The organism is Paraburkholderia sp. SARCC-3016 (genome assembly GCF_031119615.1).
Lineage (GTDB): Bacteria > Pseudomonadota > Gammaproteobacteria > Burkholderiales > Burkholderiaceae > Paraburkholderia.
On sequence record NZ_JAVHZD010000017.1, the window covers coordinates 113,028 to 170,698 of the forward strand.

At 62.3% G+C, this 57,671-nt stretch carries 46 protein-coding genes, 1 tRNA gene and 1 pseudogene; 18 read left to right on the forward strand and 30 right to left on the reverse strand.

Annotation, left to right across the window (positions count from 1 at the left end; genetic code table 11):
- Positions 1-3: 3 nt before the first annotated feature.
- Both fmt and def read right to left on the reverse strand, forming a co-directional pair.
- On the reverse strand, positions 4-999 hold the full coding sequence (fmt, locus tag QYH69_RS18485; RefSeq protein WP_308833273.1) for a methionyl-tRNA formyltransferase: 996 nt from the start codon (positions 997-999) through the stop codon (positions 4-6).
- Between the two features lie 64 nt (positions 1,000-1,063).
- Positions 1,064-1,567, reverse strand: a complete 504-nt coding sequence (gene def / locus QYH69_RS18490; RefSeq protein ID WP_308833274.1) for a peptide deformylase — start codon at positions 1,565-1,567, stop codon at positions 1,064-1,066.
- 292 nt (positions 1,568-1,859) lie between these two features.
- Here def and dprA point away from each other — a divergent pair, with 292 nt between their 5' ends.
- The 3 genes from dprA (at position 1,860) to QYH69_RS18505 (ending at position 6,618) form a co-directional block, all read left to right on the forward strand.
- A complete protein-coding gene (dprA, locus tag QYH69_RS18495; RefSeq protein ID WP_308833275.1) occupies positions 1,860-3,134 on the forward strand; it encodes a DNA-processing protein DprA in 1,275 nt (424 codons plus the stop codon).
- Between the two features lie 58 nt (positions 3,135-3,192).
- Positions 3,193-3,570, forward strand: coding sequence for a thioredoxin family protein (locus QYH69_RS18500; protein WP_308833276.1), 378 nt, complete (start codon positions 3,193-3,195; stop codon positions 3,568-3,570).
- A 360-nt stretch (positions 3,571-3,930) separates the two neighbouring features.
- Positions 3,931-6,618, forward strand: a complete 2,688-nt coding sequence (locus QYH69_RS18505) for a DNA topoisomerase III (protein ID WP_308833277.1) — start codon at positions 3,931-3,933, stop codon at positions 6,616-6,618.
- A 178-nt stretch (positions 6,619-6,796) separates the two neighbouring features.
- Here the strand turns inward: QYH69_RS18505 and QYH69_RS18510 are convergent, their stop codons facing one another.
- Positions 6,797-7,906, reverse strand: a complete 1,110-nt coding sequence (locus QYH69_RS18510) for a LysR family transcriptional regulator (RefSeq protein ID WP_308833278.1) — start codon at positions 7,904-7,906, stop codon at positions 6,797-6,799.
- 354 nt (positions 7,907-8,260) lie between these two features.
- Positions 8,261-10,129: a phosphoenolpyruvate carboxykinase (GTP) gene (locus QYH69_RS18515; RefSeq protein ID WP_308833279.1), complete on the reverse strand. Its 1,869-nt coding sequence runs from the start codon at positions 10,127-10,129 to the stop codon at positions 8,261-8,263.
- A gap of 485 nt (positions 10,130-10,614) precedes the next feature.
- On the opposite strand from QYH69_RS18515, the gene QYH69_RS18520 reads away from it, so the two are divergent.
- Positions 10,615-11,628, forward strand: coding sequence for a D-2-hydroxyacid dehydrogenase family protein (locus QYH69_RS18520; protein WP_308833280.1), 1,014 nt, complete (start codon positions 10,615-10,617; stop codon positions 11,626-11,628).
- Here the strand turns inward: QYH69_RS18520 and QYH69_RS18525 are convergent.
- Positions 11,627-12,057, reverse strand: a pseudogene (locus QYH69_RS18525) (patatin-like phospholipase family protein); the annotation flags it as partial. The gene QYH69_RS18520 and the pseudogene QYH69_RS18525 sit on opposite strands and share 2 nt — an antisense overlap.
- Before the next feature lie 63 nt (positions 12,058-12,120).
- Positions 12,121-12,525 (reverse strand): PaaI family thioesterase, encoded by a 405-nt coding sequence (locus tag QYH69_RS18530; RefSeq protein ID WP_308833281.1) that lies wholly within the window; start codon positions 12,523-12,525, stop codon positions 12,121-12,123.
- Positions 12,526-12,747: 222 nt separating this feature from the next.
- Here QYH69_RS18530 and QYH69_RS18535 point away from each other — a divergent pair.
- Both QYH69_RS18535 and QYH69_RS18540 read left to right on the forward strand, forming a co-directional pair.
- Positions 12,748-12,823, forward strand: a tRNA-Lys gene (locus QYH69_RS18535).
- Between the two features lie 359 nt (positions 12,824-13,182).
- Positions 13,183-13,581, forward strand: coding sequence for a lysozyme inhibitor LprI family protein (locus QYH69_RS18540; RefSeq protein WP_308833282.1), 399 nt, complete (start codon positions 13,183-13,185; stop codon positions 13,579-13,581).
- A 156-nt stretch (positions 13,582-13,737) separates the two neighbouring features.
- Here QYH69_RS18540 and QYH69_RS18545 read toward each other — a convergent pair whose 3' ends face one another.
- From QYH69_RS18545 to QYH69_RS18590, 10 genes are all read right to left on the reverse strand, one after another.
- Positions 13,738-14,757: an aldo/keto reductase gene (locus QYH69_RS18545; protein WP_308833283.1), complete on the reverse strand. Its 1,020-nt coding sequence runs from the start codon at positions 14,755-14,757 to the stop codon at positions 13,738-13,740.
- Positions 14,758-14,921: 164 nt separating this feature from the next.
- Positions 14,922-15,665, reverse strand: a complete 744-nt coding sequence (locus QYH69_RS18550; protein ID WP_308833284.1) for an SDR family oxidoreductase — start codon at positions 15,663-15,665, stop codon at positions 14,922-14,924.
- 199 nt (positions 15,666-15,864) lie between these two features.
- Complete coding sequence (locus tag QYH69_RS18555) at positions 15,865-16,704, reverse strand: anti-sigma factor (RefSeq protein ID WP_308833285.1); 840 nt, start codon at positions 16,702-16,704, stop codon at positions 15,865-15,867.
- Positions 16,701-17,219: an RNA polymerase sigma factor gene (locus QYH69_RS18560; RefSeq protein ID WP_308833286.1), complete on the reverse strand. Its 519-nt coding sequence runs from the start codon at positions 17,217-17,219 to the stop codon at positions 16,701-16,703. The genes QYH69_RS18555 and QYH69_RS18560 overlap by 4 nt, the downstream gene beginning before the upstream one ends.
- Before the next feature lie 159 nt (positions 17,220-17,378).
- A complete protein-coding gene (locus QYH69_RS18565; RefSeq protein WP_308833287.1) occupies positions 17,379-18,140 on the reverse strand; it encodes an anti-sigma factor in 762 nt (253 codons plus the stop codon).
- Positions 18,141-18,268: 128 nt separating this feature from the next.
- Positions 18,269-19,084 (reverse strand): ABC transporter substrate-binding protein, encoded by an 816-nt coding sequence (locus QYH69_RS18570; protein WP_308833288.1) that lies wholly within the window; start codon positions 19,082-19,084, stop codon positions 18,269-18,271.
- 57 nt (positions 19,085-19,141) lie between these two features.
- Complete coding sequence (locus QYH69_RS18575; RefSeq protein ID WP_308833289.1) at positions 19,142-20,296, reverse strand: pyridoxal phosphate-dependent aminotransferase; 1,155 nt, start codon at positions 20,294-20,296, stop codon at positions 19,142-19,144.
- An 84-nt stretch (positions 20,297-20,380) separates the two neighbouring features.
- Positions 20,381-21,790: an ATP-dependent RNA helicase DbpA gene (gene dbpA, locus QYH69_RS18580; protein ID WP_308833290.1), complete on the reverse strand. Its 1,410-nt coding sequence runs from the start codon at positions 21,788-21,790 to the stop codon at positions 20,381-20,383.
- Positions 21,791-21,792: 2 nt separating this feature from the next.
- Positions 21,793-21,981, reverse strand: coding sequence for a hypothetical protein (locus tag QYH69_RS18585; protein WP_308833291.1), 189 nt, complete (start codon positions 21,979-21,981; stop codon positions 21,793-21,795).
- Positions 21,982-22,129: 148 nt separating this feature from the next.
- Positions 22,130-23,179, reverse strand: a complete 1,050-nt coding sequence (locus QYH69_RS18590; RefSeq protein ID WP_308833292.1) for a helix-turn-helix domain-containing protein — start codon at positions 23,177-23,179, stop codon at positions 22,130-22,132.
- A 325-nt stretch (positions 23,180-23,504) separates the two neighbouring features.
- Here QYH69_RS18590 and adh point away from each other — a divergent pair, with 325 nt between their 5' ends.
- Positions 23,505-25,025 (forward strand): aldehyde dehydrogenase, encoded by a 1,521-nt coding sequence (gene adh / locus QYH69_RS18595; RefSeq protein WP_308833293.1) that lies wholly within the window; start codon positions 23,505-23,507, stop codon positions 25,023-25,025.
- A gap of 127 nt (positions 25,026-25,152) precedes the next feature.
- Complete coding sequence (locus QYH69_RS18600) at positions 25,153-25,536, forward strand: DUF779 domain-containing protein (RefSeq protein ID WP_308833294.1); 384 nt, start codon at positions 25,153-25,155, stop codon at positions 25,534-25,536.
- A gap of 14 nt (positions 25,537-25,550) precedes the next feature.
- On the opposite strand, the gene eutC is transcribed toward QYH69_RS18600, so the two are convergent.
- The 6 genes from eutC to QYH69_RS18630 form a co-directional block, all read right to left on the reverse strand.
- Complete coding sequence (gene eutC / locus QYH69_RS18605) at positions 25,551-26,384, reverse strand: ethanolamine ammonia-lyase subunit EutC (protein ID WP_308833295.1); 834 nt, start codon at positions 26,382-26,384, stop codon at positions 25,551-25,553.
- On the reverse strand, positions 26,381-27,781 hold the full coding sequence (locus QYH69_RS18610; protein ID WP_308833296.1) for an ethanolamine ammonia-lyase subunit EutB: 1,401 nt from the start codon (positions 27,779-27,781) through the stop codon (positions 26,381-26,383). Before QYH69_RS18610 ends, eutC begins: the two co-directional genes overlap by 4 nt.
- A 151-nt stretch (positions 27,782-27,932) precedes the next feature.
- Positions 27,933-29,336, reverse strand: a complete 1,404-nt coding sequence (gene eat, locus QYH69_RS18615; protein ID WP_308833333.1) for an ethanolamine permease — start codon at positions 29,334-29,336, stop codon at positions 27,933-27,935.
- 118 nt (positions 29,337-29,454) lie between these two features.
- Positions 29,455-30,186, reverse strand: a complete 732-nt coding sequence (locus QYH69_RS18620; RefSeq protein WP_308833297.1) for an ABC transporter substrate-binding protein — start codon at positions 30,184-30,186, stop codon at positions 29,455-29,457.
- Between the two features lie 108 nt (positions 30,187-30,294).
- Entirely contained in the window at positions 30,295-30,609 is a 315-nt protein-coding gene (locus QYH69_RS18625) for a DUF1634 domain-containing protein (RefSeq protein ID WP_308833298.1), read from the reverse strand.
- A 23-nt stretch (positions 30,610-30,632) separates the two neighbouring features.
- A complete protein-coding gene (locus QYH69_RS18630; protein WP_308833299.1) occupies positions 30,633-31,499 on the reverse strand; it encodes a sulfite exporter TauE/SafE family protein in 867 nt (288 codons plus the stop codon).
- A 179-nt stretch (positions 31,500-31,678) separates the two neighbouring features.
- Between QYH69_RS18630 and QYH69_RS18635 the strand changes: the two genes are divergently transcribed.
- Positions 31,679-31,882: a hypothetical protein gene (locus QYH69_RS18635; RefSeq protein WP_308833300.1), complete on the forward strand. Its 204-nt coding sequence runs from the start codon at positions 31,679-31,681 to the stop codon at positions 31,880-31,882.
- 114 nt (positions 31,883-31,996) lie between these two features.
- Here the strand turns inward: QYH69_RS18635 and QYH69_RS18640 are convergent, their stop codons facing one another.
- Positions 31,997-33,346 (reverse strand): MFS transporter, encoded by a 1,350-nt coding sequence (locus QYH69_RS18640; RefSeq protein WP_308833301.1) that lies wholly within the window; start codon positions 33,344-33,346, stop codon positions 31,997-31,999.
- A 173-nt stretch (positions 33,347-33,519) separates the two neighbouring features.
- Positions 33,520-34,947, reverse strand: coding sequence for an SLC13 family permease (locus QYH69_RS18645; protein ID WP_308833302.1), 1,428 nt, complete (start codon positions 34,945-34,947; stop codon positions 33,520-33,522).
- An 89-nt stretch (positions 34,948-35,036) separates the two neighbouring features.
- On the opposite strand from QYH69_RS18645, the gene QYH69_RS18650 reads away from it, so the two are divergent.
- Positions 35,037-35,831 (forward strand): helix-turn-helix transcriptional regulator, encoded by a 795-nt coding sequence (locus tag QYH69_RS18650; protein WP_308833303.1) that lies wholly within the window; start codon positions 35,037-35,039, stop codon positions 35,829-35,831.
- A 58-nt stretch (positions 35,832-35,889) separates the two neighbouring features.
- Here QYH69_RS18650 and QYH69_RS18655 read toward each other — a convergent pair whose 3' ends face one another.
- Positions 35,890-36,930 carry an alpha/beta hydrolase gene (locus tag QYH69_RS18655; RefSeq protein ID WP_308833304.1) on the reverse strand — a complete coding sequence of 347 codons (1,041 nt, stop codon included), beginning with the start codon at positions 36,928-36,930 and terminating at the stop codon, positions 35,890-35,892.
- 347 nt (positions 36,931-37,277) lie between these two features.
- Here QYH69_RS18655 and QYH69_RS18660 point away from each other — a divergent pair, with 347 nt between their 5' ends.
- Positions 37,278-38,243, forward strand: a complete 966-nt coding sequence (locus QYH69_RS18660; protein ID WP_308833305.1) for a LysR family transcriptional regulator — start codon at positions 37,278-37,280, stop codon at positions 38,241-38,243.
- A 33-nt stretch (positions 38,244-38,276) separates the two neighbouring features.
- On the opposite strand, the gene QYH69_RS18665 is transcribed toward QYH69_RS18660, so the two are convergent.
- Positions 38,277-40,463 (reverse strand): M1 family metallopeptidase, encoded by a 2,187-nt coding sequence (locus tag QYH69_RS18665; RefSeq protein ID WP_308833306.1) that lies wholly within the window; start codon positions 40,461-40,463, stop codon positions 38,277-38,279.
- Between the two features lie 624 nt (positions 40,464-41,087).
- On the opposite strand from QYH69_RS18665, the gene QYH69_RS18670 reads away from it, so the two are divergent.
- Positions 41,088-41,921 carry an AraC family transcriptional regulator gene (locus QYH69_RS18670; protein WP_308833307.1) on the forward strand — a complete coding sequence of 278 codons (834 nt, stop codon included), beginning with the start codon at positions 41,088-41,090 and terminating at the stop codon, positions 41,919-41,921.
- Here QYH69_RS18670 and QYH69_RS18675 read toward each other — a convergent pair.
- Complete coding sequence (locus QYH69_RS18675; protein WP_308833308.1) at positions 41,899-42,774, reverse strand: LysE family transporter; 876 nt, start codon at positions 42,772-42,774, stop codon at positions 41,899-41,901. The genes QYH69_RS18670 and QYH69_RS18675 overlap by 23 nt on opposite strands.
- A 22-nt stretch (positions 42,775-42,796) precedes the next feature.
- On the opposite strand from QYH69_RS18675, the gene recC reads away from it, so the two are divergent.
- The 5 genes from recC (at position 42,797) to QYH69_RS18700 (ending at position 55,316) form a co-directional block, all read left to right on the forward strand.
- Positions 42,797-46,417 carry an exodeoxyribonuclease V subunit gamma gene (gene recC / locus QYH69_RS18680; RefSeq protein ID WP_308833309.1) on the forward strand — a complete coding sequence of 1,207 codons (3,621 nt, stop codon included), beginning with the start codon at positions 42,797-42,799 and terminating at the stop codon, positions 46,415-46,417.
- Positions 46,414-50,307 carry an exodeoxyribonuclease V subunit beta gene (gene recB, locus QYH69_RS18685; RefSeq protein WP_308833310.1) on the forward strand — a complete coding sequence of 1,298 codons (3,894 nt, stop codon included), beginning with the start codon at positions 46,414-46,416 and terminating at the stop codon, positions 50,305-50,307. Before recC ends, recB begins: the two co-directional genes overlap by 4 nt.
- The gene (gene recD, locus QYH69_RS18690) at positions 50,304-52,628 is read left to right on the forward strand and encodes an exodeoxyribonuclease V subunit alpha (protein ID WP_308833311.1); all 2,325 of its coding nucleotides are present in this window, start codon (positions 50,304-50,306) and stop codon (positions 52,626-52,628) included. The genes recB and recD overlap by 4 nt, the downstream gene beginning before the upstream one ends.
- A 316-nt stretch (positions 52,629-52,944) precedes the next feature.
- Positions 52,945-54,234: a benzoate/H(+) symporter BenE family transporter gene (locus tag QYH69_RS18695; RefSeq protein ID WP_308833312.1), complete on the forward strand. Its 1,290-nt coding sequence runs from the start codon at positions 52,945-52,947 to the stop codon at positions 54,232-54,234.
- A gap of 185 nt (positions 54,235-54,419) precedes the next feature.
- On the forward strand, positions 54,420-55,316 hold the full coding sequence (locus tag QYH69_RS18700) for an aspartyl/asparaginyl beta-hydroxylase domain-containing protein (RefSeq protein ID WP_308833313.1): 897 nt from the start codon (positions 54,420-54,422) through the stop codon (positions 55,314-55,316).
- A 190-nt stretch (positions 55,317-55,506) separates the two neighbouring features.
- On the opposite strand, the gene QYH69_RS18705 is transcribed toward QYH69_RS18700, so the two are convergent.
- Both QYH69_RS18705 and QYH69_RS18710 read right to left on the reverse strand, forming a co-directional pair.
- Positions 55,507-55,809, reverse strand: coding sequence for a HigA family addiction module antitoxin (locus QYH69_RS18705; RefSeq protein WP_308833314.1), 303 nt, complete (start codon positions 55,807-55,809; stop codon positions 55,507-55,509).
- A gap of 13 nt (positions 55,810-55,822) precedes the next feature.
- A complete protein-coding gene (locus QYH69_RS18710; protein WP_308833315.1) occupies positions 55,823-56,101 on the reverse strand; it encodes a type II toxin-antitoxin system RelE/ParE family toxin in 279 nt (92 codons plus the stop codon).
- Between the two features lie 360 nt (positions 56,102-56,461).
- On the opposite strand from QYH69_RS18710, the gene QYH69_RS18715 reads away from it, so the two are divergent.
- Positions 56,462-56,662, forward strand: coding sequence for a KTSC domain-containing protein (locus QYH69_RS18715; RefSeq protein WP_308833317.1), 201 nt, complete (start codon positions 56,462-56,464; stop codon positions 56,660-56,662).
- A gap of 29 nt (positions 56,663-56,691) precedes the next feature.
- Here QYH69_RS18715 and QYH69_RS18720 read toward each other — a convergent pair whose 3' ends face one another.
- Entirely contained in the window at positions 56,692-57,132 is a 441-nt protein-coding gene (locus QYH69_RS18720; RefSeq protein ID WP_308833318.1) for a zinc-finger-containing protein, read from the reverse strand.
- Positions 57,133-57,671 lie beyond the last annotated feature (539 nt).

Sequence of the window (57,671 nt, forward strand, 5' to 3'; positions counted from 1 at the left end):
CTGTTATTGTCGGCCCGGTTCGTCCGGCGGTTCGAAGCGCTGGCCGGCGGCGAGTGTCGAGCCAGCCAGAAATTCGCGAGCCGGCAGCCGTTTGCCGCCGGGCTTTTGCAGTTGCGTCACGCGTAGCGCGCCGTCGCCGCATGCGACGACAACGCCTTCAGGCGAGACGTCGAGAATCGTGCCGGGCACCGCTGAGGCACGCGGCGACGGTACCGCGGCAGCGGACCAGATCTTGAGCGGCGCGCCATCGAGCGTCGCCGCGCCGCCAGGGAACGGATCGAACGCGCGCACCTGGCGCGCAAGTTCGTCCGCCGTGCGCCGCCAGTCCAGCGCGGCTTCGTGCTTGCCGATTTTTTCCGCGTACGTCGCGCCCGCTTCGGGCTGCGGCGTAGTGGGCAAGCTGCCGTCGCGTTCGAGCGTCGCGAGCGCCTCGACGATCAATCGCGCGCCCGCATCAGCAAGCTTGTCGTGCAGCGTCGCCGTGGTGTCGTTGTCGTGAATCGCGGTGCGTGTTTCGGCGATCATCGGGCCGGTATCGAGGCCCGCATCCATCTGCATCAGCGTGATGCCGGTCTCGGTGTCGCCGGCCTCGATCGCGCGATGAATCGGCGCCGCGCCGCGCCAGCGCGGCAACAACGAAGCGTGAATATTGATGCAGCCGTGCGGCGGTATATCGAGCACTTCCTGCGGCAACAGCAGTCCGTACGCGGCAACGACCATCACATCGTGCGGCGTCGCGCGCAGCAGATCGATTGCTGCCGTCGCTTCAGCCGAAAACTTGCCGTTACGGCGCAACGACGGCGGCTGGGCCACCGCGAGACCGTGCTCCTGCGCGTAGCGCTTCACTGCACTCGCCTGCAGTTTCATGCCGCGTCCGGCAGGCCGATCGGGCTGCGTCAACACGAGCGGGACGGCAAAGCCAGCCTGATGGATCGCAGCCAGCGCCGCGGCCGCGAACTCGGGCGTGCCCGCAAAGATAACGCGCAACGAATGGCTCATGAGCGGAAGCGTCCTGATGAAACGGTGCGAAACAAAGTCGAAACGATGAAGCGGGCCGCGCGCGTCACATCGCGTGCGCGAGTTTCTTCATCTTCGACTTGATGCGCGTCTGCTTCAGCGGCGACAGATACTCGACGAAGACGCGTCCCATCAGGTGATCCATCTCGTGCTGGATGCAGACGGCGAGCAGGCCCTCGCAGTCGATCTCGTACGTTTCGCCCTTTTCGTTGAGCGCGCGCACGCGCACTTTCTCGGCACGCTCGACGCTGTCGTAAATGCCGGGCACCGACAGGCAGCCTTCCTCCGATGTCTTGCGCTCGTTGCTCGACCAGACGATTTCGGGGTTGATAAAGACGCGCAGTTCGTCGTGCGTGTCGGACACGTCGATCACGATCACGCGCTCGTGCACGTCGACTTGCGTCGCGGCGAGGCCGACGCCCGGCGCTGCGTACATCGTTTCGGCCATGTCGGCGACGAGCTTGCGGATACGGTCGTTGACGACCTCGACTGGCTTCGCCACCTTGTGCAAGCGCTTGTCCGGGTAATTGAGGATGTTCAGTAAAGCCATGGTCATCAGGTTCAGTGAAGCGCCCACGGACGCGGGTGTCGCGCAATTGGCCGTTTGGCTAGCTTGTCAGCCTCCCGGCGTGCGCAGACGATAGATAGCGACAGAAGCCTTTCGATTCAACGAGCGAGGGACCGAAACGACACGCGAAGAACAGCCGGAATGCGGGCCCGAATCGACAGGTTCATGCGCGAAAACGCGGCGTCACCGTTTGTTTGCGTCGAATTATTTCGGATCATGAAAATTTTAGCATGGCGACCGCGCGTGGTGGCCGCGCTGGAGGTTGGACGTTTCAATGAAATCCATAGTGAAAGCCGATCGCGAAATAGCGGCCTGGCTGCGGCTGACCATGGCGCCGGGCCTGAAACCCGCGGCGTTGCGCACGCTGCTCGCGGCTTTCGGCTTGCCCGAGGCCGTGCTCGGCCAATCGTTCGAGTCGCTTGCACGCGTAACGAACGAGGAGGCGGCGCGCGCGGTGCTCGGAACGCCGGGCGCGGACTTCACCGCGCAACTGGACGCCGTGCTCGCATGGCGCACCCAGCCCGGCAACACACTGCTCGCACTCGACGACCCGGCTTATCCGCCCCTTCTGCTGACAATGCCCGATCCGCCGCCGCTGCTATATGTAAAGGGACAGCTCGCGCTGCTGCATACGCGCAGCGTCGCCGTCGTGGGGAGCCGCAGCGCGACGCCGCAAGGCGCGGAGGACGCGAAACGCTTCTCCCGCGCGTTTTCGGATGCGGGCCTCGCCGTCGTGTCCGGACTCGCGCTTGGCATCGATGCGGCCGCGCATCGCGGCGCCTTGTCGGGCCGGACCGGTACCGTCGCGGTAATCGGAACGGGCGCGGATGTCGTCTATCCACCGGGACACGAACAGCTCGCGCACGAAATCGCGACGAACGGCGCAATCCTGTCCGAATGGCCGCTCGGCACGCCAGCGCGCCCTGCGCATTTTCCGCAACGCAACCGGCTGATTGCGGGTCTCGTCAATGGCGTGCTGATCGTCGAGGCCGCGATGCGGTCGGGTTCGCTGATCACGGCAAGGCTTGCAAACGAAATGGGGCGAGATGTGTTCGCGCTACCTGGCTCGATCCACGCGCCCTTGTCGCGCGGTTGCCATCGCATGATCAAACAGGGCGCGAAGCTCGTGGAATCGCCGGAAGATGTACTGGAGGAGTTCGGCGTCGCGCCGGCACCTGAGCCCGCGCCGCCCATGCAATCCCGCGATGCGGCCAAGGCGAGGGCGAGGGCAAGGGCAAGGGCGAATTCTGTCGGTCAATCGCGCCAGGCCAGCCTGCCGTTGCCGACGCAAGACGCCGTCGCGCCACCGCTTGTACCAACGCAGAGACCGCCGCTTGCACCGCCATCTGCGCTGCCGCCCGACGCGCAACGGCTGCTCGACGCGCTCGGTCACGCGCCCGCGACGCTTGAAATCCTCGCCGCGCGCACCGAAATGGACGATACGGCGCTCCAGGGCACGCTGCTGCGGCTGGAACTGTCGGGCCATCTGACGGCGCTGCCGGGCGGGCGGTACGTCCGCACGGGTTTCGGCCACGCCCACGGCCAGTGACGCGCCATGCTACATTCGCGCCAAATCGCTTACGAAAACACGTGTCACAAGGATACCCATGCCCGCGCTTAACCTCGACACCGACTCGGACCGGATCGCAGAGCGTGTCAACGACCGCGAAACGTTGTTCGTTGCGTGTCTGTGCGCGCAGTGGTGCGGTACCTGCCGGGACTACCAGGCGGCCTTCGACGCGATCGCCGACCGGCATCCGGACATCTGTTTCGCATGGATCGACATCGAAACGCATGCGGACCGCTTCGACGATCTGGATGTGGAGAATTTCCCGACCATCCTGATCGAAGACGCGGTGACGACGCGCTTTTTCGGCACTGTGCTGCCGCAGCCGGGCATCGTCGAACGTATGCTCGTCGATCTGACGGCGCTGCCGGGCGTGACCGGCGCGCCGAAGTTGAGGCCCGCGCTCGCCGCGGCGTAGGTGTGGGGCGCGCGTCCCGTGGCGTAAGCTGAATAGGGCCGACACCGCCGGCAGCAGATGTTTGCGCGTCGGCTCGAGCATCGGGGCATGCGATTTGCGAAAGGCGCGGGACCGGCTTGTGCGACGCTTGCCCAATTCCCGGACGCGCAATTATGATGGGCCGCTTTTTTCAGGCACTGGTTGCCGCCGCGTCGGCGTGTGCTATAAAGCGGTCGTTAATAGGTACGTAACCGCAGATACGTAACTGCAAGTACACAACCGCGGGCACGCCAACCGCACATACGCAACCGGGAAAGCGAACGAGCGTCAAAAAATTGCGCCCGCCGAGGTTGCACCCGAATTTACCCACTCACATTAGTCATGTCCAAAGCACTGATCATCGCCGAAAAGCCATCCGTCGCGAACGACATCGCGCGCGCTTTGGGCGGCTTTACCAAGCATGACGAGTATTTCGAAAGCGACGAGTACGTCATTTCGTCGGCGGTCGGCCACCTGGTCGAGATCGCCGCGCCAGAAGAATACGAAGTAAAACGAGGCAAGTGGAGCTTCGCTCATCTGCCCGTCATCCCGCCGCATTTCGACCTGAATCCGATCGTAAAAAGCGAGTCGCGGCTCAAGGTGCTCACGCGGCTGCTCAAGCGCAAGGACATCGACCGGCTGATCAACGCATGCGACGCGGGACGCGAAGGCGAGCTGATTTTCCGCCTGATCACGCAGTACGCAAAAGCGAAGCAGCCCGTGCAGCGCCTGTGGCTGCAGTCGATGACACCCGCGGCGATCCGCGAAGGCTTCGCGCATCTGCGCAGCGACGGCGAAATGCAGCCGCTCGCCGATGCCGCGCGCTGCCGCTCCGAAGCCGACTGGCTGGTCGGCATCAACGGCACGCGCGCCATGACCGCGTTCAACAGCAAGGGCGGCGGCTTTTTCCTGACCACGGTCGGCCGCGTGCAAACGCCTACGCTGTCGATCGTCGTCGAACGCGAAGAAAAGATTCGCCGCTTCGTGCCGCGCGATTACTGGGAAGTCAAGGCCGACTTCGTCTGCGCGTCGGGCTTCTACGAAGGCCGATGGTTCGATCCGAAGTTCAAGCGCGACGAATTCGATCCGGAAAAGCGCGACTCGCGACTCTGGAGCCTGCCGGCGGCCGAAACGATCGTCGCGGCGTGCCGCGGCCAGATCGGCACGGTCAGCGAAGAATCGAAGCCGTCGACGCAGCTATCGCCGGCGCTCTTCGACCTGACCAGCCTGCAGCGCGAGGCGAACGGCCGCTTCGGCTTCTCGGCGAAAAACACGCTCGGGCTGGCACAAGCGCTGTACGAGCGGCATAAGGTGCTGACCTACCCGCGTACCGACGCGCGCGCGCTGCCTGAAGACTATCTGGAGACGGTCAAGAGCACGCTCGATATGCTCAAGGAGAGCAACAACTATCTGCCGTTCGCAAAGCAGGTGCTCGACAAGGGCTGGGTGAAGCCGAACAAGCGCATCTTCGACAACTCGAAGATCAGCGATCACTTCGCCATCATTCCGACGCTGCAAGCGCCGAAGTCGCTGTCGGAGCCGGAGCAGAAGCTGTACGACCTCGTCGTCAAGCGCTTTCTCGCCGTATTCTTCCCGGCCGCGGAATACAAGGTGACGACGCGTATCACGGAAGTCGTCGGCCATCATTTCAAGACCGAAGGCAAAGTGCTCGTCGAACCGGGCTGGCTGCAGGTCTACGGCAAGGAAACGTCAGGCGAAGACGCCAATCTCGTCCCCGTGCAGAAAGACGAGAAGGTGAAGACGGACAAGATCGCCGCGCAGCAACTCGTCACGAAACCGCCCGCGCGGTACAACGAAGCGACGCTGCTGTCGGCCATGGAAGGCGCGGGCAAGCTCGTCGAAGACGACGAACTGCGCGAGGCGATGGCCGCCAAGGGCCTCGGCACGCCGGCCACGCGCGCGGCGATCATCGAGGGTCTGCTCGGCGAAAAGTATCTGGTCCGCGAAGGGCGCGAACTGATTCCGACCGCGAAGGCGTTCCAGTTGATGACGCTGCTGCGCGGCCTCGACGTCAAGGAACTGACCGCGCCCGAACTGACCGGCGAATGGGAATACAAGCTTTCGCAGATGGAGCGCGGCAATTTGCAGCGCGATGCGTTCATGCAGGAAATCGCGCGCATGACGCAGACCATCGTCAAGCGCGCGAAGGAATACGATTCGGACACGATCCCCGGCGACTACGCGACGCTCGAGACGCCTTGCCCGCATTGCGGCGGCCAGGTGAAAGAGAACTACCGGCGCTTCGCCTGCACGAAGTGCGAGTTCTCGATCTCGAAGATTCCGGGCGGCCGGCAGTTCGAGATTCCCGAAGTCGAAGAGCTGCTGCAAAAGAAGGAAATCGGACCGCTTTCCGGATTCCGCAGCAAGATGGGCCGTCCGTTCTCGGCCATCCTCAAGCTGTCGTTCGATGACGAGATCAAGAATTTCAAGCTCGAATTCGACTTTGGCCAGGATCAGGGCGGCGAGGACGGCGAACCGCCGGACTTCTCCGCACAGGAACCGGTCGGCGCGTGCCCGAAGTGCCACGCGCGCGTGTACGAGCACGGCATGAGCTATGTCTGCGAGAACTCGGTCGCCAATCCGAAGACCTGTGACTTCCGTTCGGGCAAGGTGATCCTGCAGCAGGAGATCGCGCGCGAACAGATGGCGAAACTGCTGGAAGGGGGTCGCACCGATCTGCTGACGAACTTCAAGTCGTCACGCACGGGCCGCAACTTCAAGGCGTTCCTCGTCAAACAGAGCGACGGCAAGATCGGCTTCGAATTCGAGAAGAAGGAGCCGAAAGAGCCATCGGCAAAGGCTGCGGCGAAGGCGGCAAGCGCGAAGGCAGCGGCGGCGGGCAGCGCCGATGCGGCAAACGACGAAGGCGGAGATACCGAAGTCGCAACGGCCGAAAAGCCATCGGCGAAGACCCCGGCGAAGGGTGCCGCGGTCAAGACAGCGGCGGCAAAGAAGGCGCCGGCGAAGAAAACAGCGGCGAAAACGACGGCGCGAAAGACAGGCTCGTAAATCGTGAGGTAAGGTCGCCGATCCGCAGCGACCGTCAGCCGTTCGTCGCGCAGACGCACCGCAACAAAAAAGCGCAGTCCGCCAACGCGGCTGCGCTTTTTTCATACAACTACCCTACAGAACCGCTCATGCAGGGTGCGTCAACATGTCGCACCCCTCAGGCACAATTCGCGTCCGGTCAACGCACCAGCCGCGACGGCAGCGCGCCCCGGGCGCGATGATGCACGCCCGGCGGCTGCTTTTTCGGCCCAAGCTCGCTGTCGAGCAACGCGGACAGCGGCTCCGCGCCGTCAAACGCTTCCGGAGCCACAACGGTCGCACCCGCGTCGTGCATCGCCGACGACAGCGGCACGGGTTCGAGGCCGTCCTTGATCCATTGCTCGCCGAGCAGGCTGTTCGGCGTCTGGCTGAAGTGCTCGACGAGATGGTCGATGAACGTACGCACCTTGGCCGGCAGATGGCGACGGCTCGGATAGGCGATATTGATCTCGACCTGCGGCAACCGGTAGTCGCTCAGCAGACGCACGAGCTTGCCGCGCGTCGTATCGCGGCCGATCAGGTAGCTCGGCAGAATCGCGATACCCATGCCCAGCAGCGCGAACTGCCGCAGCATTTCGGTGTTGTTCGCGACGATCACATTGGTCGGCCGCACGCGCACCTCGCCGTCCGGGCCCGTGAACACGCGCTCGTCGCCCCAGTACTCGGACGGCAGCGAAAGGCACGGGTGCTCAAGCAGTTGTTCCGGCCGCGTCGGCGTACCGTGTTTTTCCAGATAGGCAGGCGTCGCGCAGACGGTCATGCAGCCGGTAGTAAGGCGCCGCGTCACGATGCTTGCGCTACGCAGATTCCGCGCGATCACGACACCGACATCGAAACCTTCTTCGACGAGGTCGACCTGGCGGTCGACGAGCGTCACGTCGGGAATGACCTTCGGGTACCGCTCCGCATAGGTCTGCAGCACCGGCGCGAGGTTATGCAGGCCGAACACGACAGGCGCGACGATCCTCAGCGTGCCGACCGGCTCGTGGTTGCGCGCAACGACCATCTGCTCGACGTCTTCGAGCTCGTCCAGAATCTGGCGGGCGCGCTCGAGGTAGACCTGACCCGACTCGGTCAGCGACAGGCTGCGCGTCGTGCGGTTGAGCAGCCGCGTGCCTAGACGGCCTTCGAGATCCGCGACATGACGGGTGGCGACTGCGTTCGAAATATCCATCGCGCTGGCCGCGCGGGCGAAACTGCCGAGATCCGCCACTCTGACGAATACTCTCATCGACTGCAAATGATCCATTGACGACTCTCCTGCTGTGTTGCCGCTTCCATCCGAAGGTGAGGCCGGAAGCACATTTGGAATTCTCCTACGACTAGGGAAAACGTGCAGAAGTTGCCCAACTTCGACCATTTTTAATGAAAATTCGCACCATCATATTCGTAAGCGGAATGCAGGGTGAGGGATTGTTCCGCGATTCGAAACAATTTGCTGCGATGCATCGAAGCGGGTTGCATAGACGTGAACAGCGAAAGCGGCTGCTTTGTTCCACGAAAGCGCAAAGAAAACAGAGAAGTCTCGCGGACGCGAAAAAAGCCGCCCGAGGGCGGCTTTGACGACTCGCGGTCGCTCGTCATGCACCAAAACGATCGCGGCCTACGCGATGAATTTCCGTTCCAATGCCGATCGCGTGTCTTTGAGTGCGACCGGCAAGCCGTGGTGCAGCGTCTCGAAGAGGTCCGAGTGCAGCGCGAGTTCGGCTTTCCAGGCGTCGTCGTCGAGTGAAATCACCTGCTCGAACTGCTCGCGCGTGAAATCGAGACCGCTCCAGTCGATGTCCTCGTAACGCGGCGAGAACCCGAATGCATGCTCGACCGCGGCCGCGCTGCCTTCGATACGGCCGACCATCCATTGCAGCACACGCATGTTTTCGCCGAAGCCTGGCCAGACGAATTTGCCGTCCGGTCCCTTGCGGAACCAGTTCACGCAGAAGATCTTCGGCATCGGCGTGTTGAGCTTCGCGAGGCGCGCGCCGGTTTTGAGCCAGTGGTCGAAGTAGTCGCTCATGTTGTAGCCGCAGAACGGCAGCATCGCGAACGGATCGCGCCGTACGACGCCCTGCTTGCCGGCCGCGGCCGCGGTCGTCTCGGAGCCCATCGTCGCGGCCATATAAACGCCTTCGACCCAGTCCCGCGCTTCCGTTACGAGGGGCACCGTCGTCGAGCGCCGGCCGCCGAAGACGAACGCATCGATCGGCACGCCCGCCGGATTCTCCCAATCGGCATCGACCGATGGACACTGCGAGGCGGGCGCGGTAAACCGCGCATTCGGATGTGCGGCCTTGCGGCCCGATTCCTTCGCGAGTTCAGGCGTCCAGTCGTTGCCTTGCCAGTCGATCAGATGCGCGGGCGGCGTGTCGGTCATGCCTTCCCACCAGACGTCGCCGTCATCGGTCAGCGCGACGTTGGTGAAAATGACGTTCTCCTTCAGCGTCGCCATCGCATTGAAGTTCGTCTTCTCGCTCGTGCCCGGTGCGACGCCGAAATAGCCGGCCTCAGGGTTGATCGCGTATAGACGTCCATCGGTGCCGGGTTTGATCCACGCGATGTCGTCGCCGATCGTCGAAATCTTCCATCCGTCGAGTCCCTCGGGCGGAATCAGCATCGCGAAATTGGTCTTGCCGCACGCGGACGGAAACGCGGCGGCGATGTAGTGCTTGCGGCCCTCCGGCGACGTGACGCCGAGGATCAGCATATGTTCGGCAAGCCATCCCTCGTCGCGGCCCATCGTCGAAGCGATGCGCAATGCAAAACATTTCTTGCCGAGCAGCGCGTTGCCGCCGTAACCGGAGCCATAGCTCCAGATCTCGCGCGCCTCGGGAAAATGGACGATGTACTTCGTATCGTTGCACGGCCAGCGCACGTCCTGCGCGCCATCCGCGAGCGGCGCGCCAACCGAATGCACGCATGGGACGAACTCGCCGTCTTCGCCGAGCACGTCGTAGACCTTGCGTCCCATGCGCGTCATGATGCGCATATTGGCGACCACGTACGGGCTATCGCTGAGTTCAACGCCGATATGCGCGATCGGCGAGCCGAGCGGTCCCATCGAAAACGGCACGACGTACATCGTGCGGCCGCGCATCGCGCCGTCGAACAAACCGTCGAGCGTCGTACGCATTTCGCCAGGGTCGATCCAGTTGTTGGTCGGGCCCGCGTCTTCGCGACGCTTCGAGCAGATAAACGTGCGATCTTCGACACGCGCGACATCCGATGGGTCCGAACACGCGAGATAGGAATTCGGACGTTTCGCGGGATCGAGCTTGCGCAGCATGCCCGCTTCGACCATCTGTGCGCAGAGCCGGTCGTATTCCTCCTGCGAGCCGTCGCACCACTCAATGCGCGCCGGCTTCGTCAACGCGGCGATGCGCTGCACCCATTCGATCAGTTTGCGGTTTCTAACCCATGCAGGCGCATGCACGTCGATCTGGGTGGGTTGGCCTGCCTTGAACGCGGGATGATTCATTGAGCTGTCTCCGTTTTAGAAAAGTAATTGAAACGGTACAAGCCCAGCGACACCGCATTGCGCCATGTTCGAAACGGCGCAATACCGGAGCGCGATCGGCGCATCGATCACGCATGACACCGGCGCATCAGCGCGTCATGCGTGCGCGCGATCCCGCAGGTCGCAAAGGCCAGCAGCGTGTTGCACCGCGTGTGGTCCGCTGTCGATCCGCCATCGCCTGGCCGCGATGAAACGGGTTGTAAAGCGGCTTGCGCGGACATGCAACAAACTGTTAAAAACGAGGTCAGTTATGTTTTCCGTCATACGAAGCTGCCGTTGAGTTGCACGACGAACGTCACGACGCGCGTGATGCGATCGTGCAAAAGGGCGGCGTCTGTACGGTAAAGCATCTATCAAGCCCGGCATGTTCCCTACAGCACATGTGGGACATGCAAGCGCCGGTTTCCGTTCCGCACCCCGATGGTGCGCCGCAAAACACTCTCGCCATGAAGATTGCCATCCTCGACGATTACCAGGACGCTGTCCGTAAACTCGACTGTTTTCAATTGCTCGCCGACCACGATGTCAAGGTCTTCAACAACACGGTGCGCGGGCTCGGTCAACTCGCGAGCCGCCTCTCGGAAGTCGATGCGCTCGTGCTGATTCGCGAACGCACGCGCGTCAACTCGCAACTGCTCGACAAACTGCCGCATCTGCGCATGATCAGTCAGACGGGCAAGGCGTCGAGCCATATCGATCTCGATGCGTGTACCGAACGCGGCATCGCGGTGCTCGAAGGCGTCGGTTCGCCGATCGCCCCCGCTGAACTGACGTGGGCGCTGATCATGGCTGCACAGCGCCGCATTCCGCAGTACGTCGCGAATCTGAAGCAGGGTGCATGGCAACAGTCGGGGCTCAAGACGTCGGCGATGCCGCCGAATTTCGGCCTGGGCCAGGTGCTGCGTGGGCAGACGCTCGGCATCTGGGGCTATGGAAAGATCGGGCGGCTCGTTGCAGGTTACGGCAAGGCGTTCGGAATGAACGTGCTGATCTGGGGCCGCGAGCATACGCGCGAGGCTGCGAAAGCGGACGGCTACAACGTCGCGGAAAGCCGCGAGGCGTTCTTCGAACAAAGCGATGTGCTCTCGCTGCATCTGCGTCTGCATGACGAGACGCGCGGCATCGTCAAGCAGGAAGACCTGATGCGCATGAAGCCGACGTCGCTGCTCGTCAATACGAGCCGCTCGGAACTGCTCGAGGAAAACGCGCTCGTGGGCGCGCTGGCGCACAACCGGCCGGGGATGGTCGCGATCGACGTCTACGAAAGCGAGCCTATCTTGCAGGGCTATAGCCTGCTGCGAATGGAGAACGTGATCTGCTCGCCGCACATCGGCTACGTGGAGCGCGAGAGCTATGAGCTGTACTTCAGCGCAGCCTTCAAGAACATACTTGCGTTCGATCAAGGCGACACGTCGAGTGTCGCGAATCCGGAAGCGTTGCAGCTCGTGCGGCGCAAGTAAGCGACGTTTGCACGTATTTCTCGACGTTGTACGCGATCAATCCTGCGGCGACGGCGCTGCGCGCACCGAGCCAGCGCGGCAGATGCGATACGCCGACATGAATCTCGGGCACGTGCGCAAGCTTGCCGAAATTTTCGCCGTAGATGTCGAGCAGTGCCTGTCGATAGATGCGGTAGCGAGGGAACACCGATCGGCCGCGCAACAGATTGGCCCGATAGGCGTTCTTCGTGTTGTCGCACAGCGCGTGCTCGTGGTAGCGCAGACCCATTCGCGTCGCGCGTGTACAGCATGCACGCGGTGGCCGCGCCCGCGGAAATGCCCGCGATCACGCGCGGACGGATGTTCAGCTCGGGTTGAACGATGTCCCAGAAACCGGCTTGCCACCAGCAGCGATTGCCGCCGCCTGCAAAATTCGACTTGATCGAACATCGGTCTGGTTGTGGTCTCGTGCGCGGAATCAACCGAAACTGCGCCTAACTTCGATCTGTCGCATCAATCGGGCAATGCGTGCGTCGTCGTTGCATGGACCGCCATTTTGCCGTCTTCGTCGACGAGTTCGACTTCACCGAACACGAGATTGCGGCCGAGTTTGAGCACGCGCGCGGTGACGAGCACATCGCCTTTGCGTACCGCGCGCATGAAGCTGATGTTGAGCGACACGGTGGTCATCGGCTTGAAGCCGCCGAGCGCCGCCGAGATGGCGACGACCATCGCGGCGTCGGCGGCCGCCATGAAAACCTGACCGCAAATCACGCCGCCACTGTGACGCAATTCACCGGAGAACGGCAAGCGCAGCGTCGCGCTTACGTCATTGGCGTTCACGGGCGCGAGACCGACTGCGCGCACCCAGGGCGCGAGGACCCGGTTGAGCAATTCCTGAACTGCGCTTTCGTCCATCTTTCGTCCTTGGTCCGGCCCTAGGAGATACGCAGTGCGTGCGGCGCAACGCGAGTGGCAAATGATACCGGGACGATTCTGCACGCGCGTTTTTAAGGGCTGAGCCCGCTTCGGATGGGGCTTCGCTGCAGTGAAGGCGCGTTTCGCGGGTTTTTTTCGCTTTTGCGACCTTGGAAGGGCTAGGCAAGTGCGGAAAAATGCTGCATAATCGCGCTCTTCGTTGGGGCGTTAGCTCAGTTGGTAGAGCAGCGGACTCTTAATCCGTAGGTCGAGTGTTCGAGTCACTCACGCCCCACCAGTGAATTCAAGCAAAAAGCCCGGTCTATTGGCCGGGCTTTTTGCTTTGTCGCGTCACCTGAGGACAACCCGACCTGTCGTGGTTCATCCTGCGTGCGGCGGTTCGAATTCCGCCGTTAGGTGAATCAAACAAACCCTCGACGTATTCCCTGAATCTATTCTCCAAACCGGGCTGCCCTCAAAAACCAGAATGCTCGCCCGCACATATCTGCCTCGCAGATAATCGCTAATGCGCATTCATGCCATCAAGCTTCAAAACAGGCTGAGATAGCGCCAATCAAGCGCTAACCACGGTACCTTTCAACGGCTCGCTCAATTGCCGAAACCCCCAATTAGCCAAACCAGCAAGAGACCCATCCAATGCGCGCCTTGATCCCCTATACCGTAGCAGCACTCCTGCTCACCGCCCATCCCGCCTTCGCCGCCCAGCCCGACTGCGCCAACGCGACGGACCAGGCCACGCTAACCCAATGCGCGAACAACAGCCTGAAGGCCTCGGACGCAAAGCTCAACCAGACCTTCCGCGCACTACAGGTGAAGGTCAGCAAGCCGGGCAAGGACAAACTACAGAAAGCGCAGCGCGCGTGGATCGCATGGCGCGATGCGCAGTGCAATTTCAACGCGTCGGGCTCGAGCGATGGCAGCATTCACGGCATGGTCCTCGCGTCGTGTCTCGACGACCTCACGAAGGCCCAAACGAAACTGCTCGATAGCCAGTTGCACTGTCAGGAAGGCGACACCGCATGCGGCGGTCAATAAATCGGTGAAGCAGCGCGGCTTGACCGCGACACGCACGGTGTGCCGGTCGACGCAACAACGCACTCGAAGCGCCGACCGCCGCACGCCCGCGCCTACGCGGACCGACCGCCAGGCACGCCCGCAGAAGTTGGAAACCACCCGCCAGGCGATCAGGCTTTATCGATCGATCGGCAACGGCGCATTCTCCGCCACGAGCTTCTCCTGCCGCATCTCACGCCAGAAATCCGCCGGAATGACTTCATTGACGGCAGCCTGATCTTCGGCAATCCGCTCCGGCTTGCTCGCCCCCGGAATCACCGCCGCCACCACCGGATTCGCAAGTCCAAACTGCACCGCGGCCGCCTTCACGCTGACGCCATGACGTTTCGCGATCGCCTTGATCTTCTCGACCTTCGCGACAATGTCCGGCGATGCCTTCTGATATTCGAAGTGCGCACCGCCGGCGAGGATGCCCGAGCTGTACGGACCGCCGACCACGATCTCGGCCCCATGCTTCGCGGCGGACGGCATCAAACGCTGCAACGCGCGCTCGTGGTCGAGCAGCGTATAACGCCCCGCCAGCAGAAAGCCATCGGGCTTCGTTTCGCTGAGATCGAGCGCAAGCTCGCACGGCTCGACGCGATTCACGCCAATGCCCCACGCCTTGATCACGCCTTCTTCGCGCAGCCGCGTCAGCGCGCGAAACGCGCCTTTGCGCGCCGTTTCGAACACCGACAGCCAATCGTCGCCGTAAAAATCCTGTGCGATGTCGTGCACCCAGACAATCTCGATGTGATCGGTCTTGAGCCGCTTCAAGCTATCTTCGATCGAACGCAACGTGCCGTCGGCAGAATAGTCGTTGACGATCTTGTTCGGACGCCCATGCGCGAACACGCCGCCTTTTTCCCCCTGCTCGCGCGCACTGACGTCTTCGATTTCATCGAGAATCACGCGGCCGACCTTCGAGCTCAACACATATTCGCTGCGCTTGTGCTTCGCGAGAATATCGCCGAGCCGGATTTCAGCAAGGCCCGCGCCATAAAACGGCGCCGTATCGAAGTAGCGGATCCCGTGCTGCCATGCCGCTTCGACGGTCGCGGCCGCTTCTTCTTCAGGAATCGCACGGAACATGTTGCCAAGCGGCGCGGTGCCGAAACCGAGCTTCGTTCCGGCCGGCAGTTTGTCCTTTATGCTCATTGATTGCTCCCATCGGTGAATGTCATTGCGATGCAGTGTAGGACGCCGGGGTCAGGCGGCCCAGGACGGAATCCGACATGGATCGGTCGCCAGAGGTGTAAGGCGAACTGCAATACGAAAAAATACCGGAACCCGCGCCGGCCCGCAGCGACGCCCGCGTCGCACTACACAAGCATATGTCCACCGTCGACGACAATGACCTGCCCCGTGCTGTATCCCTGCTGCATCAGATACAGATACGCATTGGCGACCTCGCTCGCTTCACCGACCCGCTGCACGGGCAGCTTGTTCCCGACGACCTCATAAAGGCCGTTGCGGTCGTCCTCGGTCATGTTGCTCCACAGGTTCGTGCGCAACACGCCCGGCTTCACCGCGTTCACACGCAGCGGCGCGAGTTCGACGGCCAGCGCGCGCGTCAGCGATTCCATCGCACCGAGAATGCTCGACGGAATCACCCATGTCGATAACGGCCGCGACGACGCCACGCCACTCGTCAGCGTAATCGAACCGCCGGTACGCAGATAAGGCGCCGCGTACTTCACGGTGGTCACCGCGCCCCAGTAGCGCACGTCGAAGGCCTTGCGTGCCTCTTCGATGCTGAGTTCGGCGAGCGTCTGCAGAAACAGCGATTCGCCTGCGGTATAGACAAGATGGTCGAACGCGCCGACGCGCTCGAAGAAGGCATTGACGCGCGTTTCGTCGGTGAAGTCGACGGTCTCGCCGCGCGTGCCCTTCGGCAGCAGTTCGAGTGCGTCCTGCACGCGCCGCATATTGCTCGACGCAATCGTCACCTCGGCACCGGCACGCGCCGCCGCCTGCGCGACCGCGAGGCCAATGCCCGACGTGCCGCCAGCGATGACGACGCGGCTATTCCGCAGAGAAATATCAGTAGTGTGGGTGGTCTTCATGGCAATCCGTGAGTCCGTTATGGAGAAACGTTTAATCGGGTAAAGCAACCGGCTCGCGAGTGTACCCGGAGAATATTTTTTAATTCGCGCAATAAGCTATTACCCGTTTTCCGACAACAAAACAAAAAGCCGACCGGCTCGCACCGATCGGCGTTTATCGACAAGCAAACCGCGCGTCGAATTACATTTACGCCGCGCTTTAACCCCCAGTCGACCCGGTTAATTGCGCATAGACGTCGTGCGCAAGCTGCAGCATCACATTGCGATCGAGCCCGCCCGACACCGCATAGCCGAAATTGCCGTCCACCCAATAAAACACATTCACCGGGCCATCCTGATACAGCTTGAACGCGGTGGTATTCGCGCTCGCATTCCGGTGCGAAATCACGAGCGTCACGCGCTCGCCCTGCGCATTGCGGTACATGAACTGCGCCATCGGGCCGTCCTTGCCCGGCAGCATCCGGCCGCCGTCGAGCTGAAAGCCGCTTTTCGTCAGCATCGGCGGATGCACGTCGGTGCCGAGGCGGCTCGCGAGGATCTGCACGAAGTCTTCCTCGTGGCCTTGCCCCATCAGGTCCGATGGCCGCGTCACCGCGGGCATGTACACGACATGCGCGATGGCCACCCTGCGCGCGAACGTTTCGGTGCTGTCCGCGCTGACCGGCCGCGTGTCCGAGGTCGACGCGCCCATCCCCATCCAGGCGCCGCCCGGCACGCTCTTGCCCATATTCGTGCCGACGCCGATCCCGACGCCGAGCACGAGCGCCGCCGCCATCCCCGCGAATTGCGGCCAGTTCATCGCCTCGCGCCAGTTGCGCGTCTTGCGCGGTCGCAGACGCGCCGGCACCGGCTCGGCGAGCACACGGTCGTACCGATCGTGGAACATGCTGTTCAGCGAGAAGTAATCGCTGACCTTCGACGCGAGCGCCGGATTCTGCTCGAGTGCACGCTCCACCTGCTCGCGACGCTCTTCGGAAAGCGCGCCGTCCACGTAGGCGTGGAGATCCTCTTCGCTGATCGGGGTTTGCTGTTCGCTCATCGCACCACCTGTAATTTCGCGCCGGGCTGCGCGCCCGCCATCAATGCCCTGAGCCGCTCGCGGCCGCGCGACAGCCGCGACATCACGGTACCCACCGGAATGTCCAGCGCAAGCGCGACCTCCGTATAGCTCATCTCCTCGAGGCCGACCAGCAGCACGACTTCGCGCTGTTCCGCCGGCAACCGCTGCAGCGCGTAGTCGAGGTCGCGCACCTCGAGCGACTGCGTCTGGTTCGGCGACACCGCAAACTCACTTTCGACGACGCTCTCGTCGTCGACCGAGACGTGCACGGCCTTGGTCGACGCCTTGCGAACCTGATTGATAAACACGTTGTGCATGATCGTGAAGAGCCACGCGCGCAGGTCGCTGCCCTCCTTGAATTTCTCGGTCCGCGACAGCGCGCGTTCGAGCGTGTCCTGAACGAGGTCGTCCGAAAAGTCCCGGTTGTTGACCAACGCCCGCGCATAGCGGCGCAGACGCGGTACGTGTTCCATCAGTTCGTCACGGATGTCCATTCTCTATACCCGTCAGGGATCGCGGGCCGCGCACCTGCCCGGCGCACGACGGTTCTACCACTGCGAACAATATTCCAGCGATTCTATTCCCCGCCCATGTAACTTTCGTAAAAGGGTAGGATTCATGCCGTCGCGAGGCCGGACGCCGCGAGCAAGCGTTCAGCGGAAGGTCGCCGCGTCGGCCGCGCGCATCAGGCCATGCGTGTCGGCGCGGCCCGCCAGCACATAGCGCGTGCCGTTTTCGGTCCACGTGAGAAGCCGCCATTCGCCCACGCGATGGCCCATCCAGTGCGGCCGGTCGAAGACGAACGGCGCGCTCGTCGTCAGCAGCACGACCGGCTGGCCTTCCGCATTGCGATAGTCGAACTCCTGCGCGTCGGCGATCAGGCCGAGCCGCAGCGTCCTCGCCGATTCGAGCCGCCAGCCCAGCTGCGCGAACTCGGTCGAAAACGGCTCGCGAGTCGCCGGAACGGGTTGCCGCGCCGCGGTCTGCGACGACGCCGCTGCGCACTGGGCGTAGCTCATCACCGCCGCGGCGTTCAACTGACGATCGGAGACGAAAGCGGTAGCCGCCCAGCCGCACAATGCCAGCACGAGCAAGGCGATGCGCTGCGCAACGGAGCCCGACACGGCGCGCCACGCGACATGCAGCGTCGCCCGCCAGCCGCGCGCCGCGCTGTTGCGCCGGCCGAACTCCGTCGAATGGCCCATGGCGGCCTGAGCCGAGGCGTACGGCATGAACGAACGCTGCATCTGCGCATTCAACCGACGATAGAACGCGATCCGGCTCGCCTCGCCCGGCATCGCGCCAAGGTAGCGTTGCACGCGCGCGGCACGCTCAGGCGACAGCGACCCGTCGGCAAACGCCTGGATGTCCGCTTCGGTCAGCGGTGAGTCGGTGGTGAAATCGCTATGCGCCATGATCTGAGCGTGGAAAAAGTTGCCTCTTCCCCTGCGCAAACAGCATCGCGAGCCGCTTTATTCCCGATCCCGACGTGCGGCGAACGCCACTGTTGCGGACGGCGGCGCGGGGCGCCACCGAACGCGGCTTATTTCGCCGATACGTCGATGTTCCCGAAGTACTTCCGCGCGAGGGCCTTCACGGTGCCGTCGGCCTGCACCGCGGCGATCGCCGCATTCAGCTGCTCGCGCAGCGCATCGTCGCCTTTGCGGATGCCGAAGGCAATTCCGCTGCCAAGAATCTTGTCGTCGCGAACCGGCTGTCCGACAAACGAGAAATCCTTGCCTTCGTGCCGCGACAGAAAGCCGGTCAGGCCGGCCGGCGCGAGCACCAGCGTCGCATCGAGGCGCCCCGAGCGCAGGTCCGCGTACACCTGATTCTGATCCTGATACGGCACGACCATCACGCCGGCGGGTTCCCAGTGCGCCTTTGCGAAGGTCTCCTGAATCGACGCCTGCAGCACGCCGACGCGCTTGCCCTTCAGCGTTTCGGGCGTCGGCAGCAGGCCGCTGTCCTTGCGCGCGATCAGCACGGTCGGCACGCGGTAAATGATATTCGTGAAGTCGATCGCCTCGCGGCGCTTGTCGGTCGCGTTCATCGCCGAATTAATCGCGTCGAACTTGCGGCCCTGCAGCGCGGGAATCAGCCCGTCGAACGACGTCTCGACCCAGCTGCACTTGAGCTTCGCAACCTTGCAGACGGCGTTGCCGACGTCGATATCGAAGCCCTGCAGCTCGCCGTTCGGCCCCTTCGATTCAAACGGCGGATATTGCGCCTCGAGGCCGTAGCGCAGCGTCTTCACGTCGGCGGCTTGCGCCGGCAGCGATGCAACCGCCGCGGTGAACAACGAGAGTGCGCACGCCAGCAGCAATGCGCCCGATAACCGGTTTCCTGGCAGCTTCATTTCGACCTTCTTCCTTTTGATATGAATATTCAGACGAGACAGCATGAAGTCGATGCGTCAGATCGCGCACAAACGACGCGCGCCTTCGAGCAGCGTCGCGTCGTCTTTCGAGAAGCTTAAGCGGATCAGCCCGGAATCGGTACCGTCCGTATAGAACGCGGATAACGGGATCGTCGCAACTTGCGCGTCGCGGATCAGGCGCAGCACAAAGTCGTTGTCGCTTTCGTCGGAGAAACCGCGAAAGCGCGCGAGCATAAAGAAGCTGCCCTCGCTCGGCAGCAGTTCGAAACGCGACTCGCGCAGCGCGTTCGCGAGCAGATCGCGCTTTTGCTGATAAAAGGCGGCAAGGCCGAGATAGCTCTGCGGTTGTGCGAGCGCGGCGGCAAACGCGTATTGCATCGGCGTATCGGCCGAAAACATCATGAACTGATGCACCTTGCGGATCTCGTCCATCAGCGCCGCGGGCGCGACGCAGAAGCCCACGCGCCAACCTGTCACGTGATACGACTTGCCGAACGACGACACGATCACGCTGCGCCCGGCCAGTTCCTGATCGCATGCCATGCTGTAGTGCTTCGCACCGTCGAATATGACGTGCTCATAGACTTCGTCGGACAGGATCACGATGTCCGTCTTGCGCGTGACGGCCTTCAGGCGTTCGATGTCGTGGTCCCGGAAAACCGTGGCCGTCGGATTGTGCGGCGTATTGACGATGATCATCCGCGTTTTCGCCGTGACGGCCGCGGACACTTCGTCCCAGTTCACGCGGAAATCGGGCAGCGACAGCTTGATCGGCACCGGCGTGGCGCCTTGCAGGCGGACGATCGGCGCATAGCTGTCGAACGACGGCTCGAAGTAGATCACCTCGTCGCCGGCATGCACGAGCGCGCTGATCGTCGCGTAAAGCCCTTCGCTCGCGCTCGCGGTTACCGTGACTTCCGACGATGCATCGTATCGCACGCCGTACAGCGTCTCGACCTTCCGTGCGAGCGCTTCGCGCAACGCGCCGATACCGGTCATCGGCGCGTACTGGTTGTGACCGTCGCGCATCGCTTGCGCGACGTCTTCGATCAGCGTGGCGTCCGGCATGAAATTCGGCGCGCCTTGGGACAAATTCAACGCGTCGTGTTCGGCAGCCAGTTGAGCGATCACGGTGAAAATCGTCGTGCCGACATCGGGCAGTTTCGAGCGGGTTTGCATCGCGCTTTGCATGGGGTGTCTCCGCTTGTACTCGTCTGCTTTGTTCGTCTGCTTTTATGCGTTCGCTTTTATCCGCTCGGGTTTATTCGCTGGGGTTTATTCGTCCATCAGCCGCACCTTGACCTTCTTACCCTTCAGCTTACCGGCGTTGAGCTTGCGCAGCGCCTCGCGCGCAATGCCGCGCTCCACCGCGACATAGGTCGAGAACTCGGTCACATTGATCTTGCCGATCTGCGCGCCGTCGAAGCCCGCATCGCCAGTCAAGGCGCCGAGCACATCGCCGGGACGAATCTTTTCCTTGCGGCCGCCGAGAATCTGCAGCGTTTCCATCGGCGGCAGCAAGTGTTGCGTGCTGCCGTTCGTGCCGCTTGGCTCGAGCTCCGCGAGCGGATGCCACTCCACTTCGCGCCCCTGCGCTTTCTCGATGCTGCCGACGCGGCCCATTTCGTCCATGCTCGCGAGGCTCAGCGCCCAGCCGTCCTGATCGGCGCGGCCCGTGCGGCCGATCCGGTGCACGTGCACTTCGGGATCCGGCGTCACGTCGACGTTGATGACTGCTTCGAGCTGCGCGATATCGAGTCCGCGCGCGGCGACATCGGTTGCGACGAGCACCGAGCAGCTGCGGTTCGCGAACTGGATCAGCACCTGATCGCGCTCACGCTGATCGAGTTCGCCATGCAGCGCAAGCGCGTGAAAACCCTGCGCGCGCAGCACGTCGAGCAGATCGCGGCACTGCTGTTTCGTATTGCAGAACGCGAGCGTGCTGACAGGCCGATAGTGATCGAGCAGCAGGCCGACCGCATGCAGCCGCTCGTCTTCGGTCACTTCATAAAAACGCTGACGGATCTTGCTGTCGTCGTGGCGCTCTTCGAGTGTGATCTGCTTCGGGTTGCGCAGGAACTGCTGGCTCAGTTTCGCAATACCGTCAGGGTAAGTCGCCGAAAAAAGCAGCGTCTGGCGTTCCTTCGGACATTGACGCGCGACGGTCGCAATATCGTCGAAGAAGCCCATGTCGAGCATGCGATCGGCTTCGTCGAGCACGAGCGTGTTCAGCACCTGCAAAGGCAAGCTGCCGCGCTCGAGATGATCGATGATGCGTCCCGGCGTGCCGACGACGATATGCGCGCCGTGTTCGAGGCTCGCGGTCTGCGGGCGCATCGGCGTGCCGCCGCACAAGGTCAGCACCTTGATGTTTTCCTCGGCGCGCGCAAGGCGCCGGATTTCCTGCGCGACCTGGTCGGCGAGCTCGCGTGTCGGGCACAGCACCATCGCCTGCACGTCGAACTTGCGCGCGTCGAGCCGCGCGAGCAGCGCCAGGGCGAAGGCCGCGGTCTTGCCGCTGCCTGTTTTCGCCTGCGCGATCAGATCGCGGCCGGCCAGAGCGAGCGGCAAGCTGGCCGCCTGGATCGGCGTCATGTCGACATAGCCCAGTTGCGCGAGATTCGCGAGCGTGGCGGGCGACAGCGGCAGCGTGCTGAAGGCGGTGGAAGACGTCGGGCTATTCATGTTCAATCCTGGTAAGGACGGCCATCGAGCTGCTCGTAGACCACGGCACCGTCGTCCGACTCGAAGCGTTCGACGTAATTGCGCGCGCCGCACATCGGACAGCGGAACAGCAGCCCCTGACCCTCGTTCTTGATGACGACGTCCGATAGCTCCCACTCAGCGCCGCAGGACTGGTTTCTGCAGATAAACACGGTGATTCCTCAGGTAGATGCGTTCGATATCGGGCGATTTTAGCGGATGGGCGATCGCGGACCGCGCGTACCGGGAGGAAAAGCTTGCGCAACCGCGTGGGCCGGCAGCCGGTAGCAAGCCGCAGCAACGGGCAAGGCCGGTGCGGCGTCAGTGGGCAAAGCGGAGTTCGCCGTGCAGCATCTGCGCGGCTTTGAGCGTATCCGACGGCCGCATGCCGAACAGCTTCCTGTAGTCGGTCGCAAACTGGCTCAGATGCCAGAAGCCCCACGCGGCCGCCACATTCTGCACGGAAAGCGCGCCGCCGCGCGATGCATCGCAGAGTTCGCGGCGCGCGCCGTTCAACCGGATCACGCGCAGATAGCTCGCGGGCGCCATGCCGAGCACGTCCTCGAAGCAGTACTGCAACGTGCGCCGGCTCACGTGCAGGTGCTCGCAGAGTTCGGGCACGCTTACCGGACGGTCGCGGTTCGCCAGCACATAATCGCGCGATTCGCCGACGATGCGGCGCCGGCGCGGCCGCGACGACGGCGCCTCTATCGGCTCGCCATCCGTCGTCGTGGCGCACGCGTCGAGCAATACGTCGAGCACCGATGCATGCAACTGGGGCCGCGCGCACGTCGCAAGCGCGGCGTCGCCTTCGGCCAGAATGTGCGCAAGGCGTGCGCAGAGCTGCGCCTTGCGCGCAGGATCGATCCGCAGCACGCGCCAAAGCGACGCGCGATCGATCAGCGCATCACCGTGCCCCGCCGACGCTGCATGTCGACGCAAGATGTCGCCATGCACGACCACACCGAAGATTTCATAGCCGGCCGGCGTCACCAGTTCGAACTCGATACCGCCCGCTCTCAACGCAACCGTTTCGCCATCGATCAGAGCGCCGTCGATGCGCCCTGTTGCGCCGCGTTTCACGGGAATGCCGAACCAGTACGCGTCGGACTGGACCTCGCAGGTCTGGCGCAGCGTCTCGCTCGTCGTTTCGCGGAACACGTGCATGTCGTCGGCGTGCAAGCCCGTGAGTTGGCCGATAAAGCGGCCCGACGTCAGTTGATCGTAGGTCTGCCGCCAGCCGTGAAGATTGCGCGCCTGTTCGTCGGCGTCGTGTGCGATGCGCGTCTGCACGCGATACAACTCGTGCCGCTGCACAGGTGCCGCTGCCTCGGACTCGGCGGCATCGGGAAGGTCGGTGTCGGTCGTCATGGAGATCACCGGGGAGCAAATGTCGCGCAATGGATGCCCTCGACACTCTAGCTGCTCAAAAAAGCGCTGTGCGCAAGCCGTTTCAGCCAACTCACGCGCACCCGTTGTTCAGTTCATGAACAGCGGCTGAGACACCTGTTCAGTATCGATGCGCCCCGGAAGCACACATCCAGGTATGCGAAACGACTATGCATTGCAACGGTGCCCGATGCACCGCGATCAAACGCGGTTTGCGGCGACTGGCATGGATCTGGCATAACGAGCGCGCGGCTAATGCGGTAAGGCTGCCGACTCGAACGACCCGACACATGTGAGGAGCATTCAGATGAATCACGCGGAAATGCAGTTTCTAAGCACCGACTACCCGTACAAAAAGCAGTACGCGAATTTTATCGGCGGAGAATGGGTGAAGCCGGCCGGCGGCGAGTATTTCGACAATATCTCGCCGATCACGGGCGAAGCGTTCACGTCGATTCCGCGCTCGCGGGAAGCGGACATCGAACTCGCGCTCGACGCCGCGCATCGCGCGAAAGCGAGCTGGGGCAAGACCTCGGCCACCGAGCGCGCGAATATCCTCAGCAAGATCGCCGACCGTATGGAAGCGAATCTCGCGCGTATCGCGGTCGCGGAGACGATCGACAACGGCAAGCCGCTGCGCGAGTCGACGGCTGCCGATATCCCGCTCGCGATCGACCACTTCCGCTATTTTGCGAGCTGCATCCGCGCGCAGGAAGGCTCGATCTCGCAGATCGATGAAGACACCGTCGCGTATCACTTTCATGAGCCGCTGGGCGTGGTCGGTCAGATCATTCCGTGGAATTTCCCGATCCTGATGGCCGTGTGGAAGCTCGCCCCCGCGCTCGCCGCCGGCAATTGCGTCGTACTGAAGCCCGCGGAGCAAACGCCCGCTTCCATCCTCGTGCTGATGGAACTGATTCAGGATCTGCTGCCGCCCGGCGTGGTGAACGTGGTGAACGGCTTCGGCCTCGAAGCGGGCAAGCCGCTCGCTTCGAACCAGCGCATCGCGAAGATCGCGTTCACCGGCGAGACGACCACGGGCCGCCTCATCATGCAGTATGCAAGCCAGAACCTCATTCCCGTCACGCTCGAGCTCGGCGGCAAGAGCCCGAACATCTTCTTTGCCGACGTAATGGACCGTGACGACAGCTTCTTCGATAAAGCGCTCGAGGGCTTTGCGATGTTTGCGCTGAATCAGGGCGAGGTATGCACGTGTCCGTCGCGCGTGCTGATCGAAGAGAAGATCTACGACCGGTTCATCGAGCGCGCAGTCAAGCGCGTCGCAGCCATTTCGCAAGGACACCCGCTCGATACGCAGACGATGATCGGTGCGCAGGCGTCGCAGGAACAGCTCGAAAAGATCCTCTCGTACATCGATCTCGGCAAGCAGGAAGGTGCGCAATGCCTGATCGGCGGCGAGCGCAATTCGCTTAGCGGCGAACTCAGCAAAGGCTACTACGTGAAACCGACCGTGTTTCGCGGCAACAATAAAATGCGCATCTTCCAGGAAGAGATTTTCGGGCCGGTCGTTGCCGTGACGACGTTCAGGAACGAAGACGAAGCGCTCGATATCGCAAACGACACGCTGTATGGGCTCGGCGCCGGCGTATGGACGCGCGACGGCACGCGTGCGTATCGCTTCGGCCGGCAGATTCAGGCCGGGCGCGTCTGGACGAACTGCTATCACGCGTATCCGGCGCATGCCGCGTTCGGTGGTTACAAGCAATCGGGTATCGGCCGCGAAACGCACAAGATGATGCTCGACCACTATCAGCAGACGAAGAACCTGCTCGTCAGTTATAGCGACAAGCCGCTCGGCTTCTTTTAAGCGCCAATCGGCTCGCTCGACGAGTGTTTTGTCGTCCCGCTTGATGGGTTCGTGTTTGTCCGTCTGCTTGCTTGTCCATAGGCAGGTCGCCGCGGTGGCGGCCTGCTTCCTTTTGCCGGGGAACCGAATGTCTGTTGAACGTGTAGTCGCGACGGATGCCGCCGTTTCGCTGATTAATAAACTGGCCGCCGAACACGGCTCGATTCTGTTTCATCAATCGGGTGGATGCTGCGACGGCAGTGCGCCGATGTGTTTTCCGGCCGGAGAATTCATGGTAGGTGCGTCCGACGTGCGGCTCGGCGCGATCGCGGGCGTGCCGTTCTATATGAGCGGATCTCAGTTCGAGTACTGGCAGCATACGCAGCTGATTATCGACGTGGTGCCCGGCAACGGCGGAATGTTTTCGCTTGAACGCCCGACTGGCCTCAGATTCCTGACGCGTTCGCGGCTCTACGACGATGCGGAAAACGAATGGCTCGCGGCGCATCCGGTACAACGCGCCGACGCTTGAGCAAGGCGTCTCTTTTATCGCATGTCGGATGGGTTGTCACCGCTCGCGCTAACGCTACCGCCGGCAAGCGAGGCATTGCCGGCCGCCGCAGTGGCTTCGAGCAACGCGTCGCTTTCGTCTTTTAGTCCGACACCGGTTAATCCCAGACGACGCGCATGCGTGAGCAGATAGTGGAGCTTGTGCGCAGCCGCGTCGAAATTCAGCCCTTCGGGGCGCACGTTGGAAATGCAGTTGCGCTGCGCGTCGCTGCAGCCGACCTTCGGCGCGTAGGTCAGATAAATGCCCAGACTGTCCGGCGAGCTAAGGCCGGGACGCTCGCCGATCAACATCACGACGATGCGCGCGCGCAGCATTTCGCCGATTTCATCGCCCAAAGCAACGCGCGCCTGACGGGCCACCACGACCGGGCCCATCTCCCAGTCCTGCTGCAGCCTCGCCTGAATCGCATGCAGCATCGGAACGGATTGCTTCGCCGCCGCAACTGCGGAAAGTCCATCGGCGACCACGAACACGACATCGGGCTGCGATGCGGACGCAGCCTTCGCCAACAGATCGCGACTCTCGTCGGACAGCCTGCGCCCGAGATCGGGCCGTCGCAAATAGTGTTCACGATCCGGCGCCGCACTGTGAACGTCGAGCGTCGCAGCGAAGCCATGCTCGCGCAATTGCCGATGCAGCGCGGCGGCGTCGAGCGGATGATGAACCGCATCGCGTGCTTGCGCATGCGACAGGTTGAACGCGAGCAGCGGCGCCGTCGGCACGCTGTTGCCGGCGCGGCCCAATGCGATGCGTGCATTGGTGAAGGCGCGCAATGCGTCCCACGGATTTTTCTCGACCGAATCGCTCATGGCGCAGCCCCTACCCATTCGCGCGCGCCTTCGAGCAGCGGCTGCCGCGCAGCGGCGCTGTTTAGCAGCGCGCCGCGCGCGTCCGTGATCTGCATCGACTCGAGCCATGCTTCGAACTCCGGCGCGCGCCGCAAGCCGAGCACTTCGCGCAGATACAGCGAATCGTGAAACGACGTGCTCTGATAGTTGAGCATCACATCGTCCGCACCTGGAATACCCATGATGAAGTTGACGCCGGCGGCGCCGAGCAGCGTCAGCAGGTTGTCCATGTCGTCCTGATCGGCTTCGGCGTGGTTCGTGTAACAGATATCGCAGCCCATCGGCACGCCGAGCAGCTTGCCGCAGAAGTGGTCTTCAAGACCTGCGCGCGTGATCTGCTTGCCGTCGTACAGATACTCGGGTCCGATAAAGCCGACCACCGTGTTCGTCAGAAGCGGCTTGAACTTGCGCGCAACCGCATACGCGCGCACTTCGCAGGTCTGCTGGTCGATGCCGTGATGCGCGTTCGCGGAAAGCGCACTGCCCTGTCCCGTTTCGAAATACATCACGTTGTCGCCGACCGTGCCGCGCCTGAGCGAAAGCGCGGCTTCGTACGCTTCCTGCAGCAGCGCAAGCGAAATGCCGAAGCTCGCGTTGGCTTTTTCAGTGCCCGCGATCGACTGGAAAACAAGGTCGACCGGCGCACCCCTTTCGATCGCCGCAACCGTGTTCGTCACGTGAGTCAGCACGCACGATTGCGTCGGCACCTGATAACGCTGACGGAAGTCGTCGATCATCTGCAGTAGCTTCGTGATCGCGGCGAGACTGTCCGACGCCGGGTTGATGCCGATCACCGCATCGCCGCAGCCGTACATCAGGCCGTCGAGCATCGAAGCGGCGATGCCTTTGACGTCGTCGGTCGGATGGTTCGGCTGAAGACGCACGGACAGATGACCGGGTAGGCCGATCGTGCTGCGAAAACGCGTGACGACCGGCCGTTTGCGCGCCGCGACGATCAGATCCTGGTTGCGCATCAGCTTCGACACCGCAGCGACCATTTCGGGAGTGAGGCCCGCAGTGACGCGTTCGAGCGCATTCGAATCCGTGCTCGTCGCGAGCAGCCAGTTGCGAAAGTCGCCGACAGTCAGATGCGAGATCTCGGCGAAGGCATGGGGCGAATGCGTATCGACGATCAGGCGCGTAACTTCGTCGCTTTCGTAGGGGATCAGCGCTTCGTTGAGAAACGTGCGCAGCGGCACGTCGGCAAGCGCCATTCTCGCGGCGACGCGTTCCTCTTCGCTCGCCGCCGCCACGCCGGCGAGCTGGTCGCCGGAGCGCAGCGGGCTCGCTTTCGCGAGCAAGATCTTCAGGTCGGCGAAGCGGTAGGTGCGCGCGCCGATCGTCTCCGTATAGCTCATCGTTGCATTCCCTCTCTGGCATCGGCCGCCGCCGCGCGATCTGCCGCGTCCATGACGGCGATATCCCCACGATAGCGCCAAATGCCGGGGGCGTCACGCGGTTCGCCGGCAAGCCAGTGCGGGCGGGCAGCGCGCCGCAGATGCAGCCCGATCACTCCTCGAGCAACGCATCGACAGGGGCCGCTTCCCGCTGATGCCGTGTCATGAGGAAATACCCGTACCCCAGCAGCAGAAAAGCGACGAACACGACCGCGACGAGCAGATTGAAATACACCATCGTCGCGAGCGAAATGACCGCGGCAAGCAGCGCGAATGCCGGGAAATACGGAAACAGCGGGGCGCGAAACGGCCGCTCCATGTCCGGTTCGACGCGCCGCAGCTTGAAGAGCGCCAGCATGCTGACGATGTACATCACGATTGCGCCGAACACCGACATCGTCACGATGTTCGCCGTTAGCGTCTGGCCGCCGAACTGAATCAGCTCGTCGCTATAGATCGCCGCGATGCCGACCACGCCGCCCGCGAGAATCGCGCGGTGCGGCGTCTTGAAACGCGGGTGCACTTTCGCAAGCCATTCGGGCAGATATCCGGCTCGCGCAAGCGCAAAGATTTGCCGCGAGTAGCCGAGGATGATTCCATGAAACGACGCGACCAGTCCGAACAGGCCGAGCCATACGAGCATATGCAGCCAGCCGCTGTTCGCGCCGACGATGTATTTCATCGCTTGCGGCAGCGGATCGTTGATATTCGCAAGTTTGGTCCAGTCGCCGGCCGCGCCTGCAAAAACCATCACACCGACAGCGAGCGCGACGAGCGTCAGAATGCCGGTCACGTACGCGATCGGAATCGAACGCTTCGGGTTTTTCGCTTCTTCGGCCGCCATCGCGACGCCTTCGATTGCGAGGAAGAACCAGATCGCAAACGGAATCGCGGCGAACATGCCATGGAACGCGCCAGGCGAAAAGTGATCGGCGCCTGCCCAGCCGCCCTTCGCGAAGTTCGCCCATTGAAATCCCGGCGACACGACGCCCATGAACACGAGCAACTCGAAGATCGCAAGCAGCGTCACGCATAGCTCGAACGTCGCCGCGACCTGCACGCCGGCGATGTTCAGCGCCATAAACACGAGATACGCGCCCATTGCCGCATGCTTCGGCTCGAGCCCAGGAAATTGAACGTGCAGATACGCGCCGATCGCAAGCGCAATGGCCGGCGGTGCAAAGACGAATTCGACGAGCGTGGCCGCGCCCGCCAGAAAGCCGCCCGTCGGTCCGAACGCATGCCGCGCATAGGCGAACGGGCCGCCGGCATGCGGAATCGATGTGGTGAGTTCGGTAAAGCTGAAGATGAACGTCGTGTACATCGCCGCGATAAAGATCGCGGTAATCACGAAACCGAGCGTGCCGGCGCTCGCCCAGCCATAGCTCCAGCCGAAGTATTCACCCGAGATCACGAGGCCGACCGCAATGCCCCATAGCTGCCAGGTCCCTAAAGTCTGCTTCAGTTCGTGATGCGTAACGGCGCCGGCATGCTGCGATTTCGACTCGGATTTCATCATGGGCTCCCTGAGATGGGCGTCCGTCGCGGTTCGGACGGCGAACCGCAGACGCGCACGCATCAGCCGATGCTAGGCAGTCACAAATCCGGGTGTTATCGAAAATCGGCAAATCTGCTCAGGCAGCCGGTGCCACCGATGCGCCGTTAATACCGTGACGCGCGAGTGCCTGTGCCACGAAGCCGCTGCGCTTCTGGTCCTCGACATAGGCGCGAAGGAAAGCGGCGGCGGCGTCGCCGCGACTCTTCGGCACGCCCATCGCCTGCTGAATCACCATGAAGCGCTCGTTGAGCAGCCGCAGGCCCGACGTGCGCGCGGCGTCGGCTTCGAGTTGCTGCTTCACGCCAGCGGCCACTTCGAGTTCCTGATCGAGGAAGGTTTGCACGACGGCCGGCGAACTCGGCGCGCGTACGATCGTCGCCTGCTTCAGTTCGCGTGTGAGGAACAGGTCATACGCGCTGCCGAGGCCTACCGCGACGCGATTCGTCGGTACATCGACTTCGTCGTTGCGACGAATCGGCGAAGCGTCGCGCACGAGGTAATAGCCTTCGATCAGCACATAAGGCGCCGTGAATGCGATGCTCGCGCCGCGCAGCGGATCGATCGCGAAGAAGCCGACGTCGGCGCGTTCGTCGGACACGGCCTCGACGGACTTGCCAGCCGTATCGAACACGACGAGTTCGATCTCCACGCCAAGCCGCTCGGCAAGTGCGCGAGCAAGATCGACGGACACGCCGCCTGGCTCACCCGTCTGCGGGTGGCGGTTCGCAAGAATCGGATTGCCCAGGTTGATCGACGCGCGCAGTTTTCCTTTGGGCGCGAAAGCAGAACGTACGGTATCTGGATTCATGGGTCGAATGCGGATCGTAAGGGAAGGTGAGCGCACGATGACGTGCAACGGCAACGACTTCGAGTACTACGCATACGCGATGTTACGTTACGCGGCCGCCTTCTGCGACTATCCGCCGACGGGCCCGAGGCGGATACCGAGCACGCAGCCCGCCGCGATAATCGCAAGAACGGTTGCCGCGATCGCCACATATCGACGGTTACGCTGCCGTGCGAACGCCACGAGCATCAGCGTGACGCGCGAAACCGGCAGCAGCACGAACAGGCCGACGCCCGCCGTGATGACGTTGGCGCCCCGCGGCGCATATTGCGCCTGCAACATCCCGGCGCTGGTCGCCGCATTCAGCACGAGTCCGGCGCCGATCACCGCGCACGCGATCCACGTACCGTACTGAAGCAGCATCGCGAGCCAACGATCCAGCACGGGAAGGGCCCATCGCGGCGCGTTCATCGTTCGACCCGGGCCGTGAGATCGATGCCGAATCCCTGCAGCAGCATCGCGCATGCAACAAGCACGAGTACGGTCAGAAACAGCAGCCGCAGTTTTTCGTTCGATACTTTCATCAGCACGCGTGCGCCGATCACGGCACCGATGACGGAGCCCAGCGCAACCGGCCCCGCGATCGCGCTGACGATTTCCCCGCGCAGAAAGTACGCACCCGCACTCGCGGCCGCAGTTACGCCGATCATGAAGTTCGACGTGGCGGTGGACACCTTGATCGGCAGCCGCAGCGCGTGGTCCATCGCAGGAATCTTCAGGATGCCGCTGCCGATGCCCAGCAGCGCGGACACGAGGCCCGCGACGTACATCAGCGAAAGCCCGGCTGGCACGCGCCGCACTTCGTAGGCGACGTCGCGATTCAGACGCGGATCGCGATAGCTCGAATGCAGATCGAGCGCGGCAGCGAGACTGCCGCGCGACACCGGCGTTGCGCCCGCCACCGGATCCGTGCGGCGCAGATACATCTGCCATGCGGACACCAGCAGAACAATCGCGAACAGGAAATCGAGCGCGACTACCGGAATCAGGCCCGCTACCAGCACGCCGGTCAAAGCGCCGAGCGTCGTGCCGGTTTCGAGCACCAGCGCAAGACGCACATTGGTCAGGCCGTGCCGCAGGAAGTCGGCAGCGCCGCCGCATGAACACGCGATAACCGACACGATGCTCGCGCCGACCGCCACGTGCAGGTCGAAGTGGAACAACACGACGAGCATCGGCACGATAAAGAGCCCGCTTGCCATGCCGAGCATGCCGCCGAGCGCGCTTGAGCCGAGGCCCGCGAAAAACAGCCAGAGTGTAGTGGTGAGACTCATCGTGCGCTGCAATGGGTTGACGGTAGGTGAACGACGATGGAGGCGCTGCGCGAGCCAGCGCAGCAGAAGCAGCTGACCTACGGCAGCAACGCTATTATAACATGTTATAACATGTGTATGACAGCTGCATCGGGAGCGCACCGTTGCCGCGGGAAAGCGCATTGATGGATTGCTTGGGCGTGAGCCGCATCACGGTGCGCCGGGGCGCTCGCGCAATGCAGACGGATGGGCTCGTGTTGAAGGTTCCGGACGCAGCGATGCGCGAGATGCTCGACATGCTCGACATGCATGACGGCAGGCCCCTGCTCAAGATCGAGCGCCTCACGTATTACGCGCCCAATGAGCCGGTCGACTTTGAATACCGGTTCGTGCGCACCGACTAACTGCATTGCACGTTGCGGCTCGAGCGCAAGCGCAAGGACTGATTTGCGGCTATGTCGGACAGCGATGCGACAGCGCCGTCACGGCGCTATCGCATGCGATCATGTCGTCACATGTCAGGGCCGCACGACGCTGCCTTCCTCGTGCGCATCGAGCTCGCCGTTCGTCGCGGCTTCGAGCGCCCGATCGTGATGGAGCAGCAGCGCCGCGGCCATCCCGACGAGCCCCGCGCCCGCAAGGCAAATCAGGCCCGCGCCGAAACCGCCGGTGCTGTCCTTGATCCAGCCCATCGCATACGGGCCGAAGAAGCCGGCGAGGTTGCCCAGCGAATTGATCGCAGCGATACCCCCAGCCGCGGCTGCGCCCGACAGGAACGCCGCAGGCAAGGTCCAGATGACGGGCAGACAACCGAAAATGCCAAACCCCGCAATCGACAACGCGATCATTTTCAGCACCGGATTGTCGAGCCCCGCGGATGCGGCGATGCCGGCGGCCGCAACAAGCAGCGCGATGCCGACGTGACGTTTGCGCTCGAGCTTGCGGTCCGAATGACGTCCCCACACGATCATGCTGATCACGCCGACGACGTACGGCAGCGACGTGACAAAACCCGTTTGCACATTGCTAAGGCCAAACGACTTGACGATCTGCGGCAGAAAAAAACTCAAGCCATAGTTCGTTGCATTCGCACCGAAATAGATCAGCGCGATGGCCAGCACACGCGGATTGAACAGCGCCTGCGTCACGCTGAACGCACGCGCAGCCTCACGATGCTTGCGCTCCTCGGCCTGGCGCGTGACGAGCCAATCGCGCTCGTCGGCGGCAAGCCAATGCGCGTCCGATGGTTTGTCGGTCAGATAGAAATACACGACGAACGCGAGCAGCAGCGCGGGCAAAGCTTCGAGCAGATACAGCCATTGCCAGCCCGCGAGACCCGCGTGCCCATCGAGCGACAGCAGCGCGCCCGAAATCGGCGCACCGATCACGGTGGAAAGCGGAATCGCCGCCATGAAGTAGCCGACCACCCGACCTCGATAGACAGCGGGAAACCATAGCGTCAGCAGGAAAATAATGCCGGGGAAGAAGCCCGCTTCGGCAATACCTAGCAGCACGCGCAGTCCGTAGAACACGCTGGTGTTGGACATGCCCGTATATTGGGAAATGTGCGGGATAAAGGCCATGGCCGCCGCCACGATGCCCCACGTGAACATGATGCGTGCAATCCATCGCCGCGCGCCGAAACGCTCGAGCAGAAGATTCGATGGGACTTCGAAGAAAAAATAGGCGATGAAGAAAACGCCAGCGCCAAAGCCGAATTGTGACGCCGAAAAACCGAGATCCTTGTTCATCTGCAATGCTGCAAACCCAACGTTTACGCGATCCAGATACGCAACGAAATAGCATACGATCAGGAACGGCACGAGCCGGGACATCACGCGCTTCATGGTGCGAGCTTCAAGATCCATCGGTGTCTCCTCCGAATTGGGATCGAGTGGGGATGCCTTTAGCAGGAGACTACTCTTTGAATGCTTGCGATAGAAGTGCGATCGACGGTTTCATGCGGGAAAACATGAGGTGCTATCTGTAGCGCATGAAACTTGCTCATGCGCATCGAAGAGACGCTTTCAATCTGAAAGCATTACGGCAGCGCGCCGAGCACGCGCCACCACAAAAGATCCAGCGGCAGCAACACAGCGATCGTGATAGCCGCAAGTACAAGACATAGGCGCGCGCCATCCTTTAGCGACACGCCGCCCATATGCATCGCGATCATCATCGGCGGCGACTGGTATGGCAAGAACACCGTCGAGAATGCCGGCACCTGCAACATCAGGACGGTGTACAGCGAAAGTCCGCTTGCATGGGCGAACTGGCCCGCTAATGGGGTGAGCACCGCGGGTAGTGCGGGCAAGGTCGTGAGCATCGAGATCGCGGAGCCGATCGCGACGATCAGCGCGACGTTTTCGATCGGGTGTCCGGGCTCCATATGCGTCGCGTCGAGCAGCAGATGCGCGGCCCACTGCCCTAACCCGCTTTGCGTAATCAACGCGCCAAGACCAAGAAATCCCGCGACGTAGACCAGCGGCGCGATATGCATACCCTGATTGAACTGTTGCGTCGACATGACGCGGGTTTGCGGCAGCAGACATGCGACCCCCGCCGCAAGGCTGACCCATGCCGGTGAAATGCCGTGCCAGAAATCGGTCGCGTAAAACAGCAGCGACAGCGCGAGCACCGCGCTCAGCATCTTTTCCGAAGATGAAAACGGCTTCGCCGACCGTTCGGCGAGCGCGGTCTTATCGATCGTGTCGGGATACAGCCAGCAGATCAACACGATAATCAACACGGTTTTGACCGCGCCGAGCAGCGGGAAATGAAGCAGCAGATACGGCGCGTATTGAAGCTTCACGCCATAGAGCTGTTCGGCCGCGCCGAGCAACACCGAGTTCGGAACATTGGCGGGAAGCACGGCAGTGGACGGCATGTAACTCCCCGCCGCGACGCCCATCACGATGCCGGCACGGCCTCGGCGGCCGTAACCCAAGCCGAGGCGATCGGCCAGCACGAGCGCGATCGGCGTGAGGATCAGAATGCGGCCGGTCGTCGACGGCATCACGAACGCAAGGCCCACTGAGGCCAGAACGACGACTGCAACGTAGTGCCGATACGTGTCCGCGCGCATCGACAACAGCTTGTCGCTCAGGCGCTGCGCGAGCCCTGTCGTGCGCACCGCGACACCCGTGATGCTGCCGCCGAACACGAGCCACCATGCCGGCGACGTAAAGCCGCTAAACAGCGTTTCCGGCGGCGCGACGGCAAATAGCACGCCGAACAGAAAGAACAACAGCGTTGTGACCGGCTCCTTGAAGAGACCGAGCGCCCAGCTCGTCACGGTAAAGACCACCAGCACCGCTGCGCGGAAAGTGGCGGGCGTAAAGCCGTGAATGGGCGACACGTACCGCGTCGCTCCCAGCGCCGCAATCAGCACAAGCAGCACGACGGCTGTGCCGATGCGTTCGCCGTTCCATCGCCTGTTTTCGACGACGGCCCTTTGCGCGTCGCGCATGGAGGTCTCCCGCTTTATATTCGATCTGCCCATCGTAGACCGATTTAGAATGGCATCAAATCGTTTCCAGGCCAAAAACTTACGTTTTCATGCCACGCCAGCGAACTGCGTACGATCCCTATCCGAAGCACAAGCCAACGCCCGCCGAGCCGGTGGTCGTCCATCTGCGCGTTCCGCCCGCGGATGGCGTGATCGAGTGGCACACGCACGCGTGGGGGCAGCTCGTGTGTCCTCACAAAGGCAGCGTGCGCGTCAGTGTGCCCGGCATGATGTGGATCGTGCCGCGCTCCCGCGCCGTCTGGATTCCGCCTGGGATCGAACATCAAGTAGTGATGCTCGGCGATGTGGATTTCCATGTGATGTACGTCGAACCTCGCGCGCTATCGCTGCCGCTCGATGCGTGCGCGGTGATCGAAGTCAGTCCGTTGATGCGCGAGCTCGCCAATGCGCTTGCAGACGATGCCGTCCGTCAGCAGAGGCGGCGCCACGCCGCGATGAGATTGCTTGTCGAAGAAATACGCGAGGCGCCTACGTTGCCGCTCGGTTTGTCATTGCCGACGGAGCGGCGGCTTAGAGCCCTATGCGTCGCGATGATGGAGGAGCCCGGTGCCGACCGGACACTCGCCGAATGGGCGCCGCTCGTCGGCGCTAGCGCGCGCACGCTTGCGCGGCTGTTTCATACAGAGCTCGATACGAGCTTCGGGACATGGCGTCGGCAACTGCGGCTTGCCCGTGCGCTTGATCTGATCGGCCGTGGCGTGCCGTTGGCCGATGTGGCGATCGAAGTCGGCTACGCCAACCCGCCCGCGTTCACGACGATGTTCAGGAATGCGCTCGGTTTTCCGCCGTCGCAACTCGCCAGCGCGGGGGCGGAACACACGTGATTTCACGCATCCCGCGCCGCCGCATCGCGCCTGGCTAGTCTGGCCATTCACATCGGCATCAAATGTGCTGCACCTGCAAAATCGCATCGGCAAACGCCTTCGGCGCCTCCTGCGGCAGGTTGTGCCCGATGCCGCCGCTAATCGTGCGGTGCTGATACTTGCCCGTGAACCTCTTTGCGTACGCGGACGGCTCCGGATGCGGCGCACCATTCGCGTCGCCTTCCATCGTGATAGTCGGCACGGAGATGGTCGGGAACGCCGCGAGGCGCTTTTCGAGGTCGTCGTATTTCGCCTCGCCCTGCGCGAGACCCAGACGCCAACGGTAGTTGTGAATCACGATCGCGACGTGGTCCGGATTGTCGAAAGCCTTCGCCGAGCGGTCGTACGTCGCATCGCTGAAGCGCCATTTCGGCGACGCGAGTTGCCAGATCAGCTTGTTGAAGTCGTGCGTATTCGCGGCGTAGCCCGCCTGGCCACGCTCGGTCGTGAAATAGAACTGATACCACCATGCGAGTTCGGCCTTTGGCGGAAGCGGTTTGCGGTTCGCTTCCTGGCTGCCGATCAGATAGCCGCTCACGGAAACGAGCGCCTTGCAGCGCTCCGGCCACAGCGCTGCAATGACGTCGCAGGTGCGGCCGCCCCAGTCGTAGCCGCCAAACACGGCTTGATCGATTTTGAGCGCGTCCATCAACGCAATGATGTCCACTGCGACGACCGCCTGCTGACCGTTGCGCGGCGTATCGGCAGCGAGGAAGCGCGTCGTGCCGTAGCCACGCAGATAAGGAATGATCACGCGATAACCGCGCGCCGTCAGAATCGGCGCCACGTCGACGAAGCTGTAAATGTCGTACGGCCAGCCGTGCAGCAGGAAAACGGCGGGGCCGTCCTTCGGCCCGGCGTCAACGTAGCCGATATTCAGCACACCTGCATCGATCTGCTGGATCGAATCGAACGATGCGTTGCTCACGGCAGCATGCTTCGGCTGCGCGGCATGAGCGAGGTCGCCGAGACCGAGCTCGAGCAGGCTCAAGCCCGCGAGTGTGGTGCCGAGTGTGGTGCCAAGCAGCCGGCGGCGGCGAACATTCACGGTATCGGACATGACCATTCCTCTTATAAGGGGTGTTCGGGAAGCGCCGCGTGCAGCGAGTGGTGCGTCCCGGATTTCGTTAAAGAATCGGCTGCTCGGCGGAACCGGTTCGATGATCGCCGAAGACCATTGAGCCGGAACCAGAAATGCTGTGTTTATAGCCAAATGGAACGCCGGGTTTATTTCCCAATGTATCGGCGCAATCTTCCGACACAAACGGAACCGAAACTGGCCGTCACCGCTAGAGACGGATCTTCCCAGCCTGAACGACGACTAGCAAGAGCAACAAAGTTCACATATCGTTGCTTTGCGAGCAACGCACATAATGGGAAGCTTTACCTGAATTCGGGGGACGTTCGATGCGAGAGATCAACCAGCAACGGCTGCGCTATTTCAATGAAGTGCTGACCCACGGCACGATTCGAGGCGCGGCCGATTATTTGAACACGTCGCCGTCGGTGATCACGCGGCAAATCAGGCTGCTCGAAGAAGAGCTAGGCACGCTGCTGTTCGAGCGGCAAGCGCGCGGCGTGCGGCCGACCGAAGCGGCCGCGCACCTGCTCGAGTTCTGGCATGGATACCGGTCGCAACAGGAGAAGCTCGAAGATCGGCTGCATGCGTTGAAAGGGCTGCAGACGGGGCACATCGAGATCGCCGTCAGCGAGGGGTTCGTCGATACGCTCGTCGACGAGGTGCTGATTCCTTTTTGCGCGCAATACCCAAAGCTCGACATCGCGATGAACATGCTTGCCGTCGATGCGATTCTCGAAGAGGTCGCGCAGAGCCGCGTGCATATCGGGCTTGCCTACAATCCGCCGCCGCATGCGCAGATCGCGTATCGCGCGAGTTCGGCGCAACCGGTGGTGCTGTTGCTGCGCAGCGATCATCCGCTTGCGTTGCAAAAGCGCGCGGCGACCGTCGACGATTTGCGCGCGTGGCCACTTGCGGTCATGCCGTCGACGTTCGGCATCGGGCACGTCGTGAAGATGCTCGAAGTCGCGGAGAACATCGAACTTCGGCCGGCGCTGGCGACCAACTCGCTGACCGCGTTGAAACGCGTCGTAACGGCAGGAGAGTTCGTCACCTTGATCGGCGAGTTTGCCGCGTATCGCGAGATTGCCGGCGGCGAATTGACGGCGCTGCCAATCAGGCATCCGCTGTTCGAGGCGACGCACGCGAGACTGATCGTCAAGCAAGGACGGCCGCTTGCGGCAGGTCCGTTGGAACTGGTCAGGTGGATCGAGGAAAAGCTGCCGGTGTTTGCTGCGCGGACGCAGCGACGGACGCGAACGCGCCGCCGTTCCGATCCGCACACACGTGCATGACGATCGAAACGGCGGCGCCGCGCTGCCTTGCTCTTACTCCGTCTCGATACGCGGCTTGAGTTTGCCCTGGTAGCGCAGCAGCGGACGTTCGACTTGCGGTTGCGCTTGCGGCACCTTCAGCATCAGGCTACGCGCGGTTGCGGTTGCAGGCGGCGTGATCGAACCGATCGTCGTCGCGCGCGTCGGATTCGCGAGGCCCGAGTTCACAAGCATCTTCGCTTCCATCTGCAGGTTGGTCAGCAGCACCGGGTCGGTCAACGCGCTGCTCTGCGCGAGCAACTGGCTCCACGCGTTATCGCCGTAGTTCGTCACGTAGTAGTCGAGCCCGCTCGGATCCGCGACGACGGCCGAGCAGCCGTTCAGGCGCACCTGCATCTGCGCGTCCTTCAATGCAACCGTCTTGCGCCGCATCAGGCCGTCACCGTAAGCGAGCGTCAGCGGCACGGTCCATTGAATGCCCGGATACTGGTTCTTGTTCGGATACGGCGCCTGCTTGAGCGACACGACCGTCTGATTGCTGGTCAGGTCGCACTGCGTATCGAGCGTGATCAGCGGGACGCCCGTCTGACGCACGAAGCTGTCGCCGATATCGACCATCGACTGGCCGCTCGCCTTCGACAACTCGTTCCACAGACGCCTGGGCGTCGTGTTGCCGAACGAATAGTCGGTCAGGTACGACTGCAGCCCTTTGCGCATTACGCCTTCGCCGAGGTAGTTCTCGAGCATCTTCAGCACGATGCCGCCCTTGTCGTACGTGAACGGGCTCGCGCTCAGCACGAAGTCGTTCGATGCCCAGTCGTTGAAGTTCGGCTGCACCGGGAACGCGTTCGCGCCAAGGTCGCGCGACATCACGGCGTACTTCGTCCTCACTTCGTCGACCCAGTTGAAGCGATCCGGGAAGAACAGGATCTTCGTCTTGTTCTCGAAGAACGTGGCGAACGATTCGTTCATCCAGACGTCGTCCCACCAGTCGAGCGTGACGAGGTCGCCGAACCACTGGTGCGCGGCTTCGTGCGTGAGCACCGTGACGCCGTAGTCGGACATCGGTGTGCCGGGGGGCGGCAGGATGTCGTCGGCGAATTCGAGAATGGCGCCCCAGTTCTCCATGCCGCCGAAGTTCAGGTCCTTCTGCTCCTTGAACGCATCGTTGGCGGCAACCGTGTCGAACTTGGTCAGCGGCAGCGAGATGCCCGTGTAGCGATAGTAGAAGTCGAGGGCCTGCTTCGTCTGCTGCATCGCGGGCACGGCCCAGTCGCGCATGCCCGGCGGCGCGAAGATGCGCAGGTGCAGATTCTTGCCGTTCGCGAGCGGGTTCGCGAAGTCGTCTTCGAGGATGTCGAACTGGCCGCCGCCGAAGAACAGCAGATACGACGGCATCGGCGGCGTCTTCTCGAACGACACGCGCTTGTAGCCGCTATCGACGTTGACGGACGGCAGCTCGGCCGCGTTCGACACGACGCGCCAGTTCTGCGGCACTTCCGCCGACACTTCGTAGGTCGGCCGGAACGCGGGCTCGTCCCATCCGGGGAACCATTGCCGCGCGAGGTTGCTTTCGCCCTGCGTGAGAATTGCGCCGCTCGTCGAGCCGTCGGTTGCCTTCAGGTCGACGCGGAACACGCCTTCCGCCGCGGAGCAGCCGGGGTACTTGTCGTTGCCGCAGCTTCCGCCGGTTTCGGTCGCGGGATCGTCGTAGGTCTTGAAGTTGATAATGCCCGACCACTCCATATGCAGCGAGTATTCGCCGGCGGGAATCTGGCCGCTCGCGGGGCGCAGCTGGTAGAAGTCGCCGTCGTCTTGCGGCGTGGCGATCAGCTCGATATTGCCCGGCTGCAGAATGGTCTTGCCGTTGACGAACTTGATGCGATGGCCGGCCACTTCGATGTAGTTGACCTTTTTCTTGACCTGGATGTCGACGTCCGCACGGCCGTCGAACGTGGACAGCTCGGGATTCGGGCGGAACCAGAGCCGGTAGTTGACCGGCTGCACGGTGTTGGGCAACTCGACCGGCTTCACGGTTTTCTTGATTGTCTTGTCTGCGGCGACGGGCGCCGCCGGTGCCGGCAAAGCGGGCTGCGAGGCGGCTGTCGAAGCTGCCGCACCGTTTACCTGCGCGTTGTTCGACGCAATGCCGGAGGCATCGTCTCCTCCCCCGCATGCGCTCAACGCCAGCGTGCCCGCTAGCAGCAGACACGCCATCTTTAACCCAGAATGTGTACGCATTGTTCGTCCCTGTCCGGAAAAAATTTCTTTAAAATGTGTGGCCAGTTATTTTTTATTGAATAATTTTTGAAAAAAGGTCTTCCTCACGCGCCAGATGGCGAATGAAAAATCGCTATTAAAAGGCGCACGCAATCCTCGGCTTTTAATACCGATATGAACGCTTTAAAACGATGAACTCAAGAATTGCTACGACGTGACGGCTCAGCACGCCGCGAGCGCTGCGTGCTTGTGGACTCGTATGCTGCTTATGGGCGCGTGCGAACCCTAACGCGCCTATCCTCTGATAACTGTCAGCTTACGATGGCGGTAGATTAGTTGGGCAAACGTTAGCGTGTCAACGTTCAGTTACAAATTATTTCTCTAAATCTTTACGTTATGCCGCTTAAATCAATGCAAATCAGAGCGGATTTATTGGAATTGCATTGCGGAACGGTAAATGAAATTACGCATTGATTTGGAGTATTTGGTGTGATTGAGGCGCGATGCCGCCGACTTCATCTGACGTACGCCCGCCCTCGCCGAACAAAGCGCCGTCCCAAAAAAATTCGTCGGTATCCTTGGATCCATAACTTCGTTAGTCGACACACGCGACACCGTGGCCCACGCATACCTATGACGCTTGCAATGGAAGAGTTCTATCGGTCTAACGGCGTGGAACTGGCGCGAATGCGCGCCAGTGTTCACGCGTCCTTTCCTCTTCACACTCACGCCGAATACGTTGTTAGCGCAAATCTGTCGGGCTGCGAAAATATCTGCCTCGACGGCAAGAAGCTACGTGTGACCGAACGCATGGTCACGGTTTATAACCCGCCAGCGCTGCAGTCTTCGAGCTTCGATCGCGATGCGGGCGACGCCGAGTTTATTTCCATCTATATCGATTGCGAAAAACTGGTCGGAATCGGACACGAGAACGGGTGGCTCTCGCGATCGTCGCCTCCGGTCTTGGCGCAGGGAGTGATTTCCTGCCCGAGCTTGTATCGGCATATTCTCGCTGCCTTTCAGGCGATACGCGACGAAGGCGGAGCCGGGTTTGAAGCGGCGATGATTGAACTCGTAGCGGCGCTGTTGATGTCAGACGGCCACGCTAATGTTGCCGATGCGGCTCGACCCTCGCTCCTTGCTGGCGAATTGAGACCGGTGCTCGAGTACATGAAATCGCATCTTGCCGCACCGGTCGCGCTGGACACGCTGTCCTGCGTCGCGAACGTGAACAAGTATCAACTGATCCGCAGTTTTAAAGTTGCGATGGGGATGACGCCGGCGAAGTACCACATGCAGCTTCGGTTGATGGAAGCCCGGAATCGATTGCGTCGCGGTGTCCCCGCACAGGACGTCGCGTTTGAATTGGGCTTTTTTGAACAAAGCCACTTCATCAACGCGTTCAGGAAAGTGCTCGGCGTGAGTCCGCTGCGGTTTGCCGAACCCGCGCGCTTCGTCAAACCGGCAAACCGAGAATGAGCGTGCGATAACCCGAGGAAACGACCTGCCACGCAAAAAACACGAACAATGTGGCTGAGGCGAAATAGCAGAACGATAACGCTTTGGTGCCGAAGGCCTTTCCGCCCGCCCTCGCGATCGAGCATAGCGCGCAAGTCCATACGACGCCCGCGACAAAGAAGCCTGCGAGAAACGGACCGGTCGACTTCCAACCCTGCATTCCCGATTGCGCGATCAACGCACCACCGACCGCGGCAAACCAGACGATCGCCGAGGGCGAGGACAGCGCTAGCAATGCCCCCTTTAACAGTTGCTGACAATGCGTGCCGCTGATGTCGGGTTTGCCGGGCGATGCGCAGCGAACGGATCGGAACGCGCTGATCCCCATTTTTACCGCGAGGATCACGAGAACGACCGTCCCGCCGAGCCACATCCCCCATCTGACTGCGGAAAACTGCAATAACGCTGTCATGCCCGCCAAGGCGAGAATCGCGTAGATCAGATCGCCGATACATGAGCCCATTCCGAGCCAGAAGCCGGTCCAGTAGCCGCGTTGCATCGCGGCCGTCATCATCGCGATATTGACGACGCCGATGTCGAGGCATAGCGAAAGGGAGAGTAGGAAGCCATTGGTTGCGGGGCTCATGCAGTGAATTCCTTGGCGCTGCTCGTTCGAATGCGACAGAGCGATATGCTCGCGCGGGCGCCGCCCAAAAGATTGGAAGAAATTGACAAGGCAGGCGGCGGCGGTGCCATCAATGGGTCCTTGTATCATTGAGCAATCAGCATCGGGACGCCCCTGTCCCCCTCCACCCCAAAATGCGCGACAGGCCCTTTCCCTTTCGCCAACCGCATTCGCGACAACCGAGTACATGCCATCCTCGATGGAGCTTCGTTTGAGCTTGACACCCCAACCGCTACCCGCCGGGCTGATGCTCGTGCACGGCAATCAGCCCGAGCGCCTGCGCGATCTGATGATCGAATGGATCAGGCAATACCCGCTCGCGCCACTCGAAAACGAGGTGATCCTCGTGCAGAGCAACGGCATTGCGCAATGGCTGAAGCTCGCGTTCGCAGCCGATTTCGTCGATGGCGGTTGCGGCATTTCCGCCGCGCTCGATCTTTCGCTGCCCGCGCGGTTTCTGTGGCAGGTCTACCGCGCGGTGCTCGGCGCCGACGCGGTGCCGGCTGTCTCGCCATTCGATAAGTCGCGCCTCGTCTGGCGGCTTACCCGCTTGCTGCCCGAACTGCTCGATCGGCCGGACTACGCGCCGCTCAAGCGTTTCATGGCACACGACGACGATCAGCGCAAACGGTTCCAGCTCGCACAGCGCGTCGCCGATCTCTTCGATCAGTATCAGCTTTATCGCGCGGACTGGCTCGCACGTTGGGCAGCCGGCGAAGACGTGATCATCGATGCGCGCGACAAGCAGGCGCCACTGCCCGACGAGCATCGCTGGCAAGCGGCGCTCTGGCGCGCGCTGCTCGATGACGTAGCCATGAACGCGCCCGCGCAGAAAGGCAGCGATGCATCGACCGCCGGCCGCGCAGCGGTGCACGAAGCATTCATCCAACGTGCCGCCGCGCTGCGCGACGACGAGCGCCCCAAAGGGCTGCCGCGACGCGTTATCGTGTTCGGCATCTCGAGTCTGCCGCGGCAATCGCTCGAGGTGCTCGCCGCGCTTGCCCGCTTCACGCAGGTGCTTATGTGCGTGCATAACCCATGCGCGCACTACTGGGCCGATATCGTCGCCGATCAGGACCTGTTGCGTGCCGAACGCTCGCGTCAGCGGCGTCGCCAAGGCGCGCCCGTCATCGTCGATAAAGAAGAGCTGCATCTGTATGCGCATCCTTTGCTCGCCGCATGGGGCAAGCAAGGGCGCGACTTCATCGGCCTGCTCGACGAATTCGACAGCGATTCCGCGCGCGCCGCCTATTCATCGCGCTTTGCGAATATCGGCCAGCGCATCGATCTGTTCGAAGCCGAAAGCACGTCGACCATGCTGCAGCAGTTGCAGGACGATATCCGCGACTTGCGCCCAATCAAGGAATCACGCGCGAAATGGCACGCAGTCGATCCGCGCAAAGACCACTCGATCCGCTTTCATATCGCGCATAGTCCGCAGCGCGAGGTCGAAATCCTGCACGACCAGTTGCTCGCCGCCTTCGCTGACGATCCTTCGCTGCGCCCGCGCGACGTGATCGTGATGGTGCCCGACATCGAAGCGTACGCGCCGCATATCCAGGCTGTATTCGGCCTGCTCGACAAGGAAGATCCGCGCTTTATTCCGTTTAGCGTCGCGGACCGTGGGCAACGCGATTTCGATCCGCTGCTCGGCGCGCTCGAGACGCTGCTCGCGCTGCCGCAATCGCGCGTGACCGTCAGCGACGTGCTCGATCTGCTCGAAGTGCCCGCGTTGCGCGCGCGCTTCGACATTGCCGAAGACGATCTCTCGAAGCTGCACAACTGGATCGGCGGCGCGAATATTCGCTGGGGACTGCACGGCGAGCAGCGCGCAAGTCTCGACTTGCCGAAGGCCGGCAGCCACGATGCGCCGAATACGTGGGCCTTTGGCCTACGCCGCATGATGCTTGGCTATGCGGTCGGCGATAAGTCGGACGCGTGGCGCGAAATCGAGCCGTACGCCGAAATCGGCGGCCTCGACGCAGCGCTGCTCGGGCCGTTGACGCATCTGATCGATGCGCTGGAACACACATGGAAGACCTTGCGCGAGCCCGCCACCGTCGACGCTTGGTGCGAGCGGTTGCGCGGCCTCAAGAACACATTCTTCGCCCCCGTCGACAGTGACGACGCGTACACGCTCGGCCGTCTCGATGCCGCGCTCGAAGCGTGGCGCGATGCATGCGTCGATGCGGCGCTAACGGGCGAACTGCCGCTGTCGATCGTGGCGGACCACTGGCTCGCGCAACTCGAAGAAGGCAGCCTGTCGCAGCGCTTCTTCGCGGGCGCCGTCACGTTCGCGACGCTGATGCCGATGCGCGCGATTCCGTTTCGCCGCGTCTGTCTGCTCGGCATGAACGACGGCGACTATCCGCGCACGCGTACGCCGCTCGACTTCGATCTGATGCGGCAAAACTACCGGCCCGGCGACCGGTCGCGCCGCGAAGACGACCGCTATCTGTTTCTCGAAGCGCTATTGTCGGCGCGCGAGCATCTGCATGTGTCGTGGGTCGGGCGCAGCGTGACCGATAACACGCCGCGACCGCCGTCGGTGCTGGTCGGGCAGTTGCTCGAACATCTATCGGCGGGCTGGCGTCTTGCCGGGGACGAAAGCGGCGACCCGCACGCGCTGGGCAACGAACTGACGATCGTTCACCGGCTCCAGCCGTTCAGTGCCGATTACTTTCCGGCCAATCCCGATCCGGGCGCAGCATCGAAGCTGTTCACGTTCGCCGGCGAATGGCGCGCAGCGTCGACGGTAATGCCGATCGTTGCGGCTGCAACGAAGCATGCTGCCGATGCCCCGGACACGCTGCTGCCGCCGATAGAGCGCGACGAACCGCTATCGATACGCGAACTCGCCGACTTTTTGCGAGATACCGTCAAGTCCTTCTTTCGCCAGCGCCTGCGCGTCGCGTTCGAGACCGACGTGATGGCAAGCGAAAACGACGAACCGTTCGACCTCGACGGCCTCCGGTCCTGGCAGCTGCAAAACGAACTGATTCGCGCGCAGATCGCGGCGCTCGAGCGCGGCGACGACGATTTGCTGCCCGCCGCGCAAGCCCGCCTTGCGCGCATGCATCGCAGCGGCGACCTGGCGACCGGCGGTTTCGGCGAACTGCTCGGCGACGAATTGATGGAGCCGATGCCCGATCTCTTCGAGCGCTACCGGATTGCGCTCGCCCGCTGGCCGCAGATGCTCGATGAGCAGCAACACGAGCTGCTTGTCGAAGAGACGATCGATGGGCGCGCACGTTCGATCGACGACTGGGTCGGCGATATTCGCGCGAACGCGAACGGCGAGCATGGCCGCGTGATTCTCGAGGCAAGCACGCTGATCAAGGACAACAAGTATCGCCGCGACCGGCTCATTGCGCATTGGGTCGCGCACCTGGCTGCGCACGCTGCGATCGGACCGTTGACGACGGTCGTAGTCAGCAAGATCGGCAGCGTCGAACTCGCGCCTTTGACGGAAGAAAAAGCCCGCGCCCATCTGGCCGCTCTGCTGCGCGCGTGGGACGAAGGCATGCGCCGGCCGCTGCCGCTCGCAGTCAATGCGGCGTTTGCATGGCTCGGAAAGTGGTCGCCCGAAGCACCGTCCGATCGAACGCCGGCACGCGATGCGGCTCGCGCCGCCTACGACGGCACGTCGTGGCAACCGGGCGAGCGCGATATGAACGCTTATTTGCGGCGCGTGTATCCGGACTTCGATGCGCTCGCCGGAAGCGGCGATTTCGAGCGGCTCGCGACCGAACTGCTGCTGCCGCTGCAGCTTGCGATCCCGTCGTCGACAAGGCAAAAAGCCAGCACAAATGGTGATGGAGACGCGCAATGAGCGAACACGCGAACGTAACCACATCGTCCGCAGCGGTTACCGCACTCGATCCGCTGCGGTTTCCGTTGCGCGGCAGCAGTCTGATCGAAGCAAGCGCCGGTACCGGTAAGACATTCACGATCGCGATGCTGTATGTGCGTCTGGTGCTCGGACACAGCGGCGGCGATGACGCCGCTGCGCGTGCACTGACGCCGCCCGAAATTCTCGTCGTCACGTTTACCGATGCCGCGACGAAGGAGCTTCGCGAGCGGATTCGTGCACGGCTCGTCGACGCAGCCGGATGTTTTCGTGCGGAACCGGATGAGGTCGAGGCGACCGCCTGTCCGCCGGGCGACGACTTGCTGCATGACTTGCGCGCCGAATATGCGCGCGAACACTGGGCTGGATGCGCACGCCGTCTGCAACTCGCGGCTGAATGGATGGACGAAGCAGCCGTGTCAACGATCCACGGCTGGTGCAACCGCATGCTCAGCGAGCACGCTTTCGATAGCGACAGCCTGTTTTCGCAAACGCTCGAGACCGATCAAAGCACGCTGCAAGCCGAGGTCGTGCGCGACTATTGGCGAACCTTTCTGACGCCGCTCGATGCGGAGTCGGCGCACGATGTGCGTCAATGGTTCGCGAGCCCGCTCGATTTGCAGCGCGTCGTGAGCAGATTGCTCGCTCATGCGGATCTGCTGCCGCACGCTGAAGCTCCGGAGTCGACGCTGAAGGACGCACGCGAAAAGCAACGCGCGCACCTCGCTCGCCTGAAAGAAAACTGGACATCATGGTGCGCCGAGCTGCAAACGCTTCTCGATGAAGCGCGCGACAAAAAGCAGTTCAACGCGCAGAAGCTCAATCGCGCGAACTGTCAGACATGGCTCGAAAAACTGCGCGCATGGGCGGCCGATCCGCTGATGGCCCGACCCGCGTTCGACGACAAGGCTGCGGTTTGGACACGCCTCACGCGCGCGGGACTCGCGGAAATCTGGAAGGACGGCGATCCGCCCGATCACCCTGCATTGGACGCCATGGAAACGCTGCGCGACGCGCTCGCCGCACAGCCGACCGCGTACTACGACTTGCTGTGCCACGCCGCGCACTGGGTCTCGCAGCGCTTCGCCGCCGAGGAAAAGAAGCGTTCGCAGATGGGCTTCGACGACCTGCTGACGCGTCTTCGCGATGCACTGCGCTCGCCGAATGGCGAGCGACTCGCCGGCATCATCCGCAAGCAGTATCCGGTCGCGCTGATCGATGAGTTCCAGGACACGGACCCGGTGCAGTACGAGATCTTCGATCGAATCTATCGAATCGAATGCAACGATGCGGACACGGCGATCATCCTGATCGGCGATCCGAAGCAGGCGATCTACGCGTTTCGCGGTGCCGATATCTACACGTATCTCGAAGCGCGCCGCGCCTGCGCGGGGCGGCTCTTTACGCTGAAGAAAAACTTCCGGTCGACGCGTGCCATGGTGGGCGCTGTGAACCGCTGCTTTGAAGCGGCCGAGGAACGGCCGGACGGTCCAGGCGCTTTTCTGTTTCGCGATCAGCGTTCGGGAGAAAATCAGCTGCCGTTCGTTGCGGCCGAGGCAGCGGGTCGCCGCGACGCGTTGCAGATCGCGGACGATGAAGCGCCCGCGGCGCTGACTGCGTGGTGGATGCCACCGATCGAGAGCGGCGTTTCGCTTTCGAAAGATGCGTACATGCGCGGCATGGCTGCGAGTTGCGCGTCGGAGATGGTGCGTCTGCTGAATCTGGGGCAGGCGAAAAAAGCAGGCTTTGTCGACGCCGGCACATCACCCATAAAGCCGCTGCAACCGGCGCATATGGCGGTGCTCGTCAACAACGGCGAAGAAGCGCGCGCGATCCGTTCGGCGCTCGCGGAACGTGGCGTGCGAAGCGTATATCTGTCCGACCGCGATTCGGTGTTTCAAACCGAGCAGGCCGTCGAGTTGCGTCATTGGCTCGCGGCATGCGCCGAGCCCGACGACGGACGTCTCGTGCGTGCCGCGCTTGCGACCGCGACGCTTGGGCTCGATTTCGCCGATCTCGATGCGCTCACGCACGACGAAATCGCGTGGGAAACGCGCGTGATGCAATTCCGCGGGTATCGCGACAGTTGGCGCACGAAAGGCGTGCTGCCGATGCTGCGTCAACTGCTGCACGATTTTCAGGTGCCGCAGCGGCTGATCGGGCGAACGGCGGGTGCGCCCGTGAATGGCGAACGCGTGCTGACGAATCTGCTGCATCTGGCCGAGTTGTTGCAACAGACGAGCACGCAACTCGATGGAGAGCATGCGCTGATTCGCTACGTCGACGAAGAGCTTGCGGATCAGGCCAGTGCCGGCGCGGGTGGCGATGCGAAGCAGATTCGGCTTGAAAGCGATGCGGGTCTCGTGCAGGTCGTGACGATTCACAAGTCGAAGGGGCTCGAATATCCGCTCGTGTTTTTGCCGTTCGCGGGCAATTATCGGCCGGCCAAGGCGACGGATATGCCGCTCAAGTGGCACGACGATGATGGCCGGCTCCATGTGACGCTCGATGACGTGTCCGTCTTGCCGCAAGTCGATCGCGAGCGGCTCGGTGAGGATTTGCGCAAGCTTTACGTGGCGCTCACGCGTGCGCGCTACGCAACGTGGGTGGGGGTCGCGCCGATCGCCGGAATCGAGTTGAGCGCGCTCGGGTATCTGCTTTCGGGCGGCAAGGCGATCGTGCCGGATGAGCTCGGTCAGCTGCTCGAGCGACTGCGTCTGGAACATGCGGACATTCGCGTGGCGAAGGCGCCGGTTGCGGGCTCCGAGCTTTTCACGTCGCGCGACTCGCAGACCGGGCGCGGTGCGGCGCGGACTCTGTCGCGTGCCGTGCGCGAGCACTGGTGGATTGCCAGCTACTCGAGCTTGCGCAAGGTCGATGGTGTGATCGGCGGCGCTTTCGCGCATGAGACCGCGCCAAGTCCGCTCGCAGCGACCGGCACCGGTGAAGAGCACCCGGCGCCGGATACGCGTGGCCAGGATGTGTATCAGGAACTCGCAGGCGCCGAACCGCCGGTCGACTCCGCCGATGCCGTGGCGTGGCAGCGGGCCGATCGGGCGAGCGGCTATGCGGACGTGCAAGTCGATTCCTCGCTGCATGGGCTTCCGCGAGGCGCGGATGCCGGCACGTTCATCCACGAATTGATGGAGTGGGCGGCGACTGAAGGCTTTGCCGAGGTCATCGAGAACCGTGACGCGGTGCGGGATACCGTTGCGCGCCGCTGCAGCGTGCGTGGTTGGACTCGCTGGATCGAGCCGCTTACCGGATGGCTTTTGAGACTGCTGAAAGAGCCGCTGCGGATTCCTTCGATTCCGATGTCTTCGGCGCAGGCGGTTGTTACTCCGGTTACGCTGTCCGCATTGGCGACGTATGTGCCCGAAATGGAGTTCTGGGTCGCCACGCATGACGTCGATGCCCAGGCGCTCGATCGGCTGGTCTGCGACATGACGCTCGACGGCGCCGTGCGCCCCGCGCTCGAACCCGCGCAACTCAACGGGATGCTCAAAGGCTTTATCGACCTTGTCTTCGAACATGAGGGCCGCTTCTACGTCGCGGACTATAAGTCGAATTGGCTCGGACCCGATGACGCGGCGTACACGATGGCGAAAATGCGCGCGCAGATCCTGCATTCGCGTTATGAGCTGCAGTACGTGTTGTATCTGTTCGCATTGCATCGCTTGTTGAAGGCGCGTCTGCCCGATTACGACTATGACCGGCATGTCGGAGGCGCCGTGTATCTGTTTTTGCGCGGCAGCCATGCCGAGAGCCAGGGCGTGTTCGTCGATCGGCCGCCGCGCGAGTTGATCGAACAGCTCGATGCGCTCTTTGCGAAGCGTGTCGATGGGGAAGAACTGGCGGGAGATATTGCATGACGAAGCGGCGTGTCACCGACTCGCAAACCGGCGATCTGTTTGCGGATTTGCCGCCGACGCCGACACCGCCCGCGCAGCCGATGCCGCCCGCGCTTCACAGGGACGATGCGGTGGCTGTCGGTACTGCGGTTTCCCCAGCTGCTGCCGAAGCTGCGGTTTCTGCCGCGGCGATAATCTCCGACGCTGGCTCGATGCTCGGCGTGCTCGACGAATGGGTCGAGCGCGGCTGGTTGCGTCCGCTCGATGCGGCGTTTGCGCGATTCCTTGCTCGCGAGGCGTCATCGGGCGTCGCGCCGTTGCTAGTTCTGGCGGCGGCACTGGCAAGCCATCAGCTGGGGCGTGGTCACGCGTGCCTCGAATTGCAAGCCGCGCTAGACGATCCGACCCTCGTGCTGTCGCTGCCGCCCGACGATGCGATCGATCGCATGGTCGATGCGCCGACGCATGCACCTACGGATCTCCTTAAGAATGTGACGCTCGCGCAGTGGCTCGACGCGCTCGATCATGCTGCGCTCGTGAGCCACGGTGCGGGGAACACGCCGCTGGTTCTGGTCGGCACACGTCTTTATCTGCGGCGGTACTGGCAGTATGAGCAGGACGTTTGCGCCGGTATTGAGCGACGACTGCGCGCGTCGCAGGAGCATGCAGCGGCGCTCGATATCGATGCGGTGCACGCGACGCTCGACGTGCTGTTTGCGCCCTCGAAGCGCGGCACGGGAAAGCAGGGCGCTGACTGGCAAAAGCTCGCGTGTGCTGTGGCTGCGCGTAGCGCGTTCAGCATCATTACCGGCGGCCCGGGGACGGGGAAGACGACGACGGTCGTCAAATTGCTGGCTTTGCTGCAAGCGATTGCGTTGAACCAAGGTGGCGGCGGTGTACGCGACGGCGTTGCTGCCAGGGCTGGCGCCGTCGGGCGCCGCGTGCGGCCGTTGAGGATCAAGCTTGCCGCACCGACCGGAAAAGCCGCCGCTCGACTCAACGAATCGATTGCGGGCGCGGTAGCGAGCTTGCCGATCGAGAGCCTCGCTAACGGCACGGATGTGCGCGAAGCGATTCCAACCGTTGTGACCACATTGCATCGTGTGCTCGGCACGCGTCCCGACAGCCGGCGTTTTCGACACGATGCGAGCAATCCGCTGCCCGTCGATGTGCTCGTGATCGACGAAGCGTCGATGGTCGATCTGGAGATGATGGCCGCGGTGCTCGATGCGCTGCCGCCGTCGGCGCGGCTCGTTCTGCTCGGCGATAAGGATCAGCTTGCATCCGTCGAGGCGGGCGCCGTGCTCGGCGAGTTGTGCGAACGCGCCGCTCGCGGGCACTACACGCCGCAGACGCGTGACTGGCTGCAGGCGGCGACCGGTGAGCGTGTCGACGACGCGATGATCGATGAGAACGGCTCCGCGCTGGATCAGGCGATTGCGATGCTGCGGGAAAGTCACCGATTCTCGGCCGCGAGCGGCATCGGTGCGCTGGCGCTGCGCGTGAACGACGGCGATGCGGCCGGCGTTCAGCGTGTGCTCGATGAAGACCGCGCCGACCTTGCGTTGCTGACTTGCTCGGCGGGTCATGATGCCTTGTTCAAGGCGCTGGTTGTCGATGGAGAGGTGGGTGGCCGTGACGTGGCAAGCGCGGATGCATCGGTATCGGCGTCGGTGCTTCGACATGGCTATCGGCATTATCTCGAGACGATGCATCAGCGCCAGCCCGCTCATGATGCCGATTCCGCTGCACTGGATAGATGGGCCGCCGAAGTGCTCGAGGCTCACGATGCGTTCCAGTTGCTGTGTGCAGTGCGGCGCGGGCCCTGGGGTGTCGATGGGCTCAATAGACGCATCGCGCGGCTTCTGCACGAGGAAGGCTTGATCGATGCGCGCGGCGAGTGGTATCCGGGCCGGCCTGTGCTTGTTACGCGCAACGACTACGAACTCGGGCTCATGAATGGCGATATCGGCATCACGCTTTCCTATCCGGTTAGCCACGACGGACGCGGTGCATTGCGTGTCGCGTTTCCGGCAGCGGATGGGTCGGGCGAGATCAAGTGGGTGTTGCCGAGTCGACTGCAAGCCGTCGAAACGGTGTTCGCGTTGACCGTGCATAAGTCGCAAGGGTCGGAGTTCGCGCACGCGGCGCTCGTGTTGCCGGATCGGTTTAGCCCGATTTTGACGCGAGAGCTTGTTTATACCGGCGTGACGAGGGCTCGCGCCTACTTGACGCTGGCGGTGCCGGAAGGCAATGCGGTGCTCGACGAGGCGGTGACGGCGAAGGTCCAACGGGCGAGCGGATTGTTAGCCGGATTTGCTGTGCCCGCCGACGCGGAATAAGCCGGGATCACGGCGAAAGGCAAGCGAGTATTCGGCATTGTCGAGGGGCGGCGATCACGTTTGATCCGCCGTCCCTTATCACATTGGTATCTCTAAACAACCTGTCTGGTTGCGAGATGTATCTCGAAATACATCTCGGTTCTAATCGTCGCAGCTTCAATTGCTGCAAACCCACTTCGTCGTTCCTGACGAAGACTCTCGTCAATCCGGGCTCCTACAGACATTTCGATATCGCGCTGCGCATATCGGCGTAGGTCGCTGCCCGTCGATCTGAGAGATCTCAAAAAAGTCCGGCGTCAAATCGCTGGTGTCTTAAATGAGCAGGACATGGGTCAGCGAATCACGCGCCCTGTCCGCGCGGAGGGATAGGATGTTCGTCAGATTGCGTGCAGATTTCTCAGCGTCCGCCGCCATTGCAGGACTTATCGCACTCGTTGCGACTTACAGTGGTCCGGTACTGATCGTCGTGCAGGCAGCACAGGCTGGACATCTCTCGCATAGCCTGCTGTCCACCTGGATCTGGGCGGTTTCGATTGGCGCCGGCGCCCTCGGACTTTGGCTTAGCCTGCGGCACAAAATGCCCGTCCTCGGGGCGTGGTCTACGCCAGGCGTCGCGCTTCTGATTACCGGTCTTGCGCATTACCCGTTCAGCGATGTGGTCGGCTGTTATCTCGTGGTGTCGATCATCGTCGCTGCACTCGGGCTGTCCGGTCTCTTTACCCGTCTGATCCAGCATCTGCCTGCGCATCTGCTTTCCGCGATGATCGCGGGTGTGCTATTCGAGTTCTGCGCAGGCATTTTCCGATCGCTGGAAGCAGCGCCTGCCGTGGTCTTGCCTGTCGTCGTCGTGTATGTCGTCTGTCGGCGCGTCATTGCGCGCTATGCCGTGGCGCTCGCGCTGCTGGCCGGCGTGATCGTCGCGCTTCCGGGTGCGAATCTCAATATGCACGGTCTCGATCTGCGCATCGTCACGCCTGAAATGACATTGCCGGGCTTTTCTGCCGCGTCGCTGATCGGCTTGGGCTTACCGCTGCTTTTGCTCGCTCTCACGCAATACGCGACGTCGGTCCATATTCTCCGCAGCGCGGGATATGCGATCTCGCCGCGATCGGTGGTGGGCGCAAGCGGGCTGATGTCCATTCCGCTTGCGCTGTTCGGCAACTCGGGCATCAACCCGGCCGCCATCGTCGGTGCGATGTGCGCGAGCCCGGAATGCCATGAAAATCCGCAACGACGATACATATCGGGCGTCGTCTGCGGCATCGGCTATCTATGCATCGGCGCGTTTGGCGCCTCGGTCGTCGCGTTGTTTGCCCGCTTGCCCGAAGGCCTCACGACCACGCTGGCCGGTCTCGCGCTGCTCGGCACGCTCGTCACGAGCCTCGCCTCCGCGCTCGCAAATGAAGCGCATCGGGAATCGTCGGTTATCACTTTCGTGGTGACGGTTTCGGGTATGTCCTTTCTGGGTCTTGGATCAGCGCTTTGGGGGCTCGTCGCCGGTATTGCTTTCTCGCTTGTTCTCGCGAAAAGGCCGTTTCGGCGTTCCGCAAAGCAATCGAATGAAGCGGCGGCGACCGTCTCCGCGGTTCAATCGGAACGCACCTGAGCAGTTTGCACCACAGACCACATCGAAAGCGATCGGGCGCATCAGCCATATCGACCGGGACCAGGTGGGTTATCACGATTGGCAGCTCACTTCTGACCGACGACGGTAATGGGCTTGACCATCATGCGCTGGCTCGCTGGATGTCGGAAACATCGTTTTAGACTTTTATAACAGGAGGAGATGAGATGCTGACCGCAACACGCCTTGTAGGACGGATCAAGTTCGACGACGCCTCGCTCAAAAAGGACCTGAAGGTACTGTCTGAATTGCCGAGTCTGAAAGAGCAATACGACGAGTTCGGGTCAGGGACGTGGATCAATCATTCGCTGTGGAACCGGACCGGCGAATGGACCGACACCCGGTACTCCGACTATAACCATCCAGCTATCCGCACACAGGTGGGAACCGCAACGTCGTACCTGAGCGGCATCATCGAACAATACTTCGACCTGGAACATCTGCGGATGGCGCGGGTTCGGAACCTCGTCAACGGATTGGTCATTCCGCACACCGATTTTCTCGAACTGTCCGAGGACAAGGACCGGTATGTTCGCATTCTGATTCCGCTCGAAACGTGCATCGACTCGTATCACACAGAGGAAAGGTTCGGTGTGTTCAGAATGCGGAAGGGGGATATCTGGATACTCGAGTCGACGCTGCCGCACTCCGCCCTAAACCTCACTTCGGACAATCGCCGGATTCTGAGCCTGGATTTTCAGTACGCGGACATTCCAAACCCGCACTACTCGTCGATTTTCAGTGACCCGTCGATTTGCGATGAAACGATCGCGCCGGCGCTCGTCTCGCGGACCAGGCTCGAGCCCGAGGATTTGCAGGACTATCTGGAACTGTTGTCGACGCGTTTCAACGATAAGGATGACGCGGAGCAGATTTTGGTCGAGCTATCGAAGGTACATCTGCGGTTCGACTCTGCAGTTAGCGACATCTACAAAAATCTGACGACGGTCGCGCGACTGACGCGGCGGCAGGAACTTGTCGAGCATTGCGAAAGGATGCGGACGTTCTATATTGGATCGCGCGTCATGAATGAGCGGTTTCCGTTGCGCAAGGGACTTTTCTAGTTGTCCGCCATGCCCGCCGTCAAGTATCGCGGGCGCGCATCGGAATGTTCTTATCACCGTGCGCGGACGCGCTGCGCTTGACTGGTTGCTTAGTGTTCAGCGATCGACGCAATGGGAAGCGCTTAAATGGAGACGATACGGGGAGTGAGGGCGCGTCGGTCGCCTTTGCCCGACCGAACCTGGTCCCGTATCAGGCACGCGATGCTTCGCGCGGCTCAACCTTGCGATCGATCTCCGCGCGCGTCGGCAACGTCTTCAGGTCGTACGCTGTCTGCAGGTTCATCCAGAACTCGGGCGTCGTATCGAAATAGCGCGCGAGGCGATAGGCGGTGTCGGCGGTGATGCCGCGCCGTTCGTTCGCGATCTCGTGTATGCGCGTAGCCGGCACGCTCAGCGCCAGAGACAGCGCGTTCACGCTCATTTCCAGCGGGATGAGGAATTCTTCCCGCAAGACTTCGCCCGGATGGACCGGACGCATTCCGTTCTTGGCCATACGTAATTCCCTTTCAGTGATAGTCGACGATTTCGACCTCAGTGACGCCATCGTTCGTCCAGACGAAACAGAGGCGCCATTGTCCGTCGATGCGGATACTGTGCTGATCCGGCCGATCCCAATGCATCGGTTCGAGCCGATTGCCGGGCGGCGAGCGCAAGTCTCGCAGCTGATGGGCCGCTTCGAGCATCTGGAGCTTGCGCACAGCCACGGTTTCAATCGCCCGGAAGCGCTTGGGCGACTCGCCCTTGTAAAGAGCCTCGGTATCCTTGCATCGGAACGACTTGATCATTATGGATATCGTATAATGCTAAACGTAATACGTCAAGCGGGTTGTCGCGGGTGGCTCAGCCAGTTTCGACGATTCAAGCCTTTCAACCGATTCCACCGGGATGGGCGCGCGCCCATCCGCGCTATGTGCGCGGAGCGTCGTGCGGCTTAACGGGTACCACCATACAGGCAGCATCGCTTACTCGTAAGCTAGCCGAACGGCCAGCAAACGCCGAGGGCAAGCGCGCCGACTCTCGACTAGCACGGCGCCGTCCCCGCGGTCCGCGAGGCATAAAATGAAACCTGATGTGCCCGCGCGTTCAAAGCGAATGACGATGGCGAACACTCGGTTCGGACTCGAGACCGAGGAACAGGAGAATGCATGGAGATGATCCCGGTCAGATCAAGCGCGATTCGCGCGGTCGGTTACGATCCCCGCCGCATGCACATGCGCATTCTGTTCGAACAGGGACATGCCTATGACTTTTGCCGCGTTCCCGCGCACGTCTATCAAGGTTTGATGGACGCGTCGTCGAAGGGCACCTATTACAACCACTACATCAGAGACCAATACCCTTGCTGACATGCGCAGCTCGCATCGCTTCAATGCCGCTAGCCGGCGTTCCGATGCGCCTTCCACGCTTCCACATAACGCAGCGCCTGCTCGCACTGATCGAGCGTGAACGCATGAAGACTCGACGGCATCGGATCGAATCCCAGTTCCAGCGCGACCCAGCGAACGGCCTTGGCGCGCGCTTCGAAGACGCTGACCTTATCGCGCCGCACCTTCGCGTCAGCGAGCGGCTCGAGCATATCGTGCAGACGGCTTTTTGCTTCGCGTAACGGCGCATCGGCAAGGCGGCCCAAAGGCACGTTATGCTTGCTGCGCGGGCGCACGCCGATCCAGGCCGCGCACGGTGTGCACATCCACACGGCGCCGTGGTCGTCGCGGTATGGATAGTCCGCGTCGCCAGCTTGCGCAAGTTGCGCACGCGCGCCGCAGTAGTCGCAATGCGGTTGGGGAAGAGCTTTGACGGGACGGCCGACTCGCACGGGGCTTCCTGCTTCGTGAGAAGAGATGGCACAGCATAGCAAGTTTGGACCGGGCGACGAAGCGTGCAGCGCGGCGACACGGCTTGACCAGGTGCACGACAAGCGCGGCGTCTTCCGCGGCACGGTCGCGAGCGATGGTCCAAGCCAGCCTGCCACCGAGCGACGGCAAACCGTCGAGCCACGACCGCACTTCACGTTCATCAAATCCGCACGGCCGCAATGCCACTTGCAAAGCCTGCGTGCTGTCGCTATCGGCGCCTGCATCGAACGAGTTTTCGTCCGTTCGCTGATCACGAAGGCAGGGATACTCGCGGCGAAAACAGCGGCAGACGGGTGGTAAGGCATCCGAAGACAATCGCGAAAGCCGCGAGCGATTCCAGTGGAGACTTGTTTGGGACCATCGAAGCTCCGTTAGCGTTCAGACTGGAAGGCACCGCATGTTGCGACGGCGAAGACGCTACGGCAGCAGCGAAGCGTCTCACGGCAATCCAATCCACGTTCGGGACAATTCGTGTCTCGCTCGAACGGGCGCATCGGTG

Coding starts and splice junctions, on each gene's coding strand:
- fmt (WP_308833273.1), bottom strand. CDS start 999: ATGAGCCATTCGTTGCGCGTTATCTTTGCGGGCACGCCCGAGTTCGCG.
- def (WP_308833274.1), bottom strand. CDS start 1,567: ATGGCTTTACTGAACATCCTCAATTACCCGGACAAGCGCTTGCACAAG.
- dprA (WP_308833275.1), top strand. CDS start 1,860: ATGAAATCCATAGTGAAAGCCGATCGCGAAATAGCGGCCTGGCTGCGG.
- QYH69_RS18500 (WP_308833276.1), top strand. CDS start 3,193: ATGCCCGCGCTTAACCTCGACACCGACTCGGACCGGATCGCAGAGCGT.
- QYH69_RS18505 (WP_308833277.1), top strand. CDS start 3,931: ATGTCCAAAGCACTGATCATCGCCGAAAAGCCATCCGTCGCGAACGAC.
- QYH69_RS18510 (WP_308833278.1), bottom strand. CDS start 7,906: ATGGATCATTTGCAGTCGATGAGAGTATTCGTCAGAGTGGCGGATCTC.
- QYH69_RS18515 (WP_308833279.1), bottom strand. CDS start 10,129: ATGAATCATCCCGCGTTCAAGGCAGGCCAACCCACCCAGATCGACGTG.
- QYH69_RS18520 (WP_308833280.1), top strand. CDS start 10,615: ATGAAGATTGCCATCCTCGACGATTACCAGGACGCTGTCCGTAAACTC.
- QYH69_RS18530 (WP_308833281.1), bottom strand. CDS start 12,525: ATGGACGAAAGCGCAGTTCAGGAATTGCTCAACCGGGTCCTCGCGCCC.
- QYH69_RS18540 (WP_308833282.1), top strand. CDS start 13,183: ATGCGCGCCTTGATCCCCTATACCGTAGCAGCACTCCTGCTCACCGCC.
- QYH69_RS18545 (WP_308833283.1), bottom strand. CDS start 14,757: ATGAGCATAAAGGACAAACTGCCGGCCGGAACGAAGCTCGGTTTCGGC.
- QYH69_RS18550 (WP_308833284.1), bottom strand. CDS start 15,665: ATGAAGACCACCCACACTACTGATATTTCTCTGCGGAATAGCCGCGTC.
- QYH69_RS18555 (WP_308833285.1), bottom strand. CDS start 16,704: ATGAGCGAACAGCAAACCCCGATCAGCGAAGAGGATCTCCACGCCTAC.
- QYH69_RS18560 (WP_308833286.1), bottom strand. CDS start 17,219: ATGGACATCCGTGACGAACTGATGGAACACGTACCGCGTCTGCGCCGC.
- QYH69_RS18565 (WP_308833287.1), bottom strand. CDS start 18,140: ATGGCGCATAGCGATTTCACCACCGACTCACCGCTGACCGAAGCGGAC.
- QYH69_RS18570 (WP_308833288.1), bottom strand. CDS start 19,084: ATGAAGCTGCCAGGAAACCGGTTATCGGGCGCATTGCTGCTGGCGTGC.
- QYH69_RS18575 (WP_308833289.1), bottom strand. CDS start 20,296: ATGCAAAGCGCGATGCAAACCCGCTCGAAACTGCCCGATGTCGGCACG.
- dbpA (WP_308833290.1), bottom strand. CDS start 21,790: ATGAATAGCCCGACGTCTTCCACCGCCTTCAGCACGCTGCCGCTGTCG.
- QYH69_RS18590 (WP_308833292.1), bottom strand. CDS start 23,179: ATGACGACCGACACCGACCTTCCCGATGCCGCCGAGTCCGAGGCAGCG.
- adh (WP_308833293.1), top strand. CDS start 23,505: ATGAATCACGCGGAAATGCAGTTTCTAAGCACCGACTACCCGTACAAA.
- QYH69_RS18600 (WP_308833294.1), top strand. CDS start 25,153: ATGTCTGTTGAACGTGTAGTCGCGACGGATGCCGCCGTTTCGCTGATT.
- eutC (WP_308833295.1), bottom strand. CDS start 26,384: ATGAGCGATTCGGTCGAGAAAAATCCGTGGGACGCATTGCGCGCCTTC.
- QYH69_RS18610 (WP_308833296.1), bottom strand. CDS start 27,781: ATGAGCTATACGGAGACGATCGGCGCGCGCACCTACCGCTTCGCCGAC.
- eat (WP_308833333.1), bottom strand. CDS start 29,336: ATGAAATCCGAGTCGAAATCGCAGCATGCCGGCGCCGTTACGCATCAC.
- QYH69_RS18620 (WP_308833297.1), bottom strand. CDS start 30,186: ATGAATCCAGATACCGTACGTTCTGCTTTCGCGCCCAAAGGAAAACTG.
- QYH69_RS18630 (WP_308833299.1), bottom strand. CDS start 31,499: ATGAGTCTCACCACTACACTCTGGCTGTTTTTCGCGGGCCTCGGCTCA.
- QYH69_RS18640 (WP_308833301.1), bottom strand. CDS start 33,346: ATGGATCTTGAAGCTCGCACCATGAAGCGCGTGATGTCCCGGCTCGTG.
- QYH69_RS18645 (WP_308833302.1), bottom strand. CDS start 34,947: ATGCGCGACGCGCAAAGGGCCGTCGTCGAAAACAGGCGATGGAACGGC.
- QYH69_RS18650 (WP_308833303.1), top strand. CDS start 35,037: ATGCCACGCCAGCGAACTGCGTACGATCCCTATCCGAAGCACAAGCCA.
- QYH69_RS18655 (WP_308833304.1), bottom strand. CDS start 36,930: ATGTCCGATACCGTGAATGTTCGCCGCCGCCGGCTGCTTGGCACCACA.
- QYH69_RS18660 (WP_308833305.1), top strand. CDS start 37,278: ATGCGAGAGATCAACCAGCAACGGCTGCGCTATTTCAATGAAGTGCTG.
- QYH69_RS18665 (WP_308833306.1), bottom strand. CDS start 40,463: ATGCGTACACATTCTGGGTTAAAGATGGCGTGTCTGCTGCTAGCGGGC.
- QYH69_RS18670 (WP_308833307.1), top strand. CDS start 41,088: ATGGAAGAGTTCTATCGGTCTAACGGCGTGGAACTGGCGCGAATGCGC.
- QYH69_RS18675 (WP_308833308.1), bottom strand. CDS start 42,774: ATGTACTCGGTTGTCGCGAATGCGGTTGGCGAAAGGGAAAGGGCCTGT.
- recB (WP_308833310.1), top strand. CDS start 46,414: ATGAGCGAACACGCGAACGTAACCACATCGTCCGCAGCGGTTACCGCA.
- recD (WP_308833311.1), top strand. CDS start 50,304: ATGACGAAGCGGCGTGTCACCGACTCGCAAACCGGCGATCTGTTTGCG.
- QYH69_RS18695 (WP_308833312.1), top strand. CDS start 52,945: ATGAGCAGGACATGGGTCAGCGAATCACGCGCCCTGTCCGCGCGGAGG.
- QYH69_RS18700 (WP_308833313.1), top strand. CDS start 54,420: ATGCTGACCGCAACACGCCTTGTAGGACGGATCAAGTTCGACGACGCC.
- QYH69_RS18705 (WP_308833314.1), bottom strand. CDS start 55,809: ATGGCCAAGAACGGAATGCGTCCGGTCCATCCGGGCGAAGTCTTGCGG.
- QYH69_RS18710 (WP_308833315.1), bottom strand. CDS start 56,101: ATGATCAAGTCGTTCCGATGCAAGGATACCGAGGCTCTTTACAAGGGC.
- QYH69_RS18715 (WP_308833317.1), top strand. CDS start 56,462: ATGGAGATGATCCCGGTCAGATCAAGCGCGATTCGCGCGGTCGGTTAC.